Source organism: Brevibacillus gelatini (genome assembly GCF_050920745.1).
In the GTDB taxonomy this organism is placed as follows: Bacteria; Bacillota; Bacilli; order Brevibacillales; family Brevibacillaceae; genus Brevibacillus; species Brevibacillus gelatini.
This window is the reverse complement of the sequence record NZ_CP154342.1, coordinates 887501-945171: the sequence shown is the minus strand read 5'-3', so window position 1 is coordinate 945171 and position 57671 is coordinate 887501. Positions and strand designations below refer to the sequence as shown.

52 protein-coding genes, 2 tRNA genes, 1 CRISPR repeat array, 3 riboswitches and 1 other annotated feature (1 of these 59 cut by a window edge) are annotated in these 57671 nt (G+C 49.4%); of the genes, 12 read left to right on the top strand and 42 right to left on the bottom strand.

Annotation, left to right across the window (positions count from 1 at the left end; all coding sequences use genetic code 11):
• The first annotated feature begins 154 nt into the window (after window positions 1–154).
• Window positions 155–649 (top strand): DinB family protein, encoded by a 495-nt coding sequence (locus AAFJ72_RS04940; RefSeq protein ID WP_432776276.1) that lies wholly within the window; start codon window positions 155–157, stop codon window positions 647–649.
• Between the two features lie 85 nt (window positions 650–734).
• A riboswitch (Lysine riboswitch) is annotated at window positions 735–921 on the top strand.
• A 113-nt stretch (window positions 922–1034) separates the two neighbouring features.
• Entirely contained in the window at window positions 1035–2474 is a 1440-nt protein-coding gene (locus AAFJ72_RS04935; protein WP_432776275.1) for an amino acid permease, read from the top strand.
• 233 nt (window positions 2475–2707) lie between these two features.
• Here AAFJ72_RS04935 and AAFJ72_RS04930 read toward each other — a convergent pair whose 3' ends face one another.
• Both AAFJ72_RS04930 and AAFJ72_RS04925 read right to left on the bottom strand, forming a co-directional pair.
• Entirely contained in the window at window positions 2708–3889 is a 1182-nt protein-coding gene (locus tag AAFJ72_RS04930) for an aminotransferase (RefSeq protein WP_432776274.1), read from the bottom strand.
• On the bottom strand, window positions 3886–4386 hold the full coding sequence (locus AAFJ72_RS04925; protein ID WP_122906909.1) for an Lrp/AsnC family transcriptional regulator: 501 nt from the start codon (window positions 4384–4386) through the stop codon (window positions 3886–3888). The genes AAFJ72_RS04930 and AAFJ72_RS04925 overlap by 4 nt, the downstream gene beginning before the upstream one ends.
• An 80-nt stretch (window positions 4387–4466) precedes the next feature.
• Window positions 4467–4713: a binding site (T-box leader), on the bottom strand.
• Window positions 4714–5040: 327 nt separating this feature from the next.
• Here AAFJ72_RS04925 and AAFJ72_RS04920 point away from each other — a divergent pair.
• Window positions 5041–5586, top strand: coding sequence for a cysteine hydrolase family protein (locus tag AAFJ72_RS04920; RefSeq protein ID WP_432776273.1), 546 nt, complete (start codon window positions 5041–5043; stop codon window positions 5584–5586).
• Window positions 5587–5802: 216 nt separating this feature from the next.
• Here the strand turns inward: AAFJ72_RS04920 and AAFJ72_RS04915 are convergent, their stop codons facing one another.
• Both AAFJ72_RS04915 and AAFJ72_RS04910 read right to left on the bottom strand, forming a co-directional pair.
• Window positions 5803–7914 carry an EAL domain-containing protein gene (locus tag AAFJ72_RS04915; RefSeq protein WP_432777148.1) on the bottom strand — a complete coding sequence of 704 codons (2112 nt, stop codon included), beginning with the start codon at window positions 7912–7914 and terminating at the stop codon, window positions 5803–5805.
• Window positions 7915–8199: 285 nt separating this feature from the next.
• Window positions 8200–9102 carry a DNA adenine methylase gene (locus AAFJ72_RS04910; protein WP_432776272.1) on the bottom strand — a complete coding sequence of 301 codons (903 nt, stop codon included), beginning with the start codon at window positions 9100–9102 and terminating at the stop codon, window positions 8200–8202.
• Window positions 9103–9258: 156 nt separating this feature from the next.
• Between AAFJ72_RS04910 and AAFJ72_RS04905 the strand changes: the two genes are divergently transcribed.
• The 3 genes from AAFJ72_RS04905 to AAFJ72_RS04895 are packed head-to-tail and all read left to right on the top strand — an operon-like array spanning window position 9259 to window position 10371.
• Window positions 9259–9489: a helix-turn-helix domain-containing protein gene (locus AAFJ72_RS04905; protein WP_432776271.1), complete on the top strand. Its 231-nt coding sequence runs from the start codon at window positions 9259–9261 to the stop codon at window positions 9487–9489.
• Window positions 9490–9493: 4 nt separating this feature from the next.
• Window positions 9494–9877: a DUF7690 domain-containing protein gene (locus AAFJ72_RS04900; RefSeq protein WP_432776270.1), complete on the top strand. Its 384-nt coding sequence runs from the start codon at window positions 9494–9496 to the stop codon at window positions 9875–9877.
• Window positions 9871–10371, top strand: coding sequence for a DUF7687 domain-containing protein (locus tag AAFJ72_RS04895; RefSeq protein ID WP_432776269.1), 501 nt, complete (start codon window positions 9871–9873; stop codon window positions 10369–10371). The genes AAFJ72_RS04900 and AAFJ72_RS04895 overlap by 7 nt, the downstream gene beginning before the upstream one ends.
• Window positions 10372–10440: 69 nt before the next feature.
• Here AAFJ72_RS04895 and AAFJ72_RS04890 read toward each other — a convergent pair whose 3' ends face one another.
• Window positions 10441–10695 (bottom strand): spore germination protein, encoded by a 255-nt coding sequence (locus AAFJ72_RS04890; RefSeq protein WP_432776268.1) that lies wholly within the window; start codon window positions 10693–10695, stop codon window positions 10441–10443.
• Between the two features lie 266 nt (window positions 10696–10961).
• Here AAFJ72_RS04890 and AAFJ72_RS04885 point away from each other — a divergent pair, with 266 nt between their 5' ends.
• Complete coding sequence (locus tag AAFJ72_RS04885) at window positions 10962–11228, top strand: KTSC domain-containing protein (protein ID WP_432776267.1); 267 nt, start codon at window positions 10962–10964, stop codon at window positions 11226–11228.
• Between the two features lie 57 nt (window positions 11229–11285).
• On the opposite strand, the gene AAFJ72_RS04880 is transcribed toward AAFJ72_RS04885, so the two are convergent.
• The 7 genes from AAFJ72_RS04880 to AAFJ72_RS04850 all read right to left on the bottom strand — a co-directional run bounded on the left by AAFJ72_RS04880 (window position 11286) and on the right by AAFJ72_RS04850 (window position 16060).
• Window positions 11286–12032: an amino acid ABC transporter ATP-binding protein gene (locus tag AAFJ72_RS04880; RefSeq protein WP_432776266.1), complete on the bottom strand. Its 747-nt coding sequence runs from the start codon at window positions 12030–12032 to the stop codon at window positions 11286–11288.
• A gap of 14 nt (window positions 12033–12046) precedes the next feature.
• Window positions 12047–12706: an amino acid ABC transporter permease gene (locus AAFJ72_RS04875; RefSeq protein WP_122906916.1), complete on the bottom strand. Its 660-nt coding sequence runs from the start codon at window positions 12704–12706 to the stop codon at window positions 12047–12049.
• A gap of 124 nt (window positions 12707–12830) precedes the next feature.
• Entirely contained in the window at window positions 12831–13607 is a 777-nt protein-coding gene (locus tag AAFJ72_RS04870; protein ID WP_122906917.1) for an amino acid ABC transporter substrate-binding protein, read from the bottom strand.
• A gap of 235 nt (window positions 13608–13842) precedes the next feature.
• Window positions 13843–14175: an AzlD domain-containing protein gene (locus AAFJ72_RS04865; protein ID WP_122906918.1), complete on the bottom strand. Its 333-nt coding sequence runs from the start codon at window positions 14173–14175 to the stop codon at window positions 13843–13845.
• Complete coding sequence (locus AAFJ72_RS04860; RefSeq protein ID WP_432776265.1) at window positions 14166–14900, bottom strand: AzlC family ABC transporter permease; 735 nt, start codon at window positions 14898–14900, stop codon at window positions 14166–14168. The genes AAFJ72_RS04865 and AAFJ72_RS04860 overlap by 10 nt, the downstream gene beginning before the upstream one ends.
• A 22-nt stretch (window positions 14901–14922) precedes the next feature.
• Window positions 14923–15747, bottom strand: coding sequence for a TrmB family transcriptional regulator (locus AAFJ72_RS04855; RefSeq protein WP_432776264.1), 825 nt, complete (start codon window positions 15745–15747; stop codon window positions 14923–14925).
• 130 nt (window positions 15748–15877) lie between these two features.
• Window positions 15878–16060 carry a hypothetical protein gene (locus AAFJ72_RS04850; RefSeq protein ID WP_122906921.1) on the bottom strand — a complete coding sequence of 61 codons (183 nt, stop codon included), beginning with the start codon at window positions 16058–16060 and terminating at the stop codon, window positions 15878–15880.
• A 278-nt stretch (window positions 16061–16338) separates the two neighbouring features.
• A riboswitch (cyclic di-GMP riboswitch) is annotated at window positions 16339–16423 on the top strand.
• A gap of 148 nt (window positions 16424–16571) precedes the next feature.
• On the opposite strand from AAFJ72_RS04850, the gene AAFJ72_RS04845 reads away from it, so the two are divergent.
• From AAFJ72_RS04845 to AAFJ72_RS04835, 3 genes are all read left to right on the top strand, one after another.
• Window positions 16572–17135 carry a GNAT family N-acetyltransferase gene (locus AAFJ72_RS04845; protein ID WP_432776263.1) on the top strand — a complete coding sequence of 188 codons (564 nt, stop codon included), beginning with the start codon at window positions 16572–16574 and terminating at the stop codon, window positions 17133–17135.
• A gap of 5 nt (window positions 17136–17140) precedes the next feature.
• Window positions 17141–18604 (top strand): methyl-accepting chemotaxis protein, encoded by a 1464-nt coding sequence (locus AAFJ72_RS04840; protein ID WP_432776262.1) that lies wholly within the window; start codon window positions 17141–17143, stop codon window positions 18602–18604.
• 233 nt (window positions 18605–18837) lie between these two features.
• Window positions 18838–20439 (top strand): sensor domain-containing diguanylate cyclase, encoded by a 1602-nt coding sequence (locus AAFJ72_RS04835; RefSeq protein ID WP_432776261.1) that lies wholly within the window; start codon window positions 18838–18840, stop codon window positions 20437–20439.
• A 145-nt stretch (window positions 20440–20584) separates the two neighbouring features.
• Here AAFJ72_RS04835 and AAFJ72_RS04830 read toward each other — a convergent pair whose 3' ends face one another.
• The 11 genes from AAFJ72_RS04830 to AAFJ72_RS04780 all read right to left on the bottom strand — a co-directional run bounded on the left by AAFJ72_RS04830 (window position 20585) and on the right by AAFJ72_RS04780 (window position 30707).
• Window positions 20585–20935, bottom strand: a complete 351-nt coding sequence (locus AAFJ72_RS04830; protein WP_432776260.1) for an STAS domain-containing protein — start codon at window positions 20933–20935, stop codon at window positions 20585–20587.
• 14 nt (window positions 20936–20949) lie between these two features.
• Window positions 20950–23016, bottom strand: a complete 2067-nt coding sequence (locus tag AAFJ72_RS04825; RefSeq protein WP_432776259.1) for a flagellar assembly protein A — start codon at window positions 23014–23016, stop codon at window positions 20950–20952.
• 34 nt (window positions 23017–23050) lie between these two features.
• Window positions 23051–23854: a PP2C family protein-serine/threonine phosphatase gene (locus AAFJ72_RS04820; protein WP_432776258.1), complete on the bottom strand. Its 804-nt coding sequence runs from the start codon at window positions 23852–23854 to the stop codon at window positions 23051–23053.
• A 4-nt stretch (window positions 23855–23858) separates the two neighbouring features.
• On the bottom strand, window positions 23859–24170 hold the full coding sequence (locus AAFJ72_RS04815) for an STAS domain-containing protein (protein ID WP_432776257.1): 312 nt from the start codon (window positions 24168–24170) through the stop codon (window positions 23859–23861).
• Between the two features lie 43 nt (window positions 24171–24213).
• Window positions 24214–25788 carry a sensor histidine kinase gene (locus tag AAFJ72_RS04810; protein ID WP_432776256.1) on the bottom strand — a complete coding sequence of 525 codons (1575 nt, stop codon included), beginning with the start codon at window positions 25786–25788 and terminating at the stop codon, window positions 24214–24216.
• The gene (locus tag AAFJ72_RS04805) at window positions 25785–26861 is read right to left on the bottom strand and encodes an alpha/beta hydrolase (RefSeq protein ID WP_432776255.1); all 1077 of its coding nucleotides are present in this window, start codon (window positions 26859–26861) and stop codon (window positions 25785–25787) included. The genes AAFJ72_RS04810 and AAFJ72_RS04805 overlap by 4 nt, the downstream gene beginning before the upstream one ends.
• Window positions 26842–27810 (bottom strand): ATP-binding protein, encoded by a 969-nt coding sequence (locus tag AAFJ72_RS04800; RefSeq protein ID WP_432776254.1) that lies wholly within the window; start codon window positions 27808–27810, stop codon window positions 26842–26844. The genes AAFJ72_RS04805 and AAFJ72_RS04800 overlap by 20 nt, the downstream gene beginning before the upstream one ends.
• Window positions 27811–27826: 16 nt before the next feature.
• Window positions 27827–28546, bottom strand: a complete 720-nt coding sequence (locus AAFJ72_RS04795; RefSeq protein ID WP_432776253.1) for an SDR family oxidoreductase — start codon at window positions 28544–28546, stop codon at window positions 27827–27829.
• Complete coding sequence (locus AAFJ72_RS04790) at window positions 28543–29364, bottom strand: 6-carboxytetrahydropterin synthase (RefSeq protein ID WP_432776252.1); 822 nt, start codon at window positions 29362–29364, stop codon at window positions 28543–28545. The genes AAFJ72_RS04795 and AAFJ72_RS04790 overlap by 4 nt, the downstream gene beginning before the upstream one ends.
• A 49-nt stretch (window positions 29365–29413) precedes the next feature.
• On the bottom strand, window positions 29414–29998 hold the full coding sequence (folE, locus tag AAFJ72_RS04785; RefSeq protein WP_432776251.1) for a GTP cyclohydrolase I FolE: 585 nt from the start codon (window positions 29996–29998) through the stop codon (window positions 29414–29416).
• 75 nt (window positions 29999–30073) lie between these two features.
• Window positions 30074–30159: riboswitch (cyclic di-GMP riboswitch) on the bottom strand.
• 329 nt (window positions 30160–30488) lie between these two features.
• Complete coding sequence (locus tag AAFJ72_RS04780) at window positions 30489–30707, bottom strand: hypothetical protein (RefSeq protein WP_432776250.1); 219 nt, start codon at window positions 30705–30707, stop codon at window positions 30489–30491.
• Between the two features lie 265 nt (window positions 30708–30972).
• On the opposite strand from AAFJ72_RS04780, the gene pelA reads away from it, so the two are divergent.
• The gene (gene pelA, locus AAFJ72_RS04775) at window positions 30973–31938 is read left to right on the top strand and encodes a pectate lyase (protein WP_432776249.1); all 966 of its coding nucleotides are present in this window, start codon (window positions 30973–30975) and stop codon (window positions 31936–31938) included.
• A gap of 356 nt (window positions 31939–32294) precedes the next feature.
• On the opposite strand, the gene AAFJ72_RS04770 is transcribed toward pelA, so the two are convergent.
• From AAFJ72_RS04770 to rnhA, 14 genes are all read right to left on the bottom strand, one after another.
• Window positions 32295–33512, bottom strand: a complete 1218-nt coding sequence (locus tag AAFJ72_RS04770; protein WP_003842338.1) for an IS256 family transposase — start codon at window positions 33510–33512, stop codon at window positions 32295–32297.
• Window positions 33513–33606: 94 nt separating this feature from the next.
• Window positions 33607–35041: direct repeats of the CRISPR family, unit length 36 nt; unit sequence GTGCTAATCACGAAACTTTCCACTAATCCTTCGAAC.
• Between the two features lie 344 nt (window positions 35042–35385).
• Complete coding sequence (cas2, locus tag AAFJ72_RS04765; protein ID WP_432776248.1) at window positions 35386–35679, bottom strand: CRISPR-associated endonuclease Cas2; 294 nt, start codon at window positions 35677–35679, stop codon at window positions 35386–35388.
• A 9-nt stretch (window positions 35680–35688) separates the two neighbouring features.
• Window positions 35689–37356: a CRISPR-associated endonuclease Cas4g/Cas1g gene (gene cas4g/cas1g / locus AAFJ72_RS04760; protein WP_432776247.1), complete on the bottom strand. Its 1668-nt coding sequence runs from the start codon at window positions 37354–37356 to the stop codon at window positions 35689–35691.
• 24 nt (window positions 37357–37380) lie between these two features.
• Entirely contained in the window at window positions 37381–40707 is a 3327-nt protein-coding gene (gene cas12b, locus AAFJ72_RS04755) for a type V CRISPR-associated protein Cas12b (RefSeq protein ID WP_432776246.1), read from the bottom strand.
• A gap of 284 nt (window positions 40708–40991) precedes the next feature.
• Window positions 40992–41264 (bottom strand): transposase, encoded by a 273-nt coding sequence (locus tag AAFJ72_RS04750; protein ID WP_432776245.1) that lies wholly within the window; start codon window positions 41262–41264, stop codon window positions 40992–40994.
• A gap of 583 nt (window positions 41265–41847) precedes the next feature.
• Window positions 41848–42447: a DL-endopeptidase inhibitor IseA family protein gene (locus AAFJ72_RS04745; RefSeq protein WP_432776244.1), complete on the bottom strand. Its 600-nt coding sequence runs from the start codon at window positions 42445–42447 to the stop codon at window positions 41848–41850.
• Between the two features lie 249 nt (window positions 42448–42696).
• Window positions 42697–43854, bottom strand: coding sequence for a sporulation protein YhbH (gene yhbH, locus AAFJ72_RS04740; protein WP_432776243.1), 1158 nt, complete (start codon window positions 43852–43854; stop codon window positions 42697–42699).
• A 93-nt stretch (window positions 43855–43947) separates the two neighbouring features.
• The gene (locus AAFJ72_RS04735) at window positions 43948–45846 is read right to left on the bottom strand and encodes a PrkA family serine protein kinase (protein ID WP_122905508.1); all 1899 of its coding nucleotides are present in this window, start codon (window positions 45844–45846) and stop codon (window positions 43948–43950) included.
• A gap of 582 nt (window positions 45847–46428) precedes the next feature.
• Complete coding sequence (locus AAFJ72_RS04730; RefSeq protein ID WP_432776242.1) at window positions 46429–47157, bottom strand: HAD family hydrolase; 729 nt, start codon at window positions 47155–47157, stop codon at window positions 46429–46431.
• Window positions 47158–47228: 71 nt separating this feature from the next.
• Window positions 47229–47699, bottom strand: coding sequence for a tRNA (uridine(34)/cytosine(34)/5-carboxymethylaminomethyluridine(34)-2'-O)-methyltransferase TrmL (trmL, locus tag AAFJ72_RS04725; RefSeq protein ID WP_432776241.1), 471 nt, complete (start codon window positions 47697–47699; stop codon window positions 47229–47231).
• Window positions 47700–47911: 212 nt separating this feature from the next.
• Window positions 47912–48886, bottom strand: a complete 975-nt coding sequence (locus tag AAFJ72_RS04720) for an amidase domain-containing protein (RefSeq protein ID WP_432776240.1) — start codon at window positions 48884–48886, stop codon at window positions 47912–47914.
• Between the two features lie 163 nt (window positions 48887–49049).
• A complete protein-coding gene (locus tag AAFJ72_RS04715; RefSeq protein WP_432776239.1) occupies window positions 49050–49598 on the bottom strand; it encodes a methylated-DNA--[protein]-cysteine S-methyltransferase in 549 nt (182 codons plus the stop codon).
• 48 nt (window positions 49599–49646) lie between these two features.
• Window positions 49647–50804, bottom strand: a complete 1158-nt coding sequence (gene queG, locus AAFJ72_RS04710) for a tRNA epoxyqueuosine(34) reductase QueG (RefSeq protein WP_432777147.1) — start codon at window positions 50802–50804, stop codon at window positions 49647–49649.
• The gene (gene rnhA / locus AAFJ72_RS04705; RefSeq protein ID WP_122905501.1) at window positions 50804–51244 is read right to left on the bottom strand and encodes a ribonuclease HI; all 441 of its coding nucleotides are present in this window, start codon (window positions 51242–51244) and stop codon (window positions 50804–50806) included. The genes queG and rnhA overlap by 1 nt, the downstream gene beginning before the upstream one ends.
• Before the next feature lie 157 nt (window positions 51245–51401).
• Here rnhA and AAFJ72_RS04700 point away from each other — a divergent pair, with 157 nt between their 5' ends.
• Window positions 51402–52073, top strand: coding sequence for a B3/B4 domain-containing protein (locus tag AAFJ72_RS04700; protein ID WP_432776238.1), 672 nt, complete (start codon window positions 51402–51404; stop codon window positions 52071–52073).
• 15 nt (window positions 52074–52088) lie between these two features.
• Here AAFJ72_RS04700 and AAFJ72_RS04695 read toward each other — a convergent pair whose 3' ends face one another.
• The 5 genes from AAFJ72_RS04695 to AAFJ72_RS04675 form a co-directional block, all read right to left on the bottom strand.
• Complete coding sequence (locus AAFJ72_RS04695) at window positions 52089–53420, bottom strand: purine/pyrimidine permease (RefSeq protein WP_432777146.1); 1332 nt, start codon at window positions 53418–53420, stop codon at window positions 52089–52091.
• 178 nt (window positions 53421–53598) lie between these two features.
• Window positions 53599–54648 carry an NAD(P)/FAD-dependent oxidoreductase gene (locus tag AAFJ72_RS04690; protein WP_432776237.1) on the bottom strand — a complete coding sequence of 350 codons (1050 nt, stop codon included), beginning with the start codon at window positions 54646–54648 and terminating at the stop codon, window positions 53599–53601.
• A gap of 587 nt (window positions 54649–55235) precedes the next feature.
• Window positions 55236–56981: an ABC transporter ATP-binding protein gene (locus AAFJ72_RS04685; RefSeq protein WP_432776236.1), complete on the bottom strand. Its 1746-nt coding sequence runs from the start codon at window positions 56979–56981 to the stop codon at window positions 55236–55238.
• A 566-nt stretch (window positions 56982–57547) separates the two neighbouring features.
• Window positions 57548–57629: transfer RNA gene (locus AAFJ72_RS04680), tRNA-Leu, on the bottom strand.
• A gap of 8 nt (window positions 57630–57637) precedes the next feature.
• Window positions 57638–57671, bottom strand: a tRNA-Cys gene (locus AAFJ72_RS04675); it runs 40 nt beyond the window's last position.

The window sequence follows — 57671 nt, the reverse complement described above, 5'->3', positions numbered from 1 at the left end:
GTTCTTCTTCTCTTTTGCTTCTTGTATGAAAAACCAGCATATGGTATCTTAATTCTGTAACTATCATAACCATTTTTGTTGGTTACAAAGCATTTCTTTTTGCCATGCCATTATAACGCTTCACCAATCTGTTTAATAGACGAGGAGGAACCACATGAACCGGATGGAACTGCTTGCTCACTACTGGGAATGCACGTATGACAAGGAAGACTGGTTTCCGCCGCTCAAGGACGCCCTGGCCGGAGTAACGGCTGCGCAAGCAAGCTGGCGACCGGAAGGCGAGGCCGCCAACACGATTTGGGAAAATGTCAGCCACCTGCTTTACTACAAGGAACAGTTGCTGCATCGTCTGTCCGGCACGGAATTCATCCATACGGCCAAGACGAACGACGACACGTTCCGGCCTTCGGGAGGACCTGATGACGAAGCTGCCTGGCAAGCTACCTTGCAGCGCCTGGAAGCCGTCCATCAGCAGATTCAGGAAAAGCTCGCCGCGCTGTCAGAGGAACAGTTCGATCAGCCGCTTCCGAGCATCCCGGCCGGGCAAAGGGTGATGAGCATCATCCTCCATGACGCTTTTCACACAGGACAAATCGTGCAAATCCGCAAGCTGCAAGGCTCCTGGCCTGCGCGTCGGTCATTTGAATAGCCAAACTTTTACATTGATAAATCCTCACCAATCTTATATAGTTGATAAGTAAATCAATTCAATACATGTTATCCTCATCATTCACGGTGAGGATAGAGGTCGCGGCTTTTATGTCATCCTGTACGAGATTCAGAAGAGATCAATGACTCCAGGAAAGGGAAAAGTCGCCGAAGTTCATCGCGTATCTCTGTGCGCATGGGCTGGGGCTGTACCCGAAAGGGACAGAACTGTCACGTTTGCATGCCGGGCAAACGTGGTGTGCTATCTTCAGTGAAGGCTTGGTGGGGATTGGATTATACCGCCCTGTGCCGTTTTTTGGCTATTGGCGGTTTTTTCGTTTCCGACCGACCTTCTCAAAATTTCAGAAAGGTCGTGCAAGCATCGTATGTCACAGAATCAACTGCAACGTGGTTTGAAAGCCCGCCATTTGACGATGATCGCCATTGGCGGCTCCATCGGAACAGGACTGTTCCTGGCGAGTGGAGGCTCGATTCACGAAGCTGGACCAGGCGGAGCCTTGGTCGCCTACATCGCCATCAGTATCATGGTTTACTTTTTGATGACCAGCCTGGGGGAAATGGCAGCCTTCATGCCGGTATCCGGCTCCTTTTCCACCTACGCTACCAAATTCGTCGATCCGTCGCTCGGCTTCGCGCTGGGCTGGAATTACTGGTACAACTGGGCCATTACGATTGCCGTCGAGCTATCCGCCGCGGCGCTCATTATGAAATACTGGTTCCCGGATACTCCCGCCATTTTGTGGAGTGCCCTGTTCCTCGCCCTTATGTTTACTCTTAACTTGTTGTCTGTCAAAAGCTACGGCGAATCGGAATACTGGTTTGCCCTGATTAAAGTCGTGACGGTCATTGCCTTTATCGCGATCGGTGTGCTGATGATTTTTGGCATCATGGGCGGCGAAGCAGTCGGCTTCCAAAACTTCACCAAAGGCGATGCGCCATTCAACGGCGGCTTCATGGCCCTCCTGGGCGTGTTCATGATTGCCGGGTTCTCGTTCCAGGGAACCGAGCTTGTCGGTGTAGCTGCCGGGGAGAGCGAAGACCCTGGCCGCAACATCCCGAAAGCGATTCGCCAGATTTTTTGGCGCATCCTTCTCTTCTATATTTTCGCGATCCTGATTATCGGACTGCTCGTTCCGTATGACAACCCGAATCTCATCAGCGGCGATATTACCGATATTGCCATCAGTCCGTTTACAATTGTATTTGAAAAAGCCGGCTTTGCCTTTGCCGCTTCCGTCATGAACGCGGTCATCCTCACTTCTGTTCTGTCAGCAGGGAACTCGGGCATGTACGCTTCTACCCGCATGCTGTGGGTGTTGGCCAAAGAAGGCAAAGCACCCAAATGGTTTGCCAAAGTGACACGCAGCGGCGTACCCGTCAATGCCCTCATCATGACGGCTGCCATTGGCGCACTGGCGTTTTTGTCCTCGCTGTTCGGTGATGGTGAAGTGTACGTGTGGCTGTTGAACGCCTCCGGTATGTCCGGCTTCATCGCCTGGCTCGGAATCGCCATCAGCCATTATCGCTTCCGCAAAGCTTATTTGGCGCAAGGACGCGATCTGCGCGATTTGCCGTACCGGGCGAAGCTGTTCCCGTTCGGTCCGATCTTCGCTTTCATTATTTGCTGCATTGTCATTATCGGCCAGAACTACTCCGCGTTCCTGGGCGGAGAAATCGACTGGAACGGCGTTCTCGTCTCTTATATCGGACTTCCGCTGTTTTTGATCGTCTGGCTCGTTTACAAATATACGAAAAAAAGCAAGCTGGTGCCGCTGGACAAAGTCGATCTCAGCATGGATGAGTAAGATACAGCGTCTGCAGCCAGCACGCCAAAAGATTCCCTCAATCGCAGGGAATCTTTTTTTGTGTCGCAGACAGCGCTGAATGAAAGCAACACCGCAAAAGCCGAAGCATGGAAAAACGATCAGGTAAATCAACAGTACGAGTCGTTGCCTTTTGTCGTTCTCACATAGACGACCTTACCCGCGACCGCTACAGAAAAGAGGACAGCCCTGCGACTGTCCTCCTCTTGTTCTGTTTACCGCAATCGTCCCATCAAGCGCTCCATCCGTTCCAGCGCCTTTTTCAACTGCTCCATGGACGTTGCATACGAGCAGCGAATGTGTCCTTGTCCGCTCTCGCCGAACACGTCACCCGGTACGACCGCCACCTTTTCTTCCATCAGCAGCTTTTCGGCAAACTCGGCAGAGCTAAGTCCTGTGGCCGCCACGGAAGGGAATGCATAGAACGCTCCGTCCGGCTCGTGGCATGTAAGCCCGATCTGGCGGAAGCCGTCGACTACGTAGTTGCGGCGCTGGCGGTAGCTCTCGATCATCCGCTCCATATCGCCGCGCCCATGGCGCAAAGCTTCGAGCGCCGCCATCTGTGCCATCGTCGGCGCACACAGCATCGTGTACTGGTGAATTTTCAGCATGCCAGCCAGGAGGTCAGGCGTCGCACACACGTACCCGAGACGCCAGCCCGTCATGGCAAACGCCTTGGAAAAGCCGGAAATCAAAATCGTCCGCTCCTTCATCCCCGGCAGAGCCGCGATGCTGTCGTGCATGCGTCCGTAAGTCAGCTCCGCGTAAATTTCGTCGGAGATCACCAGGAGGTCGTGCTTTTCGATGATCGGCAAAAGCGTCTTCCATTCGTCTGCCGTCATCGTACCTCCTGTCGGGTTGTTCGGATAGCAGAAGATGATCGCTTTTGTGCGCTCGGAGATGTTTGCCGCAAGCTCCTCTGGCGTCAGCTTGAACTGGTTCTCCATCGTCGTTTTCAAAAACTTCGGCACTCCCCCTGCCAGACGAATCACAGGCTCGTAGGAGACGTAGCACGGCTCGACCACCAGCACCTCGTCGCCCGGATCGAGGATAGCGCGCAGCGCGATGTCAATCGCTTCGCTGGCTCCAACGGTCACGAGAATTTCCGTCTCGGGATGATAGCTGACCGAAAAGCGCTCTTCCAGATACTTTTGAATCTCCACGCGCAGCGGCAGCATCCCTGCGTTGGAGGTGTACGCAGTGTGCCCGCGCTCCAGAGAGGAAATCGAAGCCTCGCGCATGCGCCATGGCGTCACGAAATCCGGTTCCCCGACTCCCAAAGAGATGACCCCTTCCATCGACGCCGCCAGGTCGAAAAAGCGGCGAATGCCCGATGGCTTCAAGGATGCGACTGTAGAAGACAAACGATTTTTTTTGACTGTCAGTTGTGTACTCACGGCGTAACCACCATCCTGCGATCTTCGTCACGATCTTCCAGCTCAATGCCGTCGTGCTTGTAGCGTTTCAAAATAAAGTGCGTGGCTGTCGACACCACAGAGTCGAGCGTCGCCAGCTTTTGCGATACGAAGGTGGCGACCTCTTTCATCGTCTTTCCTTCGAGAATGATCGACAAATCGTAGCTGGCACCGGACATCAGGTAGACGGCCTTCACTTCCGGGAAGCGGCAAATGCGCTGGGCCACCTCATCAAAACCGACGTCGCGCTTGGGCGTCACCTTGACGTCGATCATGGCGTTGACGTACGGATGGTCTTCCACGCGCTCCCAGTTGACCAGCGCCGGGTATTTCACGATCACCTTCTCGGCTTCCAGTTCCGCAATCGCCTGCTCGATTACCTCAGTCGGCTCTGCCAGCATTTTGCCGATCTGCTCGGCGCTCATGCGGCTGTCTTCTTCCAACAGGTGCAACAGTTCCCTTTGCTTCAAGCGATCCATTCCCTACCACTCCATTCTTTTTCTTTTTGGCAAAAATCAAAAAGCCCCAGCAACCCGACTCATGATCTCATGAATCGGATTGCTGAGGCGAAGGTATCGCGGTACCACTCAGCTTTTTTGCCTTTCTCGCAAAAGGCAAACTCACGCAGTCTCCAAAGCGAAGACATGCACCCCGTAACGTGGGGAAAAGTCCGCTGCTTTCTACTGAAGGTTCAAAAGCAGAGCTCCAAGGTGGCTTTCAAAAAGAGTTCGCGGCCGCCCTCCCAGCAATCAGGCAGCTCTCTGGACGTCAAATCTCTTTTCTACTTTCCTTATCACAGCCATGTATCGTATGAGTGAATGTCTCAGATTATAAAAAGGTTTTCGGCCGTTGTCAACCGACAACTTATTGGGAGAAAGACCTTTTCGCCCTGCCAAAAGCAGGATCTCCCCTATCCCCAGCGTTTGAGTCTCTCAAATGTCTCTATTTTGCTGGAAAATTTTTGTATCGTCGTATTTACATTGTTAAAACGTTATCATACCATAAAATCAATGTAAACCGACTGCGCTATGCACTACAGAAAGAAGAGCAGGAGCGTGCGCTGCCTGCAAGCCACACGCACTGCCATGCTTTCCAAAAAGCACGACCACACTTATTTCAGGAGGTTGATTTCCATGAAAGCCTTGATCGTGATCGACTACACGAATGACTTTGTCGCGGCCGATGGAGCGCTGACCTGCAAGGAACCTGGCCAGGTTATCGAAGAGCGCATTGGCGAGCTGATCCGCGATTTTCTCGCAGAAGGCGATTTTGTCGTGATGGCCGTGGACGCCCACAAGGAGCAGGACCCGTACCACCCGGAAACCGGCCTGTACCCGCCGCACAACATCATCGGCACCGCTGGCCGCAACCTGTACGGCAGCATTCAGGACATTTATGAAGAATTTGAGGACACGATTTACTGGATGGACAAAACCCGCTACAGCGCCTTTCAGGGAACAGACCTCGCGCTGCAGCTGCGCTCGCGCGGCATCGAGGAAATTCACCTTGTCGGCGTCTGCACCGACATTTGCGTCCTGCATACAGCAATTGAAGGCTTTTACCAAGGGTTTCGCGTCGTCATTCACGAGGATGCCGTCGCCAGCTTCAATCCGGTCGGACACGAGTGGGCCTTGGGACATTTTCAAAACCAGTTGGGCATGCCTGTCGTGAAAAAATAAGCTCTGGAAGACACGACAAGTATAGAGCTGGACGCGCTGCCTCCGCCTGCCGACCTGGTCGCGGAAGACCCGCTGTTGCGCAAGGCATCAACATGGGCATCAGCTCGACGTACATCCGCGATGATATCCGCAAAGGGGCGATCCCAGCTTCCTGCTGCCGGGGTGCTTCAGAGCTTTTTGTGTGCGCTCTTATTCAAGCGCTTGCCGCGATGGGCATTACGCCAATTCCTTGCGCAAATAACGGTCAAAGTCATCGGTAGCCAACGGACGGCTGAACAAATAGCCCTGTCCGAGATCGCAGCCATTTTCCTGCAGGGCCGCCACCTGATCGTCCAGCTCGATGCCTTCTGCAATCACGTTCATGTTCAGGCTTTGCGCAATCGTCACGATCGCTTTGACAATCGCCTGACTTTCCTGGTTATAGTGAATATCCCGGATAAAGGACGCGTCAATCTTGATCGTGTCTACCGGCAAGCTTTTAATATAGCTGAACGAGCTGTAGCCTGTTCCAAAGTCGTCGATGGAAATGTGAATGCCGATGTCGCGAATTTGCTGCAAAACAGTCGTGGCTTCTTCCAGCTTCATAAAAATGCTCTCCGTAATTTCCAGCTCCAGCTTCTCCGCAGGCAGCCCGGTTTCCTGCAAAATATTTTTTATCATATCCACGAAGTCTTTCTGATAGATTTGCTTCCCGGACAGATTGACGGACACCTTCAGCGAGTAGCCCTGATCGTGCCACATTTTATTTTGCCGACACGCTTGGCGGAGAATCCATTCCCCCAGACTGAGAATCATTCCGGTGTCTTCGGCGATCGGAATGAACCGATTCGGCGAAATCACGCCAAGCTCCGGATGAACCCAGCGGACGAGCGCTTCCATCCCGGTCAGCGTCCCTGTCACGATGTCGATTTTGGGCTGGTAGTAAATTTGGAACTGCTCCTGCTCAATCGCCTTGCGCAACTCATTTTCCATCAGGATGCGCTCAAGCGACTTCGCCTCCATCGTCGGATCAAAAAATTCATACCCGTTTTTGCCGTGCGATTTGACCGTGTACAGTGCTGTGTCGGCCCGCTTGAGCAAATCCTCGGCATTATCGCCATCCTGCGGGAACAAAGCGATCCCGATGCTGCACGACACGTTGAAGGAATGCCCGTGAAACTCAAACGGCGCCTGCAGCGCATTCATGATCTGGTCGGCCAACACCGCCGCTTCCTCCCGATCGTTCAACTGGCTGAACAACACCGTAAATTCATCTCCGCCAAGCCTCGCCACGACATCGCCGGGTCTCAGACACTGCCGCAAACGGTTGGACACTTCCACCAGCAGCAAATCCCCCACATCATGGCCGAAAGAATCGTTGACGTCCTTGAAGCGGTCAAGATCGAGAAACAGTACGGCCAGATTGGACTGGAACCGCTTGGCATGCATGATTTCCCTGCTCAGATGCTGAACGTACATGCGCCGGTTCGGCAAGTCTGTCAGGGGGTCGTGATAAGCCAGATGGTGAATCAATTCCTCCGACTGTTTCCGATCCGTGATGTCGCGCGTGACGAGCAACAGCTTGCTCACGTTCCCCTCTTCATCCAGAATCGGGTTGATTTTGCTCTCCGTCCAGATCGTCTTCGCCTTGCGCGTCTGGAGACGACATTCCACCGTGTACTCTTTTCGCGTCGAATACGTATGCTGAATCGCATAGGCAAAAATGTCCCTGTCGCTCTCCACAATCCACTCGAACAGGTTGTGAAAGCGTTCATCCGGCATGTCGTGCCCGAACACAGCCTTGTGCGCCGGAGACAAGTACAAAAAATCTCCCTCGACATTAATCATGCTGATGATGTCTGACGTATTTTCCGCGATCAGCCGGTACAATTCCTCGCTCTTTCTGACTTCTTCCTCCATCTGCTTGCGCGCCGTAATGTCGTTGCGAATCGAAACGTACTGATAGATTTTCCCTTCTGCATTGACAAGGGGGACAATCGTCGTGTCCACCCAGTACAGACTGCCGTCTTTCGCCTGATTGCGGATTTCTCCCCGCCACACTTTTCCCGAGCCGATGCATTTCCACATTTGCTTGAAAAACGATTTGGGATGGTACCCGGAGTTAAGCAGGCGATGATCCTGCCCGAGCAGCTCGCTGCGTCTGTATTTGGATATTCGGCAAAATTGCTCGTTCGCCCGCAGGATGATTCCGCGGTGATCGGTAATGGCGAGAATCGTCGACTGGTCGAGCGCATACTTGACATCAGCCAGCTCCCGCAAGACGGCCTTTAACTCCCCGTCCTTTTCCTGCAGCAGTTCTTCCCACTCTTCTTGCGTCAAAACTTCCATCAGTTTGTTTCTCATCATCTATCACCCGTTTGCGCTCATGCGGCAGGCACGGCGCCGATAAATTTCAAAAATGTGCAGATCGTTCAAAAAAAATGACCCTCATGCCAAGGATCGCGTTATGTTACAACAAGTTTGCTTTATTTTACCATGTACGGCCCGTCTGTCAGAAGCGACAGTTTTGCAAACTTCTTGCGCGGTGGAACAAGTTCGCTGCCGGAAAAGCCAGGATCAAAGGCGCAAAAAAAAGAACCCGTGCAGGTGCCAGGTTCTTTTTCCATTGCCAGATTACCAAGTGAGCAACAGCCTGTCGTGCACATCTTCATTGACCATTTCTTCGCCGACTCTTTGCAGACGGTTTATCATGGAAATCCCGCAATTTATCACGATACTTCTCGCAAACAAGCCATCCGGCGGCTTCACACCGATGTCTTCGGATTTCGATTTTTTCTGGCCATTAATGGAGAGCATTACCTTTGCCCCTCTTTGCTTGCAGGCGTATATCGCTTCCCATAAGTCTTCGATCCTGAATGTTTGCGAACCGTACAAAATACTTTGGCTGTGCGTGTACGGCGGGTCACAATAAACCAGGTCGCCTTCGCCCGCCAATTCCATCACTTCTCGAAAATCTTTATGCAGGAACGTAACTTCTTTTACCAACTGGTGCCAAATCTCTACGCGCCTGGCAAACGCCTCTGGCGGAATCGGCTTGTGCGGCCCGATTGGTGTGCTCATATAGCCATCGCTTTTGCGAAAGCGGACGACACCCGAATAGCACGTCCTGGTCAATACGGCAAAGTCAAGGGCATTGAAAGTTCGATTAAACCGTTCCCTGATTTCCAAATACTTTTGTTCCCTGTTCGCGTTAAAATCTTTTATACAAGTCTCGTAATGACGGATCAATGTGTCCGGATCATTTTTGACATACTCAAAAATACCGATCAGAAAAGGAAGAATATCCCCGCCAATCGCTTGATTGTATCGGGGAAACAGGCTGTTTTGCTTTTCCGCTGCCAGCTTTCCCAATACGGCACCACTTCCGAGAAAAGGCTCTATGTACGTGTCAATTTTTTCAGGCATATAGGAAACGATCTCTTCTGCAAAACGGTGTTTATTCCCGACCCATTTCAGCAACTGCGGGACATCCGCTATTTTCGTTTCCAGCTTGGCCTGCACTTTTCGACTCATCATGAAAAACCTCCTGACAACCATGCCCCATTTTAGCATGAATGGAGAGAAAAAAGTATCCATGATGTCACTTATAGTCTGTAGACCAATAGTCTACATGATAGTACTTTTGTTTCAAATGGAAAAAGAAAGAAATGGATACAAAGTGGTTGATACCCGATGGAACATACAAAAATCAAACAACAATTTGGGGCAGTGATCCGCAAACTGCGCACGGAACAAAAATTGACGCAGGAAGAACTGGCTGGGCGCACCGGTTTACACCGCACCTACATCAGCGAGGTCGAACGCGGTGAAAGAAACGTGTCGCTGGAAAACATCGTGAAACTGGCAAACGCTTTGCGCACCCATGTCTCTTCCGTCTTTCTACTGATTGAAAAAGGGGAATAACACCATGAAACCTAATCCGCAGTTTCTCCATCGCGACTCTGCTTTCTGGGCGTATACGAAGCTCATCTCGGAAAAGCTCAACTACTCCAAAGGCGGAGAGATTAAAAAGTATTCGCCGACGGAAATGACCTCCAAGCTGCAGGAACTTGGGATTGTCATTGACCAGCCAATGCTGGACGACGTGAAAGCATACCTCGATTATCGGGCAGATGTGCTGAACGGAACGGTCAGGCAGTTTTTCATGGATGTACATACGGCGAGAGAAGCGTTTTACAAGCTGCGGGGGGAGCTCTATGACAAGAACGGCTATACGTGTGCCCTCCCGATTAACAAGCAAAAAGGCGAAAAAAGGACTACGCCTACTTTACAGGCATTGTCAATATGTTGACGGAACACACGCTTCGCACATATGCCAAACAGAACGGATTGCTGTATGGACGTGATGTCAAATTTGACGATAACCCGCTAAGCTTGTCCTACATCACAGACGAACTCGGCAGGCTGCAAGGCATTTTGTCCAGACGCTTTGACGGAGCCTACCCAAGTACGGAAAATCCGCTCGCAATCTGGGAAATAAAAGAATACTACTATACCACCACGTTTGGCAGCAGAATCGCGGACGGCGTGTATGAGACACAACTGGACGGCTTTGAGATCAACGCCATTTCGACAGAAACAAAAAAGAAAATCCGGCACATTTATTTCATTGATGACTACAACACCTGGTGGAATATGGGAAAATCTTATCTGTGCCGCATCATCGACATGCTGCACGTCGGTCACGTAGACGAAGTCATCTTCGGCAAGGAAGTTTTTGAGCGCTGGCCGATCGTGCTGCATGAACTGCTTAACGATCAGGAAGTATCCGTACAGAGCAGGTAGACTGGTTGCTAACTTCCTCTGCCAGCCTGGGCTTGTCCACACCGCTGCAACTGCCTGCTTGCAAAAACGCTATATCCGCTTCCGCCCCTTCGCCCGTCTGGACCGTTTTCTGCACATGGAACACCTGGAGCACTTGAGGCCCCCGATGTCCCATGTGTTCGTCTCGCTTCGCTCGGTGACGACATTCACGACGTTGCCGCTGTTGTCGCTCCCCGCACCGGAAAAGGTTTTGCTGACGCTCTTCGGCGAGTTGTTGGCCGTGTTGCCAAATTGGACGGTACCCGAATTGTTCACAATGTGTACGTTTCCCACAAAGGTCGGCAAACCTCTCCCTCCTTCCCGCGTTCGTCGTGGAATCCTTATACCGTATGTGCGGCAAGACGCGCCTGATTGTACGTTGGTTGAGTGTGCTGCAAAAAAAAGTCTCCCGGATGGCAGACGCCGCAGGGAAAGCGGCTATGGTGCAGCTCTACCCGCGATTCTCCTGGCTCATTTTATGGGCGGTGTGCTATTTTTATATGCTGAAAGCTAGTTTTTGAGTAAAATAAAAGCCTTGGAGAAATCGAACACAAAAAGGAGTTTGCCGCGAAGTGAAATCTATCTTTCGCCAATGGTTTTCTCGCAACAACAAGAGCGAGGAAGGGCCCAGATACAAACAACTGGATTCCGACCTCATCAAAGCCATCCGCTACGATCTGGAGGCCCAGCACCTGTACATCCAGTTTCACGACGGCCGCGAGTTTGTCTACTGCAAGGTCTCCCCTTACGCCTACAACGCCTTCCTGAATGCCGACTCGTTCACGGAGCATTTTCACTCGTTTATCAGCCAACGCTATTTGCACTACCAGGTCATGTAGCACAGTCACGGACCGGACATGCAAAAGCCCTCCGGTATCATCCAGAGGGCTACTTTGTTACTTCAGCGCACGCTGCAAAAAGGCTCGCGTCCGCTCGTATTTGGCATTTGTGAACAGCTCTTCCGGCGTTCCCGCCTCGACGAATTCTCCGTTATCCATAAACATAATCCGGTTCGCCACTTCTCTGGCAAAGCCCATCTCATGCGTGACAACCATCATCGTCATATGCTCGGAGGCAAGCTGCTTGATGACCTGGAGCACTTCACCCGTCAGTTCGGGATCGAGCGCAGACGTCGGTTCGTCGAACAGCAAAATGTCCGGTTTCATCATGAGCGCTCTGGCAATCGCCACACGCTGCTTTTGACCGCCTGACAGCTTGGCGGGATAGACATTCGCCTTGTCTGCCAGCCCGACCTTTTCCAACAGCTCTGCGCTCCGCGCGCGAATGACGTTTTCTGCTTCTCTCTTGACCACCTGCGGGGCGATCTCCAGATTTTCGCGCACAGTCAGATGCGGAAACAAATTAAAGTGTTGAAACACCATCCCCATCTTCGCCGTGATTTGCTTGATCTGCTGGCTGGAGCTGTACACGCCGTCCTTCACCAGATAGTCATCTGCGACACGGATGCTCCCGCCATTTACCTGCTCCAGATAGACCAGGCTGCGCAGCATCGTGCTTTTTCCTGAACCGGACGGGCCGATCACTGCGACCACATCGTTCTTGTTGATCTCAAAAGAGACATCCTTCAAGACTTCCAGCTCGCCAAACGATTTTTTCAGATTGCTTACTTGAATGATCGCCATTTCTCGCCAGTCCTTTATTCGAATTTGAATCTTTTTTCCAGCCATTTAAAGAGCAGAGTCAACAAGAGAGTCATCAGCAAGTAGATGACACCCGCGATAAAAAAGGGAACGATGGTAAAATCCCGGTTTACAGCCGTCTGCGCAAAATGCAAAAGCTCCGGCACAGCGACCGCATAGAGCAAGGCTGTGTCCTTTACCAGTGTGATCGCTTCGTTGGAAACAGCTGGAAGTGCTACGCGAAACATTTGCGGCAGGATGATCTTCGTCGTCGTCTGCCATTTGCTGAAGCCGAGCACCTGTGCCGCTTCGTACTGGCCTTTGTCGATGGACAACAGCCCGCCCCGGAAAATTTCCGCAAAGTAAGCCGCGTAGTTCAGCACAAAGCCCACGCAGGCAGCGACGAAGCGATCCATCACCAAATATTCGCCAATCACCGGCAACAGCGGGAGTCCGAAGCAAATAAACAGCAGCTGCAAAAGCAGCGGTGTCCCACGCATCACGTACACGTACGTGTGTGCCAGCCACGCCAGCGGCTTCACGCTGCTTCTCGCCATTAAAGTAATGAGAAAGCCCAATGGGATCGACAGCACAATGGCGATCAAAAACAGCAGGATCGTCATCTGCGCTCCTTCCAGCATCGGCTTTGTAATCGAAAGAATGTAGTCTGCGCTCATATGTTCATGCTCCTGTTTGGATCAGGCAGGCTTTGGCTTTCCCGGCAGAGCCTGCCCTTTGTTTTTCGTCGTGACATAAGCGTGGCTTCGCCCGTTTCCCTGGCGAAGCCATCGTTTCTTTCCATTATTTCAACACGCGATCCTCGCCAAACCATTTTTCCGAGATTTTCGCGGCGGTTCCATCCTGATTCAGAGCGTCCAGCGCCTTTTGCAGCTCGTTCAGCAGTGCTTCGTTGCCTTTTTTGACCCCTACGCCGTACTCTTCAGGCGCCAACGACTCGTCCAAAAATTTGAACGCTCCCGGCTCCTTGGTCATGTAGTAATCGGCGACTACCTGGTCGATCACCACGGCATCGATACGGCCGATTTTCAAGTCGGAAAGCGCCAGTACGTTGTCCGGGAACTCTGTAATTGATTTGACCTGGTTTTTCAGTTCGCTTGCATTCAGGGCATCAGCGGCCGAGGACAGCTTTTGCAGCCCGACAACCTTGCCAGTCAAGTCAGCGAGCTTCGTGATCTCGGAATTCGCCAGCGTGACCACGACCTGCGCGTTTTTCAGATACGGCTTCGTGAACAGCACTTTTTCCTTTCGCTCATCCGTGATGGTGTATCCGTTCCAGATCAGGTCGATCCGGCCGCTGTTCAATTCAGACTCTTTGGAACCCCAGTCGATTGGCTGAAACACAACCTGCTTGCCCATCTTTTCGCCAGCAGCGCGGGCGTAGTCAATGTCAAAGCCGACCAGCTCGTTCTTCTCATCCCGGAAGCCCATCGGCGCAAACTTGTCGTCGATCCCGATCACCAATTGATTGTCGTCAGCAACTGTTTTTTCGCTGGAGCAGCCAACTGCCAAGGAAAGGACAGCTCCGAAAAGCAATGACAACAAGGCAAATTTTTTCATGATAATTCTCCCCCTGTTTCGCTACATCTCTATTTATTTCATTCTGATAAAGTGGTAATACGTTAACAAGTTATCATGATAGCACATCATGAAAAAAGAGTCGAGACTTTAGCAAAGAAAAGCAAACAGGAAAAGCATTCCGAAACAAAAAAACGCCGGAAATCCCCAGCGTTGCGCCTGTTGGCGCGAGACAAGCTTCTGATTTCATCCAGATCCGGCTTCCCACTCTCCCCTTTTACAATAGCGGGAAAAGGTAGCGCAAGATCATGATCGAAACCATCCCGACGACAACCGTACCGAGCAAACTGCGGGTGATGATCGCCACGAGAAACGTCGGAATCGCTGCCAACAACTCTACATTAGCCAGAAGCGACAGCTTTCCCTCCTGCAAAAACAGCTCCTGCCCGACCAGTGCCGCCATCACCGCAATCGGCACATAATGCAGCCAGCGAACTCCCCACTCGGGCAGCTCCATGCGCGACAGCACCATCAAGGGCAGCACCCGCGGCAAAAACGTGACCAGCGCACTGCCTAAAATAATGAGAAAAACATCCCATCTCACTTCCATCTCTCGATCACCATCCCGATTGTCGATGCGCAAAGCGTAGCCACGATGACGCCAAGGTTGCCCGGATACAGGACAGACACCCCGACCGCGATGACGACTGCGCTGATTGCGACGACGATGTCCAGCCTGATTTGCTTGCGGCTCAACATCGCCAGCACCAATAAGCCGATAAACATCGCCGGCAGGGCAAAATCAAATCCTAGCTGCTCGGGATTGGCAATCCACTGTCCAAAATAGGCCCCCGCCAAATTGGCCGCGATCCAGTTGAGGTACGCCGTTATGTTCAAGCCGTGCATCCATTTTTCGTCGATCTGCTTGCGCTTTGCCGCCTCGTTGATCGCCACCCCGAACGTCTCGTCCGTCAAAAGTGAGCCGACGAGCATGTTCCGAAACGCCGACAGATGACGGAAGTAGGGGGACAGAGCCGCGCTTAGCAAAATATGGCGCAAATTCACAAACAAAATCGTAATGATGATACCCGTCGCAGAGCTTCCGGCGGCAATCATCCCTGCCGCGATAAACTGCGCGGAGCCTGCGTACAGCAAAATGCTCATCAAGGCAATTTCCATGATGCTAAGCCCAGCGGTCTTTTCCAGCACGCCTGCCGCAAACCCGATGCTTAAATAGCCGAGCAGGGTAGGAATACAATCCTTGACCCCCTGCAAAAAGCTCCCCTGTTCACCTGCGCTCGCCAATGCTTCCACTTGCACCTGTTCTCGCCCCACTGTTCTCCCTCTCCCTCTTCTTTCACTCCGGCTGGTTTGGCTTGAATCTTTTCCCTGTGACCACATGATATAGGTCCGGCTTGTTGCGCCAGAGAGACTCCACCTTATCCGGCCCAAGCCCCTTCGTCACTGCCGCAAACATAATATCGTGGCGAATGTACTCGACGGCGACCAGAACGAGTGCCGGGTCCTTCGTTTTGACCGCCCAGGAAACCGTGTTTGGCGCAAAATTGGCAATCAGCACTTCCTCCAGATCCCGCGCGACAATCGTGAGATGCCCGCCCATGCGCTCCTTGGCAACATCAGGCGCCATATAATCATGATGATACGTCGTCCCGATCCGCGTCTCTTGCGGGCCAAACAGAACGGAAAAGACGGCAATTCCTTCTTCCGTACGCTTTTCCACTGCTTCCTGGACAAATGGCACCTGGGGCTCCCAGATCGACAGCCACACTTCCTTGCCAGCCTGCTCGATCATTTGCCTCATTTCCATGAGCACCCGCTCGTCGCCGCTGATACGCTGAATGACGTCGATCTCTTGCTCTGACTCCAGCGCCGACAAGTTTTTCTCCAGGTAGTCGAAGGACGCTTCAAACTGTCCACGCAACCGGCGAACCAGCTCCCTGGCTGGCAGCGGCGCATACGTGACCGGCTCGGAAGGCACGATGTACACAGCCCCCTTGTCAACAAGCTTGCCGACGACCTCGTAAATCATCGAGCGCGGCACGCCGGAGCGCTTGCTGATTTCGTATCCTGTGATCGGAGAGTGCTTGAGCAGGCTGATGTATGCCTTGCACTCGTACTGGGAAAATCCAAGCTTTTGCAGTTCCTTGTAAATGTCTTCCATGCCGACTCCTTTTATAGTAGTTAGTGTTATACTCACTATAAATTCAGAATCGTTTCTTTGTCAATGTGTTCCTTTCCGATCCAGTAAAAAAAAGCCCTCCGTGTTGGGGGCTTTTGGGACGGTAAACATCCTAGACAAGATCGCGCACTTTTATAAAAGAAACGTTCCTTACATTGACGACGACATCATCGTATTGCAGCCATCCATCTTTTTGGTTGGCGACCATTTGAATGATTTCTTCCGGTTCGGTCGTCTCGATTTTGACCATCTCGCCTCCCGAAAAGTGAAATTCGATCGTTTTGACCTCTCTCATTTTGCATCCCTCCTGTTTTTCTAGTTATCGGATGGATGAAAAACTTTTGTTACGCACGAGCCAGCCATTTTGACGATTCGCGAAAAAGTCCTGGCACAACCCGCCTATGTTCCTATCGATCCACTTTTTTTTCGCTCGTTTTTCTCTATCAAAACTACCAATTCTGAGCCGTTTACTTACTAATAAATTGGTCATTTTACCCTACCAAAACTTGACAAACTTGCTTCAATTGGATTATATTTTACACAATTCGACACTTCTATACATAATTCGCAAACAGATGAAAAAGGCAAAGTCATCGAAAGGTGGCGACGCAAAACCACGGGTCTAAAGTCTTTTGACCATGACGGCCGGGTTGCCATCCATCATAAACATAGTCATTGGATGATGGCGACTTTGTGCTGTTCCCGTATGTGGAATGGCTTTTTTAAATCCCCAAAGAGGAGAGAGGAGGAGCTCATATACCCATCAACAGTAGACTTGTACATCCAAAAACAATAGAGAGAGAAAAATGGAGTGGAGTATAATGTACAAACTAGTTGATACAGCAGAGTCCTTGGCACTTTTCCACGAAATCAAAGAAAGCGTCTGGACCTCCATGGGTTTTGAAATGGAATACGCAAAAGACGGTTCCGATGTCTATCTTTTGATGTCCGATGGAGACGAGCCAGGGGGAACATTCGAATTCACGCCACACGAAAAATCTTCCGACTATCTGAAAAATTTGTTTCAGGACGTCTTGACAAGCGAAATGAAGGTCGTCGAAGTGGACAGTTTTGCTGTCTTGCCCAAGTTCCGCGGAAAACTCGGACGCTGGGGAATAGCTCTCATGATGGATTATGCTGAAAAACACGGTTATACGCATGCAGTCGGTTTGTCGGATCCGGCTTTTTTCCAGTTAATTAACAACAAGTACAATGTCAGAGCGACACAAGTGAAAGAAATCGTCTTCTACAAAGGGGCAAATGCCATTCCGACTGTCTTCCACCTGCAGGAAGCCTATCTGAATAAGCACAAGCCTGAATTTGCCTGGTATCAAGCGCTTTGCAAACAAATAAAAGTCGAGGTAGGTTGACTGACATGGAACTCTTACAAAGAAGAAATAACTGGGTCGTCTTTGTTTTTGCAAGCATCATTACCACCGTCCAGGTCTTGAACCTCATCATGGGGGTTCCGTTCTCCTTCGTTCTAACCGTGCTGGGAATTTTGTACGGGGTGCTCGCACCTTTTGCCTACTTGTCCAACCGGCCAGCCTTGCGGGACAAGATGGCTCCCTTCATGAAGTTTTTCAACTTCGCTGTCATCGGCATTTTCATGTTCGTCATCGTGGGGCTCGACCCTTGGCTGGTCAACATTATGACGATCATGTTCTACGTCGCGGTCATGGGCATTTATCAGGACAGACTGATTAACATCCTGACCCTGCTTGCAGCATTCGGAATTGTCTCCTACTATTTCCTGACGAACGGCGAAGCAATTTTCTACACATCCGATCCTGCTCATCTGTTGTACTACTTGCTGGCCTTCGGCTTCGTGTCCGCTGCGAGCATGCTGCACTCGATTTTCAACAACAAGCTGCAGCAGGAAAGCGAAGAGCAACAGCAGCAAGTGATCGCCTCCAAAGAATCGCTGCAACGCATTCTGGACCAGATCAACGAATCGCTTCACACTGTCCAGGAATATCAGGAGAATTTGAACAAGGTCACAGATGGCGTGAATGTCCGCGCAGTTGAGACAGTTTCTGCCCTCCAGGAGATCATGAATTCGTTCTCCACACAGACAGACAACACCAACGAACTGCGCCGTGAGATGGGCACAACCAACCATCAGGTAGAGGACATGACCCGCTCTGTGACAGAAATGCACGAATACGTGGAATCGACCAAGGAAGCGACCAATGAAAGCAGCAAGCGCATCAGCAACATCGGCAACGACTTCGAACGCTTCATCAAGGACATTCAAGGCACAAACCAGCTCATTCAAGAGCTGAACAAGGAAACGGAATCGATCGAAAAGATCATCCAAACGATCTCGGATATTTCGGCACAGACCAATCTCTTGGCGCTCAACGCAACTATCGAGGCTTCCCGGGCGGGCGAGCATGGCCGAGGCTTTGCCGTCGTAGCAGAAGAGGTGCGCAAGCTGGCCGAGTCTTCGAAGCTGTCCTCCGAATCAATCGCGACCCTGTTGCTGACGATTCGCCAAAAAATGAAGCTCGTCTCCGACATGATCTCCGAGTCCCAGCTTTCGTTTGAGAAAAACAGCGAAGGGATCATGGAGGTTCAGGAAATGTTTACAGACGTGGACAAATACATGCACAACTTCGCAGAGAAAACGAAAAATCTGCAAGAGTTTATCGTCCACGTCCACAGCATGATTCAGGAAGTAAACGCCAAAGTCGAAGTCAATGCAGAGATCACCGACAAAAACAAGGAGAGCCTGGAAGAAGTCCTCATGCTCGTCTCAGAGCAAAAAGAGGAAATCGTCAAAGTATCCGGCGGGTTCGAAAAGATCGAGCAACAAATCCGCAGCTTGAATACTTAAAACAGGTCGACTAGATTTATCTAACTGCCCTCTGTCTGTAGAGGGCAGTTTTTTTATAGGCAACCCCCTCTTTCCTCCTGTTTTTTACAGTTGTGAGGCAAGTGTAGGATTATCTTCATAAATTTTATTTTTTGCATGGCATGTCCCGCTCGTATGGCTTATAATACACATGTTATTTTTACTGTTCTCGTCTATACATGGATCGATCCAACGCAAAGAGAGGCCTTAACCATATGCCTGTTTTTCATCGTTTTCTAACGAACCATGGGAAAAAGATTGGTTTGACTACCCTGTTGACGGGTATGGTTTCCTTGTCCATTCTGTTGACGCTGACCATTCTCCTTGTCGCTTCGTATCAATCCAAAAAAAAATCACTGATCGATACGACTCTCACTCTCAACTATTCGAGCGCCATCAAAATGAGTCAAATGATTGACTCCTTGTTCCAATCCATGCGCAGCAGCCTGCGTTACTCCGCCAGCGTACTGATTGACCATCCCATACACACGCAAGAAGAAGCCAATGAGCACCTTGAGATCCTTCGCAGAACAGGCAACTACTTCAATTCGCTTACCGTCGTAGACGAAACAGGAACGATTCGCATTGTGTCCCCGCCTTCCATCGGCACTGTAGGGGAGAAACTTGTGCACAAGGAAGCCCAATACGCACTGGCATTGAAAAAACCCTACATCTCTTCACCCTATATTTCCAAAAGGTACAACCGCCTCCTGCTGTTTTTAAGCGAACCGCTCTATGACAAGAACGGACGGTATCGCGGATTCATCGGAGGAACGATCTATTTGCAGGATCACAATATTTTGAACATGATTATCGGCAGCCCGGATACAGACACACCCGGCTTTTCTTATACCATTGTCGGCTCAAATGGACAGATGCTGTTCCATCCGGACAAACAGCAGATCGGCATGGACATCGGATCCAATACGGTCGTAAAGAAGCTGCTTGCCGGCAACAACGGCTATAGCCAGATGCTGGGCGTAAACGGCGATCTCCTGCTGGCCGGGTATGCGCTGGTTCCCGCAACCGGCTGGGGAGTCATCGTCACCTCCCCCATGGAGCACGTTTACAACGAGTTGCACAGCCAGGTGAAAATGATGCTGCTCTATCTGCTGCCACCCTCTCTCCTTCTGTTGCTGATTGTCATTCAGCTCGCCCACAGACTGGCAAGACCTTTTGTCCATCTGGCCAACCTGATGAGCAAAATGGGCTCGGAAAGAGTCGAGATTCCTCCTGCCAAGCACCATTGGAACCGGGAGGCTGATTTATTGACCAAAGCATTCCGGAGAGCGGCCAAAAAAATCAAAGAGAAAACCGACCGTTTGACCCACGAAGCAACCACCGACGTGCTCACGGGCCTTGCTAACCGCCGTTCCGTCGAAGACATCCTGCAAGCATGGACCAAAGAAAAACTGGACTTTTCCGTCCTGCTGCTGGACATCGATCACTTCAAGCACGTAAACGACACCTTCGGCCATCTGGTCGGCGATGAAGTCTTGAAGCTGTCTGCGGAAATCATGAAAAGCTCTGTGCGAAAAGATGATGTTTGCGGACGCTTTGGCGGCGAAGAGTTCATCGTCCTGCTGCGCAACGCCTCCATCAATGGCGCCTTTGCCGTAGCCGAAAAAATCAGGACCCAGATAAAAAACACCGCGAATCCGACCGGGAAAACGATTACCGTATCCGTCGGGATCGTCAACAGCCCGCTCCACGGCGACTCTGCTGCCCAGCTCATCGACCTGGCCGACCAGGCTTTGTATCAGGCAAAAGAGTCCGGGAGAAACAAGGTCGTGGTTGCAGACAGCAAAGAATATTGAGCTTGTACGAAAAAAGACGACCGCATCGCTCTGTCGCGGATGCAGTCGTCTTTTTTCCTGCGTTTGTTATCGCTTTATCGCTTTTCGCAAGCTGGCCTTTGTGCTTCGGACCCGATTTTCGGAACAACAAGCGCTCTGTGTTCAGCTAATTTGTATCGCTGACAGGTTCAAAATCCCTTTTTAGATCAACAAAAATTTCACGCCCTAAAATCTCCGGCAACTGCAATAAGGAAAATACATACATGACTTCCTGACTTACTTTTGTGATCGCGACCTGACTTCCCGCTTCCCGCAGCTCATTAATCAACGTCATCAATAATCCGATTCCGGAAGAATCGACAAATGGAACGTTCGAGAAATCAAATTCAATGTCTTGCCTTTCCATCAGCGCGGGGGTGATTTCGTCCTGCATGATCTCTGTTACATCAATATCCAGGTCCCCGTTGATTTTCACGATCGATTTGGACTCTTCCTGAATGATTTCATACGTAAACACCTGACTCACTCCCTTTAGGCGATAATCAATTCTCCAGATTCATTCAAGCGTGCATACACATTGGATGTTCTCACTGTAAAGGTATGTGTTTTGTTGCCGACTTGAATGACGGTTTCTTCTATTGCCAATCCGATTCGGATCGTTCCGTTTTTGGGAACGGAGATTTTGGTAGCCATTCCTCCTCTCGCCCCTGCTTCTGCTATTTTGACAACCTTGGAAGCGTAGATTTCGCCCCCGCGAACAAAACCATCCACTTCAATACATCCACCTGCATGAAGCTTCGAATTGTAAATGCCCTTTTCAATCGAAATGTCACCGCTCGAATATATTTCACTGTTATGGGCAATGCTTGCTTTGATAAAACAAATGTCATCATCGGTTTCACAGACGGAATGATACAATTCTTCCGCCATTTTTATGACCTGCTGAATATCCTCAACCGTTCTGAATTCGGAAAAGTTGACGTTAACAAAACCTTTTTGCATTCGCTCAGCAAGCTCGAACCACTTTTCGTCTAACGCATCCTTTCCACTCTGAATCTTGTTGATTAACGTCTTCGTTAATGGCAGGAACGATTTATATTTTCCATCGTAGAGGATTTTCAACAGAGGGCCAAGGCCGGTTCGGGTAAAGGATGATACCTTAAAGGCAGAGACGGATGAAAGTTGCTGGATTGCTCCCACCATATTTTTCATTTTGCCAAGATGGTCACTCAAAATGAGGGAAATATCCGCTTTCAAGTGATTGTTTTTCCCTGCAGCGACCTCACTGGAAATGACATTGTTTTGCACGATGATCGCTTTGCCAGCAAAAACTTTTGCCCTGTTGATGTTTTCACGGACCAAAATATTTCCGTGGGCTTCCACAAGCATTCCATCTTGCACAGAACCCAAAATTTCAACATCTCCTACGTAATGAATGTTCCCCGTTTGGATGTCGATGTCTTTGTTCAGGATTAATTTGGGAATAACCGAGATTTTGGCTACATGTCCTTTTACCGAAATTTCAGGATGGCCCGAAGCCGTGGCTACCGCTTTGGTTCCGTCTTCTACCAGTACAACACCTTTTCCCTCTATGATGGAAAGGGGATAAACCTCCGGCGACAATACCAGTTCATTTGTTACAGAGATGCCCGGTATTCCCTGAGTGGGTGGTTGAACTACACCTAAAACCTGTCCTCGCTCCACAGAAGGAAATTGTTGAATCTCCCGATAATCAATCGTACCATCTTCCCGGTGTTTCAATCCCTTTTTCACTTCTACTTCTTGCGTCGGCTGGAAGTACCCGTGTTTTCCAGGTGTAGGAGGAGTTCCTCTGGCGATCACAAATGTACCCTCTGCTTCACTCGTACACGCGCGGGCTATTTCAGAAAAATCAACGCCATGAACAATTTCCAATTCTTTGAGTCTGTCCAAAATTCGGTCTATGTCGATCAAAATGAAATCTTTTGATTCCGTTACTTCCAACTCGACAAATTGACTGGGGAGCTTGTCCTTGAGCCTCCGAAAAATACGGGTGCCAGGGATCACTTTTAAAAACGCAGCCATACCGTCTTCGCTGACCGTAACTTCCCATTTTGGCTCGACAATTTCATCCGCCAGTTCAACATGAAGCACATCTTTCTCAAAAACGATCACTGTTTTTTTTACAAGTTCCCCATTTTTGAAAAGTTTAACCCCTTTTCTCGGTGAAACCATCGGATATTTATCCGGCGCATCTTTACAGAAAATACTTCCTTCGCTTACCCAAACCATCCCCGACAGATCGTGTTCTGCCTCAGGAGCAGCAGAATCAGGCGTGTCTGACAGAGAAGAGAAGTCCTCCGGAAAATCCAGCGACTCTGCCGCTTGTTTGAGCGCTTCAACAGAGGATAACGACTCTGCAACGCCCTCCCTGTTATCCTTATTTCTTACAGTTACCCGAACGACAGCAGGTTTTGCACCAAGCCCTAAAAACCCTCTTTTTTCATGCTCAATGATTTCAATATCTGCTTCATCCTTTTTTGCATTCAACAAGTTTAATGCAATGCTTACGGCCTGTTTTATCGTTTTCCCCTTGGACACAATTTTTCTTTCCATCATCGTTATCCCCCTTTTAGGAGAAATGACAAGGTTTTTAGCGCTGCTGATCCTTTCCTGTTCCGACTTTCAGGATCACCATTGTGATGTCATCCTTCTGTGGTAAGCCTTCCGTAAAATTGGTTAACGTATCGATCATAATCGTTTCCAGTTCAGATGCCGTTTTATGCGCATTTTGCATCAATGTTTCATTGAGACGTTCAATCTGAAACATCTCTCCATGGCAATTTTGCGCCTCCACGATCCCGTCCGTATAGAAGAACAGCGTATCCCCCTCCAGTAATCTGATCTCTTTTTCCTGATATATCTGGTCGGGCAATCCTCCCAGCATGACCCCTTTGAGATCAGGCAGCTCAAACGTCTCTGTGTTTCCGCGAACGAGTACCGGCATGTAATGTCCGGCATTTGCATATACAAGACTGCCGGTATTTGGGTCCCAATCTGCACAAAATACAGTGACAAACGAGCTTAATGTCCGCAAATCCTTAAAGATCGCTTTATTCATTGAAGTAAGGGTTTCTCCCGGGCCCTCTGTCACTTCCGCCGCACTGCGGAATGCCCCGCGAGTTAAGATCATCAGCATGGCAGCCGGTATCCCTTTCCCCATGACATCCCCGATGATGATCCTGACTTTCCCATCGGAAAGCGGGTAGAAATCGAAATAGTCGCCACCAATCATGCTGGCCGGAATCGAAAATCCTGAAACCTGACTGTTGATTAAAATCGGTTTTTCTCCATTTAGCAATTTCCTCTGAATTTTCCTTGCGAGTTGAATTTCCCGTTTCAAGGTAAGATAGGAATCCAGATTTTGCTGATCGTGTTTGATAACTTTGCAAAACATATCTTTATTGCCCTCCTCGGAGAAGGGCCTCCTTGATTATATAAACCCCCACCAGTTCAAATAACTCATCGGTCTCTTTGTTCAATCCTTCAAAAGTGACGACGATCCCGCGATCAGCAGCTGCATGAATGATGGAAAGTATGGAGCCGATTCCGGTAGAATCTATAAAATCCAAGCCAGAAAAATCAATGACAATCTTGGTGATGTTATCAGGAATTTCGACCATAAAATTATCTACAGTGGAATAATCCATCAGACCTATCACTTGCACGTTCAGGATGGATCCGTTAATTTCCTCTTTCATGACCAAGCTCATGAATTTTCCCCCCATTTGCCACATCAAACTGTACCGCTTGCTTTTAGAGTTTAAATCGTTCCATCTTTTTCAAGAGCAAATTCGAGATTTTGGATAGGGCACTAGACTGAGCATGCAGGGATTTTAACAAATCGGCTAATGTAATGGTGATTTCCGTCGTATTATTCGTTCTCTCCCTGGCCCACTCGCGAATCCGTTCTATATTGCCCAGGATTTCTGCGGCCTCGGGATTGTGTTGTTGCTGTTTCAAAAGTTCTTCCATTTGGTCCAGGTAGAAAAAGATTTCATCAATGGAATCTCTTGCGGTAGCGGTTTTTTCCATGGAAAGTGAAAATGCCTTTTCTACCGAATGGTTTGCTTCTGCTTCCAATACAACAGCGACTCTCTGGGCTTGTATCGCTTTTTCGTGAGTATCCGTTATCAGCCTGTGAAGAGCACGCGCCATTTTGTTTACCGATTGAGACAAATCTCCAAGTTCTCCCTTGTCGGTTACGTCACTTCTTGCCGTTAGATCCCCTGTTTCCAGTTGTTTCATCTGTGCAATAATTTTCTGGATGTTTTTGTAAATCTCTGTGAAAAAGCTCGCCGTAAGCACAAATAACGCGACCAAAGAAACGAACCCGGAGACAATGAGGATGACCGAATGCCGAATGAGCGGAGAACCGATTTCATCATAGTCCAGAGCGATATAGACGACTTTGTCATCCTGGATCGGCAGAAACATCTTATAAATTTTTTTGTTTGCGATTTCCTGTATCGAAGTGACTAGCTGTGGTTGTGCCGCCAGTTGAGTCAAGAGGTTGATGTCTTCTTTGCTTTCATACTGAAATGTGCCGTGTACGATTTTTTTCACGGGAGGGTAGATTTGCTGTTCTAAGGATGGATCAGCAAATACCTTCGGTGTCAAAATGCCAATTTCCAAAACGTTGCTGTCTTCATGCCTCACCCTGGCAATCCAATCATCCGGACCAACATCTCGCATAAACTGATAAACTTCTCCGGCCTCAATGAATACATTAATGATGTAAGACTTTCCAGGAGGGTGATAGTAGGAATATTTATAGAAGATCGGCTTGTCGACATGTGTTCCGGACTGCGCGATTGGCAAGACCACAATATCGTTGTCAAAATAGGTGGCCCCCGGAATACTCACTTTTTGTCCATTCAGCATGTTTTCAGCCGCTTCCAAAAATCCTACTTTTTTTAAACTAAAACCAATGTCCTGTGGTTCGGTAGATCGAACACCTACGATGTCCCCTTCCGTTCTTGCAAGTATCGTGATTCCTGCGACTCCCATTTGATCCCTAGTCGCGATCAGTTCTTCGGTTGTCATCATTTGTAAGCTTTTGTTCTGCAATCGATCTGCGATACGTTCTGCATAGGATCGCAACTTCAAATCGATTTGATGTTCGATTGCGCTCGTTGCCAGTAACGTTTCCTCGATGCCTTTGTTAATGCTCTGGGCGATCATCAATGCCTGATTATTCGTCTCCATCGTAATCTGTTGTTGAATGAAATGCAGTTGGACCAAGCCGGTTATGACGGATACGATGATTAAAACGGCAAAAATCCGGCTCAAAAATTGCTGAAGCAATGATTTTTGGGGTTTATACTTCATGGAAAGCTACCCTCCACTCCGTCATGTTCTGCTCCCAACCACTGTATTGCCATTTGGCGAATTTCATCCATTTTGTGATTGCAGCAATGACCTTCGCTCTCATACTCAACCATCCTCTTCTCTGCTGGCAGCGAGTCGAATAATTCATACATGTCTGCCGTTGACACCATCTGATCTTTCTTTCCATGAAAGACAAGAACCGGAGAACGAAACGTTACTTTCCCAAAATCCGGAATTGCCCTTTCTTCAGGTACGAGTGTACATGAACAATCCATTCTGCCAAGAAAATATTCGGGGAGATTCAATTTTTCAAACGCAACAGCAGGACTGACCGCTACCGTTTTTTTTACGATGGGGCTACCGCTACCGTAAAGGGCCCAGGACGCTCCCAGGCTAGTCCCGAATAAAAATATCGGCTTGTCCGGGAAGAGTTCGGAAGTAAAATCAATGACTTGGTCGATGAATGCCTCCCATCGTTTTTTGGTACCTCGCAAACCGTGGAGCACATAGCTCCCTCCCTGCCCCGGCCCGTCAAAACTAACCGTTGTGAAACCGGCATTGAGAAAATCAGATTCGTATTTAAATAACTCTTCCTTCGAGGAATCAATCGGATTTACGATTATCACGATTCCCCGCGAATGATCGGGGATGCGAATTCGCCCCGCACATTGATGGTTGTCGATTTCAATCCATTCATATTGAGTTGGAATCGGGGACAGAAGATCAGCTTTACGAAACATTTCCAGACACTTGTTATACCACTTTTCTTTTTCAGGGGTACGCGATGGGAAAAGCCAGTAAATAAGGTTGAAGTACAACCCCGTCAGGCGATACATCTCTTCCGCCTTGGAGATGTAGCCTCCGCTCAGGAATAAATCTGCCTGCCTTTTTTTCTCCTGGGCCAGGGAATGCCAACCATTCACCCAATGTTCTGCAGAAAGAAGAGCAGGCCGAACCTTGGACAGATCATCGGCATCGATTCCGTGAACAAGCCATCTATCCCAAAATGGAGCAATGAGTTGAGCAGTTCGGATCGTTCTGTTGATTGTCTTGTCAAATAGCAAGGTTTTCATTCCTTTTCCCTCCTTCTACATAATCAAACACCAAAATGACGCATGAACCTTCGGAAGATGTATTCAGGAGAACTTGATCTGCCATTTTCAGCATGAGGGTGAAGCCTTGGCCAAGAGACTTCTTGGTGGAATACCCCTCCATCAGCGTGGCATTCGGAAGGAGTTTCAAATCAAAACCCGGACCTCTGTCTTCAACGATCACATGAACATGCCGCTCATTTTGCACGATGGTCATTTTTCCTTCTTCTGCATGCTTGAGAACATTGGTAATCGCTTCAGATATGACCAAAAGCAAACTTGTCACCTGCATATGGTTAAATTCCGTCTGGAGCAAACAGCCTTTGGCGATTTCCCTTGCCTTCGGAATATCCGAACGCACTTTTACAGAAGCTTCACATAGGACCGTGCCTTCCTTGTATTTTTCCAGTTCATCCTTGCTCACCAGAAGAAACTTTCCTTGGGTTACGGCATAAATGACGTCCCGATAGACTTCCCATATTTTTCTTTCCACCGTTGAATTCACGCAATGATTCAAATCTTCGGGATGGAAGATGGCGGAAATATTTTTTTTGCCCTCCTCATAGACTTTCAAAAAACTTTCGTGGTATTTCGCAGGCAACCGCATTTCCCGAACGCGGAGATACACATCATCGTTATCCATAATCCAACTCACCATATTGTTTGCTAAGCGAAGAAGGTATTTCGCTTCGTCCGCCTGATTCTCTACAAATGTTTCCACGGAAAAAGGCAAATAGATCAAACTGTCTTGAAGGGATTGATCGGCATTGAGCTGCTTGGCGAGATTGCGCGCAACCAACCCGATCACCGCTCTCTTTTGAGCTTCGAAAGGACTGTTGATTGATACGGGTTGAGGGAACTGTATTTGTGGTGCTTGTACTGATTTCCTTTTGTCTTTGCTGCTGAATATCCTGTTTAATATCGCCCACACAAGTTAAATGCCCTCCTCACAAAATGCCCAATGGAGGCATAATAGTGATTTCGTCAATGGCGGCACCATCAGGTTGACACAATAGATAAACAATATGCTTGGCCAATGAATCAACCGGGATCATTTGCGATGTATCAGGCTTTGGTTCTATGGAATCCCACAATGGAGTATGGACTGCTCCCGGCAATACTGCCGTCACCTGAACACCTTGCCCCCGAAGTTCTGCCTGCAGTACCTTCGTTAGACCCAACACCCCGAATTTGGAAGCGGAATATCCGCCGCAACCGGGCAACGCAGTTGTACCGGCAATGGAGACGACATTAATCATCCTCCCCTTGTGGTTTTGCACCATATGCTGGCCAAAGTGTTTACAGGAAAGAAACGTTCCTCTCAGATTTACGGCAATCATCCGGTCGAAATCTTCGGTGTCCATCGTCAGCGATGAATGAAACACGCAAACCCCCGCGCAATTAATGAGCGCATCCACTTTCCCATATCGAAAAACGGCCTGATCTGCAAAACGACGAACAGAACTTTCATCTGTAACATCCAAAGACATCACCAGGGGATTTGTACTCATTTGGGAAGCCATAGCCTTTAATTCGGTTTCGTTTCTTGCCCCGAGAACAAGATTTGCCCCCAGTTGGTCCAATAACATCGCGGTTGCTTTCCCAATTCCTTTGGATGCTCCTGTAATGGCGATTGTCTTTCCGTTGAGCTGCCTAAAATCAATCATGTTTGCTCACCCGTTCCGTCATACTCAAAATAATTTTTTTCCGTTTCCCAAAGACCGATCTTGTGCAGCTGCGGAAGATGCGGATGCAGCATGTTATAAATCACCATCGCAACTACTTCCGATGTCGGGTTCAAATCCTTGAATTCTTCCGTATCCAAATTCAAATGCTTGTGGTCAAATTTATCCAGGACAACTGTTTCCACGATTTCATCCAGTTCAGATAAATGGATAATCATTCCCGTAATCGGGTCGGGTTCTCCTTGAACGGTTACATCAAGGTAATAGTTGTGGCCATGACCATGTGGGTTGTTGAATTTTCCGAATAATGCGACATTTTCTTCCGGAGACAGATCGTTACTATGCAAACGATGTGCTGCACAAAAATGATATTTACGCGTAAGCCTGGTCATGGAACCACCCTCCATTTCTGCAGACAAGTAATGGTTTTCATGCAATCGAATCCGATGCAATTCGCACCCCTCAAACCGATTCTCAAGAGACTGCCAGATATATTGGACCAGGTTTTCCGTAGTGGGAATCCGTTGCTGAAAAAAGGGGTGTTCCCGATCCAAAAATTTACCGTCGAGTTCCTCGCTCACAAATGAATGGGCGATCTGCTTAATCTCCGTTGTATTGACCACAATCCCGGATTTCTCATTCAAGGTGCCTTTGACCATGATTTCGAGCTTGTAATCATGCCCGTGCCCGCTCGGATTATTGCACTTACCGAATACACGGCGATTTTCTTCCTCACTCCACGCGGGTACACGATACACATACGTTGCCGAAAAATCGATTCTTCGCGATAAATAGAGCACGGTTGACCTCCTTGGCTGTCGGGTTCCTTGCACTTGTTTTTGGCTGGGTCTATTGTCTTACGAGGGAGCGGTCAAACTCTTCACATAACGCCGGATTTTCAGCAAATAATCCCTTTTTCACTGTAGTCACCGTTGCTGTACCCGGCTTTTTGATTCCTCTCGCGCACATGCACAGGTGAGTTCCTTCGACAGTCACAATCACTCCTTTTGGGTTCAGCACATTCCATATGGCGTCAGCAATTTGCGTCGTCATTCTCTCCTGTACCTGCGGCCGTTGGGAAACGAGTTCCACCAGTCTGGCAAACTTGCTTAAACCGACGATTCTTCCATCTGGTATATATCCAATATGTGCTTTCCCGTAAAAAGGAATGATATGGTGCTCACAAAATGTATAGTAAGTAATATCCTTTACCGTAATCATGCCGTCATACTGTTCTTCAAACGTTGTGGTCAATGCTGTTTCAGGATTTACCCCTACCCCGGAAAAAACTTCCCGGTACATTTTGGCAACCCGCTTCGGTGTATCCAAAAGTCCCTCACGTTCCGGGTTTTCTCCAATTTCCTTCAAAATATTGCGAATGCTTTCTTCAATGACATCGTTTTGGATTCGGTTGCTCGTTACTAGTGGCTGCATACGATGACCCCCTAAAATGTAAATAAAATCCAGTCCGATATAAGGACTGGATTTTCTACTAATACCCATTCCCAATTCGGCAACCCGGCTGTCATAGCATTTTTTGCTTTAGACCCGTGGCTTTGCGTCCCCATCTTTCAATAGGTTTGCCATTTGTCGTGAAGAAATTGTGATGGCGAGTAGTATGGTGTTAAATTCGAAATATTGGGAAATTTCTTGTTATTTTGAGGTGTAGTCAGGACTTTTCTCCTGGTTCCATAGACCAGGAAGTCATCTGGATGAAAACTAGCTTGAGCTCTTTATTTGTTTTCATGAACCTTGGTTTATCCATTCGGATAGACCTATTTGCCCTTAAAGTAAATAGGTCTAATCACCCAATAAGAGCGGTGTAAATAGAGATTTTAGATTATTTTGTCTCTTTCCATCATTCTACTCCTGTTTTTGACACATTTCAATGCTAAATCACCATTTCTTGACATAATTTTTCCGTTTATCGTAAAAATTCAACAAAAAATTCACATTTCTGAAAAACCAATATCATTCCAACACAAAAAGCACTGACCGGATTGGCCAATGCAGGATAGGTGTTTTGGTTGTTTTGCGTTTTTTGTTTTGCTCGATATAGGTATGCTCTTCCCCGTTTTTTATCTCTTTGTCCTTCAATCATTTCCTCTTTTCCACGAAAAAGCAACAGCAGCGGCAGTGCCAAGTATGGGCCTTTCCACTAAGCTTTCGAGCTTATCCGCTGCTGGACGTGGACTACATCCCATCCAGCGTTCACAAAAAAAGATACATATTTTCCGCGCAACTTTTTATTGACAAATTGATTTTCGTGCAACTATCATACGGATATGCTTTTTTTGGCTATTCGAGAAATTTTTGGTAGATAAATTTGTGAAAGGAGTGGTGTGTCTCCTCACATCCTGTAAAAAGCTTTTCATCAAGAAGTAGATAACATTCAAGGAGGATTCATAATGTCCAAAACAAAGAAAAGAGTTGTATCCGCTGCATTAGTTCTCACACTTGGCATGACTTTTTTGAGTTCCAATCCACTTCCATTCTCTATCGCCTATGCTGCTGATGCTTCGGGTACGACCGCAAGTATCTCGGAAATTTTGAAAAACCAGCAAGCTGACGGCGGTTGGAAAAAAGATTATTCCGAAACCAAAGGAGAATGGGCAAAGTCCACGATTGACAACAAGGCTACTTATACTGAAATCAGACGATTGGCAAGTGAGTTTAAGAAAACCCAAAATACCAAGTATTCCGATGCGGCTATTAAGGGAATCCAGTTCTTGCTGAACATGCAATATGAGAACGGCGGGTGGCCACAGATTTATAAAGCTTCCGGCTATCATCGTCACATCACCTACAACGATGACGCAATGATTAATGTCATGATTCTTTTGGATGAAGTGGCAAACAGAAAAGGTGACTTTTCTTTTGTAGATAAAGCTTTAGCGGATAAAAGCCGTAAAGCGGTAGAAAAAGGTGTCGAGTGCCTTTTAAATACCCAAGTGAAAGTGAACGGCAAATTGACTGCATGGGGCCAACAGCATGACTCTAGCTCACTGAAGCCTGCAGGTGCTCGCGCGTTTGAAGTACCTTCCCTCAGCTCCAAAGAAAGTGTCACCATTGTTAAATTTTTGAAAACGAGAAATTCCACTTCTGAAATCTCCACCGCTATTAAAGCTGCGGAAGACTGGTTCAAAACGGTTAAACTCACCGGAATCCGAGTTGACAAATCTGGTGGTGACGTGAAAGTGGTTAAAGACCCAAGCGCATCTCCGATCTGGGCCCGTTTCTACGAAATCGGAACCAACAAACCTATTTTTGTTGGCCGCGATGGCGTAGTGAAATACAATCTGAGCGAAATTGAAAAAGAAAGAAGAACCGGTTACGCCTGGTACGGAAACTGGCCTGCCAGTCTGGTTAAATAATTTCGTTGGAGCAGACGCGTGCCATTGTTCAGTTGTGCAAGTAGTCGAGTTTGAGACACGGTAATGAGGATTCCGTGTCAGATTGTAAACAAACTTCCTCGCTGAGCTAGCAGTAAGGGAGTTTGTTTACTAAGTTGATCTAAGTTGATGTATGAATCGGGGAGGTTTTTGTTGGGAATGTAAATTTTTTTGTGTAAATGGGTTTTTAACAGGTGAATGGCTACTTCAACGGCTTTACATGGAGGGGCGGGCATGATAGGCTCGTTAGCCATGCGATGCAGTGATTTACAGGCATCGCCCAATCGCAAAGAATCATGCCCGCAGAGGCTCCATGTCAAGCCGCCCCAACAGCCCCTTTATGCAGATAGTTCCCCTTGCAAGCGGTCTCCGAAATGGATGGCCAGTTGCGATATACATTCTTTCCAGCTTCGAAGGGGCATGGTCCATTTCTTTGAAGCCTCCATGGTTGCCAGATAGATGATTTTCCGTAAGGCATCGTCGGTTGGATACGCCGTTTTTGTTTTGGTGACCTTACGAAGTTGCCGATGATACCCCTCAATAATATTCGTTGTATAAATCATCTTACGGATTTCTGGGGGATAGCTGAAATAGGCGGTCAATTCAAGCCAGTTGCTTTCCCAGGAGCGAATAATGATGGGATACTTCTTCCCCCACTTGTCTTTGAACATAGCAAATGCTGATTCGGCCTCTTCCAGCGTAAGAGCTTGATAGACTTTTTTTAAATCTGCCAAAACGGCCTTTTCTTCCTTGAACGGTACATATTTCATCGAGTTGCGAATCTGGTGAATGACGCACAATTGAATCTGGGTTCTTGGGAACGCTGCGTTGATTGCTTCGGAGAAGCCCGCCAGTCCATCCTTGCAGGCAATCAAGATATCTTCTACACCACGACTTTTCAGATCTGTGCACACATTGAGCCAGAAGCTCGCACTTTCGTGCTCGCCGATCCAGATGCCCAAAATGTCCTTATGACCAGACATCGAAATGCCGAGAACGCTGTAAGCTGCTTTGTTGACGATTCGATTTTCTTGACGGACTTTAAAATGGATGGCATCCAGAAACACGATGGGGTAAACCCGATCCAGCGGTCTGCATTGCCATTCTGCCACCATTGGCATAATCTTGTCGGTCACCTTGCTAACCATCGCAGGAGATACATCGATTCCGTACAGATCCTTCATGTGTTCCTCAATGTCTCGTGTAGACATTCCTTTAGCATAGAGTGCGATAATTTGCTCCTCCAAGCCATTTGTGGTAGTTTCATGCTTCTTCACAATGTGAGGTTCAAATTCGCCGTTACGGTCACGAGGCACACGAATTTCTGTGTTCCCGAACTTTGTCTTTAGCGTCTTTTTACTATACCCATTCCGACTATTTCCTGAATGATCCCCATCGGTACTATGTTTGGTATAGCCCAAATGGGCATCCATTTCAGCTTCAAACAACTGCTGGATGGTGTCACGGAACAAATCTTTCAGCATGGTGTGCACGTCTTCGATGGTACGGCAATCCTTCGCTAACTCCTTGATCGTCATGTCTCTTTTGTCTTGCATAAATGATCATCTCCTTAATGGGAAGTTTAACCATTTACACAAAACTTTTTACGCTCTCTTTTTGTTGGTGCTTGGGACAAGTAGATTAACTACTGTGCCTATCAGGAAGCTTTCCACTAATCCTTCGAACGTACGCATCAAGTGTTACGATCAGATCAGGTATCTCATGTGCTAATCACGAAACTTTCCACTAATCCTTCGAACCGCTCTTCGCCTCTATCAACAATCACGTTGCCTTACTCTGGTGCTAATCACGAAACTTTCCACTAATCCTTCGAACTTGTGCGTGTTTTTGACGATGCGCTACGAGATAAAAGTGCTAATCACGAAACTTTCCACTAATCCTTCGAACTCTCGGACTTTCTGCAAGAACCTCTTGGTGAGATTTTTTAGTGCTAATCACGAAACTTTCCACTAATCCTTCGAACATAAGACCACTGGTGATGTGCGAGATTGGTCGCCTGGTGCTAATCACGAAACTTTCCACTAATCCTTCGAACCAACCGCGCCAATAAATCTCGACTTCGTTTCCGTCAAGTGCTAATCACGAAACTTTCCACTAATCCTTCGAACTCCAAGGATGTGCGGTTCGATGAATTGCATGATATTCCGTGCTAATCACGAAACTTTCCACTAATCCTTCGAACGTCTCTGGAGGCATCAAGGAGCTTTAGAGTTGTGTGGTGCTAATCACGAAACTTTCCACTAATCCTTCGAACGGAGCAACTCGTTCCCCTCTATCTAGAGCAAATGAAAGTGTGCTAATCACGAAACTTTCCACTAATCCTTCGAACCGCGCGAAGCACAGAATTTTCGATGGTCGAAACCTCTTCGTGCTAATCACGAAACTTTCCACTAATCCTTCGAACACAATTAACTTGCTTGAGGCGGCGTTGAAGCGTTGGAAGGTGCTAATCACGAAACTTTCCACTAATCCTTCGAACGTGTCACTTCCTTGAAGCAACCATACGTCCCCCTCATGTGCTAATCACGAAACTTTCCACTAATCCTTCGAACAACGCATCAAAGCATGGGAAGAGAAGATGCTCAAGGGTGCTAATCACGAAACTTTCCACTAATCCTTCGAACATCAAACAGAATATGATTCCATCTTCGTTAATTTCATGTGCTAATCACGAAACTTTCCACTAATCCTTCGAACATGCTTTTCATTTTCTTTTTTTATTAACTTGTCGTAAGTGCTAATCACGAAACTTTCCACTAATCCTTCGAACGTTTGACATTGCACACATTATTTACTTTGTGGCATAAGTGCTAATCACGAAACTTTCCACTAATCCTTCGAACATAGGAAACCGTTCTTTCTTGAATGATTTTTATTTTTGTGCTAATCACGAAACTTTCCACTAATCCTTCGAACGAGAAGCTAAGATGTTTGCATATGCAATTTTTTCGTGCTAATCACGAAACTTTCCACTAATCCTTCGAACATAGAAGAAAACGGCACAAAAGCATAGTTTCATGGGAGGCGGGTGCTAATCACGAAACTTTCCACTAATCCTTCGAACTCCTTGCCTTTCAATCCCTACAACCACAAGCCCTGAAGAACCCTTTTTCGAGCGTGTCAAATTTCATGCGCCATTCCTCTTTTCCACAGAATGTATTTTCGATGACAAAGCTCAGAACCCCCTACTCCCACAAAGAGTTCGAGCATCCCCCAGCTTTTTTGGTCTGAGAGGATGCTCGCGTAATGAAGTTCGAAGGTTTAGTGGAAAGTCGTGATTATCTGTGGGTGTAGACTTGTGTGTCTACAAGGCACACGCACAGACTAGCGTCGATAGCCTCTAACTAACGACTCACACCTTTATTTTACTCCTTTTCCACTTTTGTTACAACAGTATTTCCTCGTTCCCTAATAGATAAATTTGGTCAAATCACGAGGCAGAAACTCCCTTCCGACCGTAGAAATCCGTTTGTCCAGCTGCTCTCTCGTCACAGGACCAATTTTTACAAACATGACCTGGTCTTCCCCATGGTGAATCAGCTCAGCCAGACTTACCTTTAGCTTGGCTTGTTGAATCTCGGTGAGTTGGCACAGAAATACCGAATACTGGACATGCTCGCCTTGTCCCTTCATCAGCTTGAATACTTTTCTCCAGCGTTTTTGATCCGCAATATCATAGCTTACCAGCACAAATTGTCGCATCGTCATTTCCTACCTTGTCATGAGCGGCATATATTCCGCCAGCTCTCCGTCCAAATACCGGGCCAAAAACCTTGCTTCCATCTCCAACAAACGGCGGTAGCTCAGCTTATACCCAAAATGCGGATGCGTCAACGTCTCGTTCATCCGTCTTTCGTAAGCAGCGAAATACGTTTGCCTTCCCGCCTTTTTCAAATAACAACTGTCTTTTCCCCAGTAAAAGTCCTTGAGCGTGAGTTCCTCGGTATTCAAGGTACGGATCGCTACGCTGTCGGCAATCAAGGCGCGGAACGGCTCCATCAGATCAAGCGCCAAAGCTGGCCTGCCCGGCTCCATCGTATGGAAAAAGCCGAACAGTGGATCGAGTCCGACATTGGCACAAGCGGAGTAAACATCCCGGGATAGAAGCGTATAGCCGAGGGAGAGCAGCGCATTGACCGGATCTTTGGGCGGACGACGGTTGCGACCGTTCATGATCGCAGTGCCGTCTACCACCGGGTGCTTCAACATGGTCGGGAAAAACTGCATGTACAACTGTGCTGCACGTCCCTCGATCCCTCGCACGATTTCTATGGATGGCGCCTCTAGCGCTCGATCTCTCAGCTCCTTTAGCTCCTTTAAAGTCGCTTTATCTGGTGCGCCATTGCGCCGCAGCATCGTGCGCTGGTTGGAGATTTTTGCATATACTACCCTTCGCGCGATTTCAAGGGCGATCTCCGGGTGCTGAAATTTGACAAACTGCCTGGCTCTTGTCCGAATGTTTTTGGATAAAGGGGGCGTGGTTATTCCCGTCAATGTGCCGTGCGTCGTCAAGTAGCTGACGTGGACACCGCAGTTCATCAAGGTGTGCAGAAGCTGCGTGGAGCATTGCACATGCCCCATCAAGCTCACGTGAATCAAGTCTTTGATCGGGATTTCGTCTATCTTTTCTCCCCGGCAAGTGATGGTCAAGCTTTCTCCGCTTCTGCCAAGCTTTGCCCCCTGCTCGGTAACATACAGCACCCCGCCATCTGGACGACCAGGCACAATTTTTCGGATGTTAGCACTAATGCCCAACATGTAATTCGTCTCGTCAGGCATGCACACGTAATTTAACGAGCAGCGAAAGCACTTGTTCGAATCACGCAACGGCGGGGGCATTTCTGCTGTCCGAAGCTGATGAGCTTTTTGAATGCAGGCGCGAGTAGCCGCTATGAGTTCCTGTGAAAAAGGAATCCGCACCTTCTTTTTGTTGCCGCGGTAATAGAGGTAGCCATAACTGGATTCATATCCATTGGCTTGAAGCAGCAAGCCTTGCGCACACAATTGGATCTGGTCGTTGGGCCAGGCAGAACCGTCCAGCGTATATACGCCCACCGTAAAACTCTGTCCACCTTCTGGCGACGCCGAATGCTTTCCTTCCACCGGAATCCACTCCTTGTTTTCTTCCAGACAGACCGCATCCAGCTTTCCTGTAATGCCAAGGACAGGGTCTCCGAGCTGCAGGCTAAAGGGGGCGTCTCCCCACATCTCTTCCGGTGCTGCCTTGCTTTTGCGCAAATGTGTCTCTGCACGCCTGTGCTGTGCTGCTCCTTCGACCGTGTCTGCACTTTCCTCAAACAGCCCTTGCACGTGCATGATATGGTACAGTCGCTCACAATACTGAATCTCATTCAGCATGCGGACAGGTATCCAGGACAAGCCACTCACTCTCCTTGCATACCTTTACCGAACCTTCGTCAAAAGCCGATCCCGCAATTTTCCGTACAGCTTCCTTTTCACCTCGCCCCAAAAGTCTTTCGGGGTGTTCCAGACAAAATCGGGAAAAAAGACACCGCTCGGATCGCGGAACAGTGTGCGGTATGTTCCTTTCGCCTCTTCCGCTTCCTCGATCATCTCCTGCAAGTCTTCCAGTTGTTCGGGCGACTCAGACTCTTCTGTAAAGGTTGTTTTACCTTTCAGCTTGGCCTGGCTGTCCCACACATATACCTCTTTCCAGGCGGTATCCGATTTTTTCACAAAAAGCCCTTTGCCCAGCTTTTCCTGCACCGTTTTTGCCTGGGGAACGAGATATTCTGCCTCGTCGCGGACGATGACGCGGCAGCTAACCTTGAACAGTTCGCTGTTCCGCTGCCAAAAACGTTTTTGCAGATTTTGCGCCGCATTAATATCTGCCTGGAGAAAGACGATCTCTTTGCCCCCGCTTCCGTCTGTCATGGTCATGAACAGTTCTCCGCTGTCATCCGGGACAATGTCACCTGCCTCTAGCTGTTCCACCTGCGCTTCCGTCAAAAATTGTTCGTTGACTAATTTCTTCTTCAAGTGGTCAAGGCGCCAGCCCTTTACGTCATGTTCTCTCAGCTTTTTGCAGCGAATGCCCGGCGTTCCTGTCTTGGCGTAAAAACGAGAGGAATATTCCGCCCGGACATCGCCAATCTGAATCCCGTACGGCTCCGCCTGCATGTGGACGTATTTCGGAATGCTGCGGTGCGCCCACTTCATCAAGGTGGAGTTTTCTTTGGCCGAACGATCCAGGTTGGAGCGGTACTGGCTTAGGTTTTCAAACAAAATGACCTGACAAGCCGGGTATTTGGCACACCACTTTTGTTTTTTCTCGTCGTAAATATACCCCAAAGCCGTCATGACGATGGCGTGACTTACCTGCTTCAGTCGATCCTCCTTTACGTTTTGGATATGGGTCAACAAGCGCTTGTGGCTGGTATGCTCTGGCTCAAAGCGATTAATCTCCTGCGGATTCCTCGTCCTGCGGCTCCAGGAAATCAACAGCTTGCGCAAGCCGTCCAACTCTTCTATGCTCCACATGCTCAGACCCGCGATGCCTTTTCGCTCGTCGGCATTAAAACGCTTGCGCCATGCCTGGACAACTTTCCCGACGTACAATTCAGCTTTTCGGTGTATTTGTACCACCGCTTCTTTCCAGTCTGCATCGTTCAAAGGCAAAGCAGTTGTCAAGTCGCTGACAATTCCTTCCCAGAATGTCCGATCTGCTTGATCGAGTGGCGATTTTTCCTTGCTAACCGCTTCGTCCAGCCTGTTGAGTTCATCCCAGCGATCCCCATACTGCTTATTAGCCAAACGGATGATTTGAGCGAGTCTTCTGATTTGAAACCTCACCCGCTTATGCTGGTCTCCCCGCTCGTCCCGTTTTTCCCACACCCGTTGTTCTACCTGTTCACCAGGCAGCCTGAGCATGTAGCTTCGCTGATGGACAGCGACCAAAGGTGTGCCTTCAATCCAATAAGCTAATTTAGTCGCATTCTTGTCACTGCTCTCTTCGACAGAAAAAATTGATGTCGCCGCAGCAGCGCGCAGCCCAAGGTCTATACTCATGACACGAAAACCGGATGCCAGCGACTCCACTCCGGATGAGTGTTGCGGCGATGCTTTGATCCACTCAACAAGTTCCTCTGACTTAAAGGTTCTGACCTTGGGAAACGCATTGGGCAGACGAATGAGTTGCAGCACTTGTCCATACGGCGCTTGTACACGGCCATTTTTCACTTCTTGCAAAGGCTTGAAATCAATAACAACGTTAAGGTAGGCCTTGCCAATCTCCCCTTCCTCGAATTTTCTTTCCTTATTCTCCAATACGCTGCGCTCCAGTTGCAGCTTTGCTCCTCCCAAGTGTCCGCTAAAGGTCGTGCCCGAACCTTTATCCTTAAACTCGATTTCCTGCTTTCCTTTGTCGTTTTTCAGGAACGTCACCTGCTGGTAAAATTGCCTGGATAAAGCAAGCTCGGCCTGGACATCTTTCTTTTCCAGCCATCCCGATTCGCTTGGCCAGATCAACTGACTAAACGTCACAAAACGTCTGCTTCGCGGTTTGTCCGATTCAGCCGTCAGGTAATAGTCTTGCAAATTTCCTCCCCGTGCATCGTAGCGCACCCACAATGGATGCTTATTGGCATCGGGCAATGTCCGCCTGGCGCTTTGCTTGGCTTTCTCCAGCTTTTTTGTCAATTCGTTGCGTGCGACAAAATAATGGATGCGCTGCGGATTCCCTTTCCAGATCAGGTGATTCTTCCCTTCTGTAAGATACTGGAAGAAATGAGCATCCCCAAATCTTCCTCTCAGCCGCTGCTGCACACGCTTGATCGCTTCCATGTATTGCTCTTGGCTGGCACTAGGAAGAAAGGCGGACCATACCTCGTACAGCTCGTTCCAGCCTTTCATTTGCCGCTTGGTAATCCGAAACTTGTCATTGGTAGCGGTCATGTTTTCCCTGAGCTCCTGCTCTCTTTTTTCTTCGTACTGTTCGAGCAGGCGAATCCATTCCTCGCCACCTTCGAGCTGCTCGTTGAGTTGAGCCATCTTGCCTTCCAACTTGGCATACTCTTCCTGGACGCGTCTGTTCCAGCTCTCCCAACTGAGCATTCCTTCAATCGCTTGCTGAAACATGTCTCTGTCCCATGTTCGCACAAACTGACCGGACTTAAGTGGCAGCCATGCGATCTCTGCTACGGTGTTTGTGTACAGAGGAAAAAGCGGTCGAATGCCGTATTCCTCCAGCGTCGTAATCACAGAAGCTGTCGGGTCTTCTTCGCGCCTTTTTTTCCATTTTTCGTAATCTTGTACCCAGGTCGGGTCGTTCGCTTCTTTCTTCTTTTGCCAAGCGGGCTTTGCTCCTGCCTTGGACGTGCCCTTGCCGCCTTCGCTATTCGGATCGACTAGCGGACTGAGGAATTTTCGGCTAATGATTTGGGAGTCGCCACTTTGTCCAATCGAAGAAGGAACAAGCAGCTCATATAATTTTCGCAAAGCTTTGAGTGCTTTTTCCAATGGAAGCGCTTGCGTTTTTTCGTCCGCGTGATTTCGTTGTTGCTGTGCGCGTATATGACGAATCAATTCTTCGTGTATTTCTTGTTTTGTCTTTTTATCCGTGCTTTCCTGGCGAAAGAGCAGCAGCATATTCATATAATAGGCGACGCCTTCATTTAACAGCCGATGCGTCCGCCAGATTCCTTTTCGGAGGTTTTGTGCTTCCGGGCCTGTGTTGGTTTTCAGCTTGAGTTTTATGCTACGGATTGCCATGACGGGTGCCTCCTGCTTATGATTTGTAAAAAGTTGTATATTTCTAGTGTTTATTGTAAGTGATTTTCCTTTTTGATAGCAATGAAGGTCGTACAATTTCGTTTCTTTTGGTTGTTTGAGGTTTGAGCGTATAGCGATAACTCCAACAAGCAGAACTACCTTCACTTTTAGCATAAAGAGCACCTATCGAGTTATCATTGAATACTCCCAAATCAGCTAGTATACTTAATGTAATATAGACTAGGCTGTTTTGGTTGAACATTTAGACAATTCGCTTTGCAGTTTTATTTTCCCATCTTCAGCAGTAGCTTTATTAAGTTTTTCTTTTCCTGCCTCTCTCTCTGATAGGCTCTTTTCAGTTGACGGATTCTTTCTTCTGGCTTTTTACTTGATTGCAGCAAGTCCCTAATTCCACTCTGCCGAATCCATTTCTGTATATCTTCTTCTGTCACTCCGTACTTTTTAGCAACTTCGAAAATAGACATTCCGTCAAGACATTGCTTTAAAACTTCCCACTTGAATTCATAAGTAAAACGTCTGTAACGATATTTCTTCATGTCAGAACCTCCTTTTTTTGGATATTATACAACATAGTAGCTGACGGAATCAATTATTTATTTAAAAGGACTTTATGTTTTTCAAATCGAGTTACATCCAGTATAATTATTTATGAACTATAGGTTCAACGACTTTACAGTGCGTGTGTCTTAGGTGACGAGAGTCGTCTCCTCCCACTGGAAGCTTATTCACAAGCTTTGGCACTTTATTTAACAAGGACAAAAAGCCCTCAAGTACCGACTCTTCAGAAGTCATCTTGTACTCAGACAAGCTTGTAACGAGACTCTACAACTGAGTCGTTAGATCCGCTGCAATTTGACAATCTCCAAGCCCCTCAGATGATGCCTTCTTTAAAACTATAACTAACCCCCACACATATCATTTTTGAAGTAATCTCATCTTCATGACCACTCTGGCATAGTCCTCACACGGCTGTGCGCCTTCAGTTTCATCAGGCCGCCGCTGCCCAAAGTAGATGATCTAAATGTATCTACGGTTACTCTATCGCTCGTGCACCTCCCTTCCCATGCTGCTCCCCCTAAAACAAAAAATACCCCACCTTAGTGGAGTATTGAAATTCCCTTATCGGATATCATTCGGAGAGTTGACAATTCTCCAACCAAGTTCAGGAACGAGTTTTACAGTCACGTACACTTCCTGCTTCTCTCCAGTTTCCCCAAGAGGTACAGTCAGCAGATATGTTTTTGCACTTGGACGTTCACTGGAGAGTACCGCCGTTGCCTTTTCCCAATCAAGCAGACTTCCAAAGTCTCCTTCGACAAGCGTTACCTTGTCTTGATACAATTCAAATCCCGCTTGGTCAAAGTAGAAGTGGCTCGCTTCTTTCGTATAGACCTGTTCAAACGCAGCAATGACTTTTTCCTTGGTGGAAAATTCATCGTTCAGGTATACGTACGGAATATCCTTAAATTCAAAGGCCTTCTGCGTAGTTTTAGCCATTTGTACCTTCCAGAAAATATCTCGGGCCTGGGTAACAAGATTCACGATTTGTTTTTCATCCATTTGTGGTACTGATGCGCTGACCTGTGCAGTCGCAGGTGTAGTTGCAGTTGTAGTTGTAGTTGCATTTGCAGGGGAGAGCGTGGCACAGGCGGTAAGTGGCGCCAGTGCAAAAATAGTAGTAGCAATAAGGGCAGACTTGATTATAACGCTTTTCTTCATGACAATGACCTCTCTTTAGCTGTTGGAATTTTTCTATGTATTTAGACGCAGGAGAATTGAATAAGCTTCATAAAATAAAATAAAGCTTTGACAGTTATCGACTTCCAAAACTGAACACAATTCAGGGGCTCTCGATCTGACGGTTTCATATATTTCCTAACATCACAAAAAAGCCAACCCCATCCGTCACCAGATGAAGTCGGCTCACCATTACCTCCTTCCCTTTTCAACTTCAAACAAAAGCACCCATCACGTCACCGCTTCCTTCTTCCCAAAAAACGTCCTGAGCGCCTTGTAAACCTCGCCCTTTTCCCGAATCACGCAGTGCATGAACTTCGGCTCCTTGATGTGGCGATACGCTGACATGAGTGTAGAATGCCTGTTATACTGATTAACCTCCCCATACCCGAACATGTTGCATCTCTCCATAAGCTCTTTGACCAGCTTCACGCAACGCTCGTTGTCGGATGTCAGGTTGTCGCCGTCGGAAAAGTGGAACGGGTAAATGTTGTACTGGGACGGCGGGTAGCGGCTGTCGATGATCTCCAGTGCTTTTCTGTAGGCGGAGGAACAGATCGTTCCCCCGCTCTCGCCTTTCGAGAAAAAGGTTTCCTCAGTCACTTCTTTCGCATCTGTATGGTGTGCGATAAAGACGATCTCTACCTTTTCATACTTCGTGCGCAGGAAACGAACCATCCAGAAGAAAAAGCTGCGGGCGATGTACTTTTCGAAGACACCCATCGACCCCGAGGTATCCATCATCGCAATAATGACAGCATTCGAATGCGGCTTGATGATCTCATCCCACGTCTTGAACCGCAGGTCTTCATCCGAGATGCCCAGCTCCAGATCGCTGTATCCGGCGAGAGCATTGCGGCGGATGGCGGCGATCAAGGTCCGCTTTTTGTCGATGTTGCCTATCAGCCCTTTTTTGCGGACATCGTTGAAGCGGATCTCTTCAATGACAATCTGGTCCTCGTCCTTGCGCTGCAAGTTTGGCAGCTCCAGCTCGGCGAACAGCATTTCCTCCAATTCCTCGACGCTGATTTCCGCCTCGTAATAATCCACTCCCGGCTGATCTCCGGCCCCCTGGCCTTTGCCCGGCCCTTTCGCCTGATCGCCGTCTCTCGCGATGACATCTCCTACCTTGCTGTTGCCTTTGCCTTGACCACCATGCTTTCCCTTTTGGAAGTTGAAACGCAATCGGTATTCATCCAGGGAGCGAATAGGGATCTTGATAACTTCCCGCCCGTTTGACATGATGATATTTTCTTCGCTGATGAGATCGGGCAGGTTTTTTTTGATCGCTTCCTTCACTTTTTCCTGGTGTCGATTTTGGTCCTGGTACCCTTTGCGGTGCAGCGACCAGTCTTCCCGGGAGACAATGAACGATGGTGCATCTTCCATGCCGTCTCCTCCTAGCAACTGGCGCAATCTGCGCCGGATATGGTGTAACGGATAAAGCATAGGTGCGCTTTTGTCAGGCTGCGCGAACGGCTTTTACCTGTTCAGCAGGCTTCCCACGTAACGGAGCAGCTCATTGGCGCAAACCGGGCAATAGTTGTGCTCTTCGATGAGGCGCTTTGTCACCTCGTTGATTTTTTTCAACTGATGCTCATCCGGCGTTTTGTTTGAGGTCGTGATCTTGACGACGTCCTTGAGGTCGGCGAACAGCTTTTTTTCGATCGCTTCCCGCAGACGGTCATGTGTGCTGTAGTCAAAACGCTTCCCTTTGCGGGCGTAGGCCGAGATGCGGATGAGAATTTCTTCGCGGAATGCCCGCTTGGCGTTTTCCGAAATGCCGATCTGCTCCTCGATGGAACGCATCAGTCGCTCATCTGGGTCCATCTCCTCGCCAGTGACGGGGTCCCGAATCTTATTCATATTGCAGAACGCTTCGACGTTGTCGAGGTAGTTATCCATGAGCGTTTTCGCAGACTCTTCGTAGCTGTAGACAAACGCTTTTTGCACTTCTTTTTTCGCCAGCTCGTCGTATTCCTTGCGGGCGCTGGAGATGAAGTTCATGTAGCGCTCCCGCTGCTCCTTCGTAATCGACGGATGCTGGTCGAAGCCTTCCTTCAAGGCGCGGAGAATGTCCAGCGCATTGATGCACTCGGTGTCACGGCGGATCAGCGCACTGGAGATGCGGTTGATGACATAGCGCGGGTCGATTCCGCTCATGCCCTCATCAGCATGCTCGTTGCGCAGTTCTTCCAAATCTGCACCCTTGAAGCCTTCCACCGATTCGCCATCGTACAGGCGCATTTTTTTGAGCAAATCGGCGCCTTGCTTTTTCGATTCCTTCAAACGGGTAAGAATAGAGAAAATGGCGGCTGACCGCAGGGCATGCGGCGCAATATGCACATGTCCGAGATCGGATTGCTTGATTAATTTCGCATAAATTTTTTCCTCGTCGCTGACGCGCAGGTTGTACGGAATCGGCATGACGATAATCCTGGACTGCAACGCTTCGTTTTTCTTGTTGGCAATGAAGGCTTTGTACTCGGATTCGTTCGTGTGAGCCACAATCAGCTCATCCGCAGAGATCAAGGCAAATCGGCCTGCCTTGAAGTTTCCTTCCTGTGTGAGTGACAAAAGATGCCAGAGAAACTTTTCGTCGCACTTGAGCATTTCCTGGAACTCCATCAAGCCGCGGTTTGCTTTGTTCAGCTCCCCGTCAAAACGATAGGCGCGGGGATCGGACTCGGAACCGTACTTGGTGATCGTGGAAAAGTCAATGCTGCCAGTCAAATCGGCAATGTCCTGCGACTTGGGATCGGAGGGGCTGAATGTACCAATTCCAACGCGGTTCGCTTCGGAGAAAAGAATACGGCAGACCGGGAAATCTTCAATGCGGCCGCCAAACTCCGTTTCCAATCTCATACGGTTGTAAGGAGTAAGCTCTCCCTCGATTTTGACGCCCAGCTCTTCCTCCACTTCCGGACGCAGCTCATGGGGGATCAAATGCAGGGGCTCTTCCTGCATGGGGCAGCCCTCCAGCGCGTAGATGGCGCCTTCGTCCGTGCGGGAATACTCCTCGAGACCTCGTTTGAGCATCGTGACAATCGTGGATTTACCGCCGCTGACAGGCCCCATCAAGAGCAAAATGCGCTTGCGGACGTCCAGGCGACGTGCTGCAGAATGAAAATACTCTTCAACCAGACGCTCAATGGAACGATCCAGCCCGAAAATTTCCCGGCTGAAAAATTGATACGAGCGTGTGCCATCCTCATTTTCTTCGACACCAGCGCTTTTAATCATGTTGTAGACGCGTGAATGAGCCGTCTGGGCAATTTGCGGATTTTTGCGTACAAGTTCGAGGTACTCGGCAAAAGTCCCTCTCCACATCAGGTTTTCTTCTCGGGCCCGGTGCTCAGCGATCCGTTTTAAAATGTCCATGTTCGACACTCCTCCCTCATAAGCCCCTCTCTCTTCCCTAACGACAGTGTACTCTCATGTATATGTCTGCCTGCGGTCACGCATTCGCGCGTGGAACCCGTTTCCTCCGGTTGCCAACAGGCTCTTCAAGCCTTTACATATGTGTATGCGAGACATGAGCACAAGTTTCAGCAATCTTGCCACAAAAATCATGCACGAGCGGCCAATGTTCTTTCGCACAGCCAATCTTCATTTTGCAGTAGGGAAAAAATTACGGAAACCGTACGCGCTGTCTTCGTTTACCAGCGAGCGCGGCATGTTGCTGATTACAGCGTTTGCAAAGTGGGCAGGCTACGCTATAATGGGAGTAGTTTGTTTACGAAAGGAGCTGTCCAACATGGGTACGTTTATCGTAGCGTTGGTCTTCGCAGCTTTTCTGTTCTTCATTCTGACAGCGGGCTACAACGAGGACAAAACCTGGAATCTGTAAGGACAAGCTAAAGAGCCATTTGCTGGTTTCAGCACAGCGCTCCCAGGAAAAAAGCAGGCTGCCTGTTACGGGCAACCTGCTTTTTTCGCTGCGCTTTTCTTGTGGAACGCGATTTATTCTGTTGCAAACACGCCTGTCCGCTCTGTAATCGCCTGGTACAATTCCTCCAAAGAGCCTCGCTGATCGACCGGATACTGCGGCTCGCCGCGGTCTTCCATCCAGTTGGTGACGAGATACGTCTTCATCCCCAGCTTCGACGCGACCATGTCCTCCTGCATGTGATTGCCGATCATGATGCAGTCGGTCGGTTCCACGCCAAGCTTTTGACAAATCTCCAGAAAATAGCCGGGATTCGGCTTCGTATAATGAGACTCCTCATAAACCGTGACCAACTCAAAATCGTCTGCGCTCAACCCGATCCAGGCGAGCCGATGGAAAATGGCGTCACGCGGAAAAACCGGATTGGTGGCAACCGCGACCCGATAGCCTTGCGCTTTGGCCGCTTCCACAATTTTTTTGCCCCAAGGCGACGGATAGGCCAAATGCGAAAGCGTCGGAAACACGTCGCGGTAAAAGGAATCGAACAATGGCCAAACTTCTTCACGATCCCATTCGCTGTGAGCCGTGAAATACTCGATAAACACCTGTTCATTCGTCTTTTCCGGCTCCTGGCTCATAATCATCGCCTTGGTCGCGTCCCAAATCAGCTTCAGAAGCTTCTCCGAATCGTACTTGTCGCCGACGTGGCGGCCTACCTCTGCCAAATAGTTTTTGACAAAATGCTCAGTCTGCATCTCCAGGAGCGTTCCGTCCAGATCAAACAGGATCGTGTTCACCGTCATTTGCGTTCTCTCCCTTTTCCATCGACGCCCTGCTTGTTGCTTTTGCAACCGGAAGCGCCGTTCAACATGCCTTATCCAAGCCCCGGAAAACCCAGCTGCCGCAAGCCTTCGAACAAAACGATCGCCGCACAGTTAGACAGATTGACGGAACGGGTGGCTCCGCTCATCGGGATGCGTATCGTCTGTTCCCGGTACCTGTCCGTCAGTTCCTTCGGTAGACCGGTCGTCTCCTTGCCCAAGATAATGTAGTCGCCATCGCGAAAGGAAACATCCGTATACAGCTTCTCGCCCCATGTCTCCACGAAGTAAAACGTGCCTGCTCCCTCTCCCTGCGCCGCGGCAAAATGCTCGAAGCTCTCGTGATGGTGAATGTTCACCGCGTGCCAATAATCGAGACCAGCCCGCTTCAAATAACGATCCTCTGTCGAAAAGCCGAGCGGGTGAATCAAATGCAAATGAGCGCCTGTCGCTGCACAGGAACGGGCGATATTCCCCGTGTTGGCAGGAATGAGCGGCTCGTGCAAAACAATATGTAACGGCATCTCAGCAAAACTCCTTGTATACGACGAACTTGAATCCTTCAAACCTCTTCTATTATACATAAACCAACCGCGCCATGACCACCAGGCCAGTGTCGGCAACATGCGGCTAGGCAGTTGCCTCCAACCTGGCGCCACTGGTGCAAGGGAGTTTCACTTTCACTGAGATGATGCGCCGACAGTCATCCGCAAAGCCGCTGCATTTTACGGCGCCCCTACATGCCACGAATATGAAAAAAGGCATAGCGAATGCTCGGCGTATAAGCTGTCGAGTCTTCATACGCCCAGTACCGCATGCTGCTGTCTGTCGTGTGGGCGTTGACTAGCGGCATCCCATTTGCGTCCAGCGTGACCACAATCGTATTGTGCTGAAAACGTCCGTCGCCGTTGAAGTCGTAGCAGATGATGTCGCCCGGAACCAGCTCGGTAGCAGACTTTTTGGCGATGGCGCGCATCGGCGGCCCGCCTGATTTCAGCAACAGGTACAAGCTGTGCGCGACCGTCCAGCTATAGCTCCAGTCCGCGCTTTTTCCGGTGCGAATCCACCAGCCTTTGCCCCTGTCCTTGGACATCAGCATCGGGATTCCTCCAGCGTACAGGCATTGTGAAATAAAGTTGGTACAATCATCGGTAAAGCGCGGGTAAGCGGGATTAGTCGTATTCCAGTAACGCTCTGCATAGGCGACTGCTTTGTCCGCCCGATAGCCGCCTGCGCCGTGGACGACGAGCAATGGCTGCGAAACCGCATCTTCAACCGCTGTGACCGCCGCCGTACTCTGCCGCTCCATTTCCTCTACACTCTCGCTTTTCCCGTCCCCTTGCTGCTCCCTTGTGCCGACAATCCTCCACTGGCCAGCAGCTTTGTCCAAACGAAGCTGAATCATCCTCCGGCTCGCCTCTTCATACCGTTTGTTTTTCAAAAGATACTGGCTCTTTCCCGTCCAGACTACCGTGATGTCAATCGCAGCATCTGTCTCCAGCCAACAGACGGGCTTGACCTGGCCGCTCACTCCGTGCAGTGTAGCTCCTCGCCTGCGCATTTGCCGATGGGCGCGATTGATGCGGGCCCACTCTTGCTGCAGCGACATCTTTTGCTCCAGATAAAAAGGCAATAGCCGCTCATATTGTCCATCCAGAATGGACTGATGCACGGCATCGAAGTACCGTTGAACAAACGCACGCCATTCCATCCGCCGCTCCCCCTCTTCCCAGCGTTCTCTGCCTGGACATGTCATGTTCTCCGCCTGCTCGCCTCGCGGTGTACGCTCAACACCTATCCAACGAGCTCACCTGGCATCTCACGAACAGAATATGTCAAGGACAGCGCATTCAGAAGAAGGAAAAGCCATCCGGCTAGCGGACAGTCTGGTTGGAGGTGGCATGGGCAAAAAGCGGCCCTTCTTCGTGTGCCAGCAAATATTGTTTGATGGACAACCCGCCCCCGTAACCGACAAGCGCACCGTTTGCGCCGACAACCCGGTGGCAAGGAATAATCACGGGGATCGGATTGCGGTTGTTCGCCCCGCCAATCGCCCGGACCGCTTTGGGCGTTCCGATGGCGATAGCAATATCTTTGTAGGAACGGGTTTCCCCGAATGGAATATTCGTCAGCTCATTCCACACCGTTTTTTGAAAAGGAGTGCCGTACAGGACGGTAGGAACATCAAACTCCGTTCGTTCGCCGGCAAAATATTGCGCAAGCTGCAGCTTGGCCTGCTCGTTGACGGCTTCGTTTTTCACCGGAGTGACCCCGGGAAGCGTCTTTTGGCACCAGTGAACGAGATTCGGCAGTCCTTCTTCCTCATCTGCAAAGTCGATATAGCACAAGCCCTCTTCTGTCGAAGCGAGCAGCAGCGGTCCAATCGGGGATTCCATTGAGGTATAGCCTATTTCCTTTGGCATCGTTCATCCTCCTTTTCTTCTGGTTTTTTCCTATCGCAACCAGCCTTGTCATGGTCGAAGCGCCAGCAGCTCCATCCCCTTCGCAATCTCAGCCTGCACCTCTGCCACCTGCTCCGTCTCCTCTGCCTTCACGAGTGCTGCTTCTGCATCGGCTCCGCCGATTTTTCCCAGCGCCCAGGCGGCTGTGCCGCGAATGACCGGGCGGGGATCGTTTGCAAGCAGGCGGGCCAGATGGGGCACAGCCGTGCGATCCTTGAAATGGGCCAGCGCCAGAATCGCGTTGCGCTGAATCGGCTTTTTGCCGCGCCACGATGAGGAAGACAGGCCGAACTTTTCCTTGAATTCCTTGTTGCTCATCTCCAACAGCGGGATCAAAAGCGGCTTGGCAATCTCGGGATCAGGCTGAAACTCGGGATGATGGTTGAAGTTGATCCGGCGGTTTTTCGGGCAGACGGTTTGGCAAGTATCACAGCCGTACAGCCGATTGCCGATTTTCCCTCTAAATTCATCTGGTATGAAATCTTTTACCTGGGTCAAAAACGCTACACAGCGCTGGGCATTGAGCTGGCCTCCCTGCACAAGCGCCCCGGTCGGACAGGCATCTACGCATATGTTGCAATCGCCGCAGCCTTCTTCGATCGGTTGGTCGGCTGGCAACGGCAAATTCGTCAAAAGCTCGCCCAGGTAGACCCACGAACCGAACTCTGGCGTAATCAAGGCACAGTTTTTGCCGACGAATCCGACGCCCGCCCGCTCGGCGACGGCACGATCAGACAGCGCTCCCGTGTCTACCATCGACTCGATTTTGGCCCCTGGCTCCAGCTCCTGAATGAATTTGCCGAGCTTGTCCAGCTTGTCGCGCAGCACATGGTGGTAATCGACGCCCCAGGCAGCCCGGCACAAAATGCCCCGGTACGCGCCAGGCTCGGACTTGGGCGGATTCTCCAGCCTGGACGGGTACGCGAGCGCAATCGAAATCAAGGAACGGGCGCCCTCCAGCAGCAAACCGGGATTTGTCCGCTTTTCCAGATCCGGTTCCTCAAAGCCTGACTCGTATCCCTTTTCCCGGTGCTCGATCAGTCGTTCCTTAAGCGTCAAAAAAGGGTCGGCGCTGGCAAAGCCGATCTTGTCGATGCCAATCTCCTTGGCGTACTCAATGATGGACTGCTTCGTCTGCTCCCAGTAGTGCAAGTCTTGTCCGTCCATCACAGTTGCTTGATCGCTCCCGTCGCCAGCTCGTCACAGCGGTTGTTCCACTTGTTGTCGGCGTGCCCTTTTACCTTGACGTACTCTACTTGATGAATCTCCATCAGCCGAAGCAGCTCTTTCCACAAATCCTGATTTTCTACCTGCTGGCCTTTGCTGTTTTTCCAGCCGTTTTTCAACCAGCCCTTGTACCAGCCCTGCTTGAAGCAGTTGACCAGGTACGCGCTGTCGCTGTACAAAGTCACCTTGCAAGGCTCCTTCAAAATGGACAGCGCCTTGATCGGCGCGAGCAGCTCCATGCGGTTGTTCGTCGTATGCGGCTCGGCACCGGACATCTCCTTGATATGCTGGCCGTACATCAGGACAGCACCCCAGCCTCCGGGACCCGGATTGCCAGAGCAGGCGCCGTCTGTATATATCTGTACTTCACGCATTGTCATCGTCTTTGGAAACCTCCTCTGCTGCTTCTATTGTAACGAAGCTTAGTCGCTTCCACAAAAATATTTTGCTATACTACTTGAGAATTGTTTCCTGTTCCATGTTTTGGCGAAAAACATCCTTCGCAAGCCATTTTTTTACATAATAGGAGTGATTCATATGAACGTGCAGCTCGACTCTACCGTAACCGAGCGCCTTCCCGCCTTTTCCCTTGGCATTTTGCAGTACAGCGGCGCCTCTGTCAGCGATTCGCCCAAAATGCTGAACGGCCGCATCAACTATTTTGTAGAAAACTTGCGCCTGGAGCACGAACTGTCCCGCCTGACCGAGATTGAAGGCATCCGCGAATGGCGCACCGCTTTCAAAAAGGCGGGGATCGATCCTTCCCGCTACCGCCCTTCCTCGGAGGCACTGCTGCGCCGCCTGTTGCAGGGGAACCCTTTTTTCTGGATCAACAGCGCCGTAGACGTCAACAACTTCTTCTCCGTCCTGCATGCGCTTCCCTTCGGCATTTACGATCAGCAGCATCTGACAGGCGACGTCACCTGCCGTCTTGGCCGGGAAACAGACGTGTACGAAGGGTTGAACGGTCGCGAGGTCCACATGGCAGGAAAGCTGCTGCTCGCAGACGACAAAGGGGCGTTTGGCAGTCCGATTGTCGATTCCAGGCGCACTTGTGTGACCGAACAAAGCCGGGACCTGCTGCAAGTCATCTTTTTCCACGAGCAGCTTTCCGCTGAGAAAAAGGACGAAATCATCGGCTCCGTAGGCCGCATGTTTACCGAAATCAACGGCGGTGAGCTGACTCACACCGCCATCGTCTCACCTTAATGAAAAGACGGCCCGTCATGCAGCGTGGCCGTCTTTTTGTGTCTTGCTGTCAGTTGGCTTGCGAAAAACGACGTGTTCCAAGAGCAAACAGACGATGACCCCGAGCAGCAAACCGTTTCCGAGCAGGAAGCTGACCAAGGCAGGCAGCTCCTGCCAGGCAGTTGCCGGAACAAACATGACGCCAATCCCGATCAAAAGCGAGCTTCCCCCAATCGTAACGGCCCGCTCATCCATTTTGACGGTCGCGTAATCTTTCAAGCCGAACCCGAGAAGCTGCGTGTACGAGATGAACATGGCCGCATAGGCAACCGGAGTCGGCAATGCCGCCAGAAAATGAGCGACAGTCGGAAAGAGGCCGATCAGCATCATCCCGACCATCGCGAGCATAAAGGGCAAACGCGCCGCTATACGTGTCGTCTGGATCACCGCAGCAGCCAACGACAGCGGGATCATCCCCACGACGCCGCTCACACCGGAAAGCAGGTGGGACACGCCTGTAAACACCCCGCCACGGTTGTACTGGGAATCGGTCGGGACTGTATTTGTCGCTTTGCCCATCACGACCATGCTTGTCACCAGGTTCGTCAGCAGGACAAATCCGGTCAGCATGCTCGTCAGGACGACGCCCCAGTCCCAACGCGGCGTTCCCCAGAAAAAGACGCTCGGCCACGAAAACAGCTGCTCCGCAGGCCGCACAGTCTCTGTCCAGCCCAGCAAGGCGTAAAGCACCCAGCCACCGACCATGCCAAACAGGACAGCAAAGCTGGAAAAGCGCTTCGTCCGCATGATCCAGACGACCAGCGCCACAATCCCCACCGAAACAAGCGCTACGCCCGGCTGCACCTCTGTAGAATGCTGAAAGCCAATCCCTAGCATTCCGGTCAAAATATTGCTGCACAAAGAAATCGCCAGCAAAATCATGTACGTGCCGGATACGAGCGGTGTAAACCATCTTTGCAGCTTGCCGATCCAGCCCAGCATGCCAAAGCCGATAAACAACAGACCAGCCAGCGCCATCCCGAGCTGAAACGATTGCCCGATCTCGCGCGGCTTGAGCCCTGCACTCGCACCAAGCTGCGCCAAAATGATAAAAATGCCCCACCATAACCCGGCCGGACCTTCCAGCATCGGATAGCGGTGTCCGATCCATACTTGCAAAAGCGAAGCCAGCCCGATGAAAAAGATCGTCTGCTGCATCAAATTGCTCATCTCATCTGGCTGTAGCCCATACACGTCCCCAATCATCAGCGGAACAGCAACGCTGCTGGAGACAGCTACGATCATCCATTGCAGGGCAGAGAGTATACTCGTGCCCACCGGAGGTCTGCCATCCAATCCGTACTTCAAAACAATCCACCTCGTTTTCTTGCCGCCAATCAATCGTAAGCTAGGCAACCAAATGCCTCCAGTCAAGAATATCATCATCCTGTTTTTTGGCAAACATGCAAAGGGGCAAGAAACACTCTGCGAGAATTTCCTACCCCTTACACTCCGGCTGCCAATGCGACACCACTGTATGAAAAATCTATTTTAACATTTGGTTAATCAGCTCGCGGTTGCGGCTCTGGAAAAGTTCATTGTGGGACGAAACCATCCCGCCGGCTTGTGCGTCCGGCTGTATGTACAGCTTGGCTTGGTTGACAGCATTTGCCGCGTCGTTAAAAGCTCCGGCAATCAAATGCACTTTTCCTTCGTGCGAGATGATATCTCCCGCAGCAAAAATCCCCGGCTCGGATGTAGCGCCGTTTGGCTTGACAGCCAGGAAGTATTCATTCGCCATTTCCAGCTTCACCTGGCTGTTTTCCAGAAGCGATCTGTCGCGCTCGTAGCCATGATTGATAATCACTTCGTCAATCGCCAGTTCCTGTACTTCTCCTGTCAGGTGGTTCGTCAGTTCCACCCGTTCGACTTTTTCCTGGTTGGAGGACGCAATCAGCTTGGTAATGGTTGTGTTGAAAAAGCATGTTGCCGAGCTGTTCAGCAATTGCGTTACTTGTGCTTCATGCCCGGACAGCGCTTCTTTTCGATACGTCAAATACACTTTTTTGGCGATTGGCTCCAACTCGTTTGCCCAGTCGACCGCAGAGTTTCCGCCGCCCGAGATGATGACGGTTTTGTCTTTAAACCGTCGCAGTGACTTGACGGTATAGCTAAGATTGGATACCTCGAACTTTTCGGCACCCTCCAAGTCAATTCGTTGCGGCTCCAAAATTCCCCCGCCGATTGCCAAAATGACTGTTTTGCTGTAATGCTGCTCTCCCGTCGACGTATGCAGGACAAACACGCCTGTTTCGTCCCGCTCGATCCGCTCTACCTTTTGCCCCAAAACAACGGTTGGATCAAAGGTTAGCCCTTGCTGAACGATCTGCTCGATCAGCTTTTCGCCCAATGTAGGCGTCAGACCGCCGACATCCCAGATCATTTTTTCCGGATAGACGTGGACTTTTCCGCCCAGCCTTGGCTGATACTCGATCAGCTTCGTCTTCATTTCTCTCAAACCGCTGTAAAACGATGCGTAAAGCCCAGCAGGCCCTCCACCGATAATCGTGACGTCATACAATTCTTCGTTCGTCATCCGTGAACCTCTCCTTTACTGTCAATCCATAATGGACGCACGCATTAGCAGGACTGTACCCCAAACTCAATTCCCAACAGTCCGCCCGCAGCAATCGAGCTGTCGAGTGCGTACATATTCCCGTTCTTGATCGCTTGAAACGAGTTTCAGCCAGCGTCGCTCTCCGGTTATTTCGGGTAGCTTTGCCCTTTTTGGACGAGCCACTGACATAAGCAACAACCATGCGAAAAGTCACATACTTCAATCATACATTTGTTGATATTGAGAATCAATCTTATTGTATTCTTTTCCTTTCAATAAAGAAGCTTCATGTATCTTCATACGGTATTATGGAATAAAAAGGTAATTCTTTAGGATTTATCGCCAGCAGACCCGTTTTTCCTTCTAAGCGAAGAGCTTCCCTATTATGTTTTTGGCATCAATTACATAGGATACGGCACCGTTTTATCGTGTTTATCTTTTTACGCTGGCTTTTTGGTCAGGCGACTTTTGAAGCAGACTACTACGTGATAACCTAAAAAGGGGCTGTCTCATAAGTCGATATTTCGACTTCGAGATGCCCCTTTTGCACAGCCTCTTTCGTTGTTTTACAGCTTGCTGACACTCTCCAAGCCTTGCAAGACGCCAAACTGCGCCTGGTACAAACGGCTGTACACGCCGCCTGCGTCGACCAGTTCGCGATGATGTCCCTGCTCGACGATACCGTCCTGCGTCACGACGACGATCCGATCTGCATCCTTGATCGTCGCCAGCCTGTGCGCGATCACCAGCGTCGTCCGGCCCTTGGACAGCTCTGCCAACGATTGCTGGATCGCCATTTCTGTCTCCGTGTCCAGCGCCGAAGTCGCTTCATCGAGAATCAGGATCGGCGGATTTTTCAGGAACATGCGGGCAATCGCCAGCCGCTGCTTTTGACCGCCGGACAGCTTCACGCCGCGCTCCCCGATCACTGTGTCCATGCCTTGCTCCTGCGCGCGGATAAAATCATCAAGGCGCGCTCGCCGTGCAGCCTCCCAAATTTCCTCTTCGCTTGCCTCCAGTTTTCCATACAAAATGTTTTCGCGAATCGTACCCGCAAACAGGAACACATCCTGCTGCACAATCCCGATCTGGCGGCGCAACGAATCTTGTGTCACCTGGCGGATGTCCACTCCGTCAATCGTGATCGAGCCGCTCTCGACCTCGTAAAACCGCGGCAACAAGCTGCACAGCGTTGTCTTGCCCGCCCCGGACGGACCGACGAAGGCGATCGTCTCCCCTTTGCGGATGACCAGATCGACCTGATCGAGCACTTTTTTCTCTCCGTCATAGCTGAACGAAACCCGATCGAAGCGAATTTCTCGCTGAAACGGCTGCATTTCCACAGCGTCCGGAGCATCTGCCACATCAGGTTCTGTGTCCAGCAATTCCGTATAGCGCTTGAAGCCGGCAAAACCTTGTGGATAACTTTCCACAATTGCGTTGATCTTCTCAATTGGTCGGAAAAACACGTTTGTCAGCAGCAAAAAGCCGACAAACTCTCCGTACGTAAGCTGTTCACGAATAACGAACCAGGTGCCGCAAACCATGACGAACAACGTGACAAATCTCATCATCATATAGCTGATCGAGCCATTTTTGGCAATCAGCTTGTAGGAACTGAGCTTGGTCAGGCGAAAACGTCCGTTGTTGACGGCAAATTGCGCTTCTTCGTGCTTCTCGTTGGAAAACGCCTTGACGACACGGATGCCGCCCACGCTGTCTTCAATACGCGCGTTAAAGTCGCCAATATCACGGTACAGTTGGTGGATCGCCTGGGTCATTTTCTTGTTGAAGTAAACGACGATCCAAATGATGATTGGCACAATAATAAACGTGATGACCGCAAGCTGCCAGTTGATGGACAGCATGAGCGCAAACGACCCGACAAGCGTCATGACGGCGATGAACAAATCCTCCGGTCCGTGGTGCGCCATCTCGCCAATCATGTTCAAGTCATTGGTCAAGCGGCCGATCAAGTGCCCCGTTTTCGTATTGTCAAAATAGCGGAACGACAGCTTCTGCATATGCGCAAACAGCTTGCGCCGCATATCCGTCTCGATGTTGATGCCGAGCATATGCCCCCAATAGTTGACGATGTACATGAGCGAGGTGTTCAAGGCATACAAAGCGAGCAGTCCAAGCGAAGCCCACAATATCGTGCCCCACTTCCCGCCCGGCAGCAAATCGTCGATAAAAGCATTTACCGCTACCGGAAACGCCAGCTCCAGCAAGCCAGCGATGATTGCACAGCTAAAATCAAGCACAAACAACCATTTATAAGGACGGTAGTAGGAGAAAAATCGTCGAATCAACAGGTGGCCTCCTTTTTTCGTTGCTTTTCGCTTTCTAATAGATTGGAAAACAGTCGCTTCCGGTCAGTGCTTTTCCCGCCGGATTTTGTCAATGCGATTTCAATCATGATTCGTATAGTATACCAGTGCTTCTTTGGAAAAAGAATGGCACATTTATAAATCGAATGGGATATTGATGAATCTCCTTGAAACTACTGAGAGACAGCCCGGTGCGTCCTGCAAAATCTTCATTCCTCACTGTCTCTATTGGAAAAGAGACAGTGGTGAGGGGGAAGATAATCCTCCCTATTTTCCTCTTGTAAAATTTTAATCTCTCGGTTATTATAATAGATAATGATTCTCATTTTCAACAGTTTGCTTTGTTTTAACTGCAGGATGCCACTCCTTGCTTTCCAGGCACTTTTGGCAATCTGATAGCTTCATTCTCTGCCAGTTTAATCCGTTGCCTGGTGGATTGCTTGTGGCCCGTTCCTGACGACGGAACGGTACATCTTGATTTATCGTCTTGCTCTCCACAAACAAAATAACTCTAAGGATGGATGATCCCTAGAGTCTCGTTTTAGAAATGGTGCCGGTGAAGGGACTTGAACCCCCACGGTTTCCCACACGATTTTGAGTCGCGCGCGTCTGCCATTCCGCCACACCGGCAATTAAATTGGAGGAGGCACCCGGATTCGAACCGGGGATAAG

Coding starts and splice junctions, on each gene's coding strand:
- AAFJ72_RS04940 (WP_432776276.1), top strand. CDS start 155: ATGAACCGGATGGAACTGCTTGCTCACTACTGGGAATGCACGTATGAC.
- AAFJ72_RS04935 (WP_432776275.1), top strand. CDS start 1,035: ATGTCACAGAATCAACTGCAACGTGGTTTGAAAGCCCGCCATTTGACG.
- AAFJ72_RS04925 (WP_122906909.1), bottom strand. CDS start 4,386: ATGGATCGCTTGAAGCAAAGGGAACTGTTGCACCTGTTGGAAGAAGAC.
- AAFJ72_RS04920 (WP_432776273.1), top strand. CDS start 5,041: ATGAAAGCCTTGATCGTGATCGACTACACGAATGACTTTGTCGCGGCC.
- AAFJ72_RS04915 (WP_432777148.1), bottom strand. CDS start 7,914: ATGGAAGTTTTGACGCAAGAAGAGTGGGAAGAACTGCTGCAGGAAAAG.
- AAFJ72_RS04910 (WP_432776272.1), bottom strand. CDS start 9,102: ATGATGAGTCGAAAAGTGCAGGCCAAGCTGGAAACGAAAATAGCGGAT.
- AAFJ72_RS04905 (WP_432776271.1), top strand. CDS start 9,259: ATGGAACATACAAAAATCAAACAACAATTTGGGGCAGTGATCCGCAAA.
- AAFJ72_RS04900 (WP_432776270.1), top strand. CDS start 9,494: ATGAAACCTAATCCGCAGTTTCTCCATCGCGACTCTGCTTTCTGGGCG.
- AAFJ72_RS04895 (WP_432776269.1), top strand. CDS start 9,871: ATGTTGACGGAACACACGCTTCGCACATATGCCAAACAGAACGGATTG.
- AAFJ72_RS04880 (WP_432776266.1), bottom strand. CDS start 12,032: ATGGCGATCATTCAAGTAAGCAATCTGAAAAAATCGTTTGGCGAGCTG.
- AAFJ72_RS04875 (WP_122906916.1), bottom strand. CDS start 12,706: ATGAGCGCAGACTACATTCTTTCGATTACAAAGCCGATGCTGGAAGGA.
- AAFJ72_RS04870 (WP_122906917.1), bottom strand. CDS start 13,607: ATGAAAAAATTTGCCTTGTTGTCATTGCTTTTCGGAGCTGTCCTTTCC.
- AAFJ72_RS04865 (WP_122906918.1), bottom strand. CDS start 14,175: ATGGAAGTGAGATGGGATGTTTTTCTCATTATTTTAGGCAGTGCGCTG.
- AAFJ72_RS04855 (WP_432776264.1), bottom strand. CDS start 15,747: ATGGAAGACATTTACAAGGAACTGCAAAAGCTTGGATTTTCCCAGTAC.
- AAFJ72_RS04850 (WP_122906921.1), bottom strand. CDS start 16,060: ATGAGAGAGGTCAAAACGATCGAATTTCACTTTTCGGGAGGCGAGATG.
- AAFJ72_RS04845 (WP_432776263.1), top strand. CDS start 16,572: ATGGAGTGGAGTATAATGTACAAACTAGTTGATACAGCAGAGTCCTTG.
- AAFJ72_RS04840 (WP_432776262.1), top strand. CDS start 17,141: ATGGAACTCTTACAAAGAAGAAATAACTGGGTCGTCTTTGTTTTTGCA.
- AAFJ72_RS04835 (WP_432776261.1), top strand. CDS start 18,838: ATGCCTGTTTTTCATCGTTTTCTAACGAACCATGGGAAAAAGATTGGT.
- AAFJ72_RS04825 (WP_432776259.1), bottom strand. CDS start 23,016: ATGATGGAAAGAAAAATTGTGTCCAAGGGGAAAACGATAAAACAGGCC.
- AAFJ72_RS04820 (WP_432776258.1), bottom strand. CDS start 23,854: ATGTTTTGCAAAGTTATCAAACACGATCAGCAAAATCTGGATTCCTAT.
- AAFJ72_RS04815 (WP_432776257.1), bottom strand. CDS start 24,170: ATGAGCTTGGTCATGAAAGAGGAAATTAACGGATCCATCCTGAACGTG.
- AAFJ72_RS04810 (WP_432776256.1), bottom strand. CDS start 25,788: ATGAAGTATAAACCCCAAAAATCATTGCTTCAGCAATTTTTGAGCCGG.
- AAFJ72_RS04805 (WP_432776255.1), bottom strand. CDS start 26,861: ATGAAAACCTTGCTATTTGACAAGACAATCAACAGAACGATCCGAACT.
- AAFJ72_RS04795 (WP_432776253.1), bottom strand. CDS start 28,546: ATGATTGATTTTAGGCAGCTCAACGGAAAGACAATCGCCATTACAGGA.
- folE (WP_432776251.1), bottom strand. CDS start 29,998: ATGCAGCCACTAGTAACGAGCAACCGAATCCAAAACGATGTCATTGAA.
- pelA (WP_432776249.1), top strand. CDS start 30,973: ATGTCCAAAACAAAGAAAAGAGTTGTATCCGCTGCATTAGTTCTCACA.
- AAFJ72_RS04770 (WP_003842338.1), bottom strand. CDS start 33,512: ATGCAAGACAAAAGAGACATGACGATCAAGGAGTTAGCGAAGGATTGC.
- cas2 (WP_432776248.1), bottom strand. CDS start 35,679: ATGCGACAATTTGTGCTGGTAAGCTATGATATTGCGGATCAAAAACGC.
- cas12b (WP_432776246.1), bottom strand. CDS start 40,707: ATGGCAATCCGTAGCATAAAACTCAAGCTGAAAACCAACACAGGCCCG.
- AAFJ72_RS04750 (WP_432776245.1), bottom strand. CDS start 41,264: ATGAAGAAATATCGTTACAGACGTTTTACTTATGAATTCAAGTGGGAA.
- AAFJ72_RS04745 (WP_432776244.1), bottom strand. CDS start 42,447: ATGAAGAAAAGCGTTATAATCAAGTCTGCCCTTATTGCTACTACTATT.
- yhbH (WP_432776243.1), bottom strand. CDS start 43,854: ATGGAAGATGCACCATCGTTCATTGTCTCCCGGGAAGACTGGTCGCTG.
- AAFJ72_RS04735 (WP_122905508.1), bottom strand. CDS start 45,846: ATGGACATTTTAAAACGGATCGCTGAGCACCGGGCCCGAGAAGAAAAC.
- AAFJ72_RS04730 (WP_432776242.1), bottom strand. CDS start 47,157: ATGACGGTGAACACGATCCTGTTTGATCTGGACGGAACGCTCCTGGAG.
- trmL (WP_432776241.1), bottom strand. CDS start 47,699: ATGCCGTTACATATTGTTTTGCACGAGCCGCTCATTCCTGCCAACACG.
- AAFJ72_RS04720 (WP_432776240.1), bottom strand. CDS start 48,886: ATGGAATGGCGTGCGTTTGTTCAACGGTACTTCGATGCCGTGCATCAG.
- AAFJ72_RS04715 (WP_432776239.1), bottom strand. CDS start 49,598: ATGCCAAAGGAAATAGGCTATACCTCAATGGAATCCCCGATTGGACCG.
- queG (WP_432777147.1), bottom strand. CDS start 50,804: ATGGACGGACAAGACTTGCACTACTGGGAGCAGACGAAGCAGTCCATC.
- rnhA (WP_122905501.1), bottom strand. CDS start 51,244: ATGACAATGCGTGAAGTACAGATATATACAGACGGCGCCTGCTCTGGC.
- AAFJ72_RS04700 (WP_432776238.1), top strand. CDS start 51,402: ATGAACGTGCAGCTCGACTCTACCGTAACCGAGCGCCTTCCCGCCTTT.
- AAFJ72_RS04690 (WP_432776237.1), bottom strand. CDS start 54,648: ATGACGAACGAAGAATTGTATGACGTCACGATTATCGGTGGAGGGCCT.